This is a genomic window from Kitasatospora sp. NPDC091276, from assembly GCF_040684355.1.
In the GTDB taxonomy this organism is placed as follows: domain Bacteria; phylum Actinomycetota; class Actinomycetes; order Streptomycetales; family Streptomycetaceae; genus Kitasatospora.
Genome location: NZ_JBFBFU010000009.1, coordinates 103,562 through 160,124, shown reverse-complemented (window position 1 = coordinate 160,124; position 56,563 = coordinate 103,562). Strand labels below are relative to the sequence as shown.

47 protein-coding genes, 2 tRNA genes and 1 pseudogene are annotated in these 56,563 nt (G+C 73.3%); 24 read left to right on the top strand and 26 right to left on the bottom strand.

The features are described 5' to 3' along the window. The first annotated feature begins 454 nt into the window (after window positions 1-454). Window positions 455-970 (top strand): hypothetical protein, encoded by a 516-nt coding sequence (locus AB0O19_RS13920; protein WP_363619450.1) that lies wholly within the window; start codon window positions 455-457, stop codon window positions 968-970. 7 nt (window positions 971-977) lie between these two features. Here AB0O19_RS13920 and AB0O19_RS13915 read toward each other — a convergent pair whose 3' ends face one another. From AB0O19_RS13915 to AB0O19_RS13900, 4 genes are all read right to left on the bottom strand, one after another. Further along, window positions 978-1,964, bottom strand: coding sequence for a LuxR C-terminal-related transcriptional regulator (locus AB0O19_RS13915; RefSeq protein ID WP_363619449.1), 987 nt, complete (start codon window positions 1,962-1,964; stop codon window positions 978-980). Further along, window positions 1,957-2,889, bottom strand: a complete 933-nt coding sequence (locus tag AB0O19_RS13910) for a helix-turn-helix domain-containing protein (RefSeq protein WP_363619448.1) — start codon at window positions 2,887-2,889, stop codon at window positions 1,957-1,959. The genes AB0O19_RS13915 and AB0O19_RS13910 overlap by 8 nt, the downstream gene beginning before the upstream one ends. Continuing rightward, the gene (locus AB0O19_RS13905) at window positions 2,879-3,868 is read right to left on the bottom strand and encodes a LuxR C-terminal-related transcriptional regulator (RefSeq protein ID WP_363619447.1); all 990 of its coding nucleotides are present in this window, start codon (window positions 3,866-3,868) and stop codon (window positions 2,879-2,881) included. Before AB0O19_RS13905 ends, AB0O19_RS13910 begins: the two co-directional genes overlap by 11 nt. 689 nt (window positions 3,869-4,557) lie before the next feature. Further along, window positions 4,558-5,694 carry a TDT family transporter gene (locus AB0O19_RS13900; RefSeq protein ID WP_363619446.1) on the bottom strand — a complete coding sequence of 379 codons (1,137 nt, stop codon included), beginning with the start codon at window positions 5,692-5,694 and terminating at the stop codon, window positions 4,558-4,560. A gap of 70 nt (window positions 5,695-5,764) precedes the next feature. On the opposite strand from AB0O19_RS13900, the gene AB0O19_RS13895 reads away from it, so the two are divergent. The 4 genes from AB0O19_RS13895 to AB0O19_RS13880 all read left to right on the top strand — a co-directional run bounded on the left by AB0O19_RS13895 (window position 5,765) and on the right by AB0O19_RS13880 (window position 11,570). Further along, window positions 5,765-6,733, top strand: coding sequence for a LysR family transcriptional regulator (locus tag AB0O19_RS13895; RefSeq protein ID WP_363619445.1), 969 nt, complete (start codon window positions 5,765-5,767; stop codon window positions 6,731-6,733). A gap of 80 nt (window positions 6,734-6,813) precedes the next feature. Further along, the gene (gene clpB, locus AB0O19_RS13890; protein ID WP_363579816.1) at window positions 6,814-9,420 is read left to right on the top strand and encodes an ATP-dependent chaperone ClpB; all 2,607 of its coding nucleotides are present in this window, start codon (window positions 6,814-6,816) and stop codon (window positions 9,418-9,420) included. A gap of 312 nt (window positions 9,421-9,732) precedes the next feature. After that, on the top strand, window positions 9,733-10,290 hold the full coding sequence (locus AB0O19_RS13885) for a YbjN domain-containing protein (RefSeq protein ID WP_363579817.1): 558 nt from the start codon (window positions 9,733-9,735) through the stop codon (window positions 10,288-10,290). Between the two features lie 119 nt (window positions 10,291-10,409). Further along, the gene (locus AB0O19_RS13880) at window positions 10,410-11,570 is read left to right on the top strand and encodes a pyridoxal phosphate-dependent aminotransferase (protein WP_363579818.1); all 1,161 of its coding nucleotides are present in this window, start codon (window positions 10,410-10,412) and stop codon (window positions 11,568-11,570) included. Here the strand turns inward: AB0O19_RS13880 and AB0O19_RS13875 are convergent. Beyond that, a complete protein-coding gene (locus tag AB0O19_RS13875) occupies window positions 11,550-12,164 on the bottom strand; it encodes a TetR family transcriptional regulator C-terminal domain-containing protein (protein ID WP_363579819.1) in 615 nt (204 codons plus the stop codon). The genes AB0O19_RS13880 and AB0O19_RS13875 overlap by 21 nt on opposite strands. Window positions 12,165-12,256: 92 nt before the next feature. Here AB0O19_RS13875 and AB0O19_RS13870 point away from each other — a divergent pair, with 92 nt between their 5' ends. From AB0O19_RS13870 to pyrE, 5 genes are all read left to right on the top strand, one after another. After that, window positions 12,257-13,672, top strand: a complete 1,416-nt coding sequence (locus AB0O19_RS13870) for an amidase (RefSeq protein WP_363619444.1) — start codon at window positions 12,257-12,259, stop codon at window positions 13,670-13,672. A 490-nt stretch (window positions 13,673-14,162) separates the two neighbouring features. Beyond that, entirely contained in the window at window positions 14,163-14,693 is a 531-nt protein-coding gene (locus AB0O19_RS13865) for a DUF2617 family protein (protein ID WP_363619443.1), read from the top strand. Window positions 14,694-14,946: 253 nt separating this feature from the next. Next, window positions 14,947-16,470 (top strand): polyamine aminopropyltransferase, encoded by a 1,524-nt coding sequence (locus AB0O19_RS13860; RefSeq protein ID WP_363619523.1) that lies wholly within the window; start codon window positions 14,947-14,949, stop codon window positions 16,468-16,470. 92 nt (window positions 16,471-16,562) lie between these two features. Further along, on the top strand, window positions 16,563-17,594 hold the full coding sequence (locus AB0O19_RS13855; RefSeq protein ID WP_363619442.1) for an SRPBCC family protein: 1,032 nt from the start codon (window positions 16,563-16,565) through the stop codon (window positions 17,592-17,594). 30 nt (window positions 17,595-17,624) lie between these two features. Then, window positions 17,625-18,161, top strand: a complete 537-nt coding sequence (gene pyrE, locus AB0O19_RS13850) for an orotate phosphoribosyltransferase (RefSeq protein ID WP_280673778.1) — start codon at window positions 17,625-17,627, stop codon at window positions 18,159-18,161. Between the two features lie 100 nt (window positions 18,162-18,261). On the opposite strand, the gene AB0O19_RS13845 is transcribed toward pyrE, so the two are convergent. Further along, window positions 18,262-18,981, bottom strand: a complete 720-nt coding sequence (locus tag AB0O19_RS13845; protein ID WP_363619441.1) for a VTT domain-containing protein — start codon at window positions 18,979-18,981, stop codon at window positions 18,262-18,264. Between the two features lie 342 nt (window positions 18,982-19,323). Between AB0O19_RS13845 and fbaA the strand changes: the two genes are divergently transcribed. Then, entirely contained in the window at window positions 19,324-20,346 is a 1,023-nt protein-coding gene (gene fbaA, locus AB0O19_RS13840; protein WP_063348525.1) for a class II fructose-bisphosphate aldolase, read from the top strand. Between the two features lie 113 nt (window positions 20,347-20,459). Here fbaA and AB0O19_RS13835 read toward each other — a convergent pair whose 3' ends face one another. After that, window positions 20,460-20,879: a DUF3151 domain-containing protein gene (locus AB0O19_RS13835; RefSeq protein ID WP_350876615.1), complete on the bottom strand. Its 420-nt coding sequence runs from the start codon at window positions 20,877-20,879 to the stop codon at window positions 20,460-20,462. Between the two features lie 122 nt (window positions 20,880-21,001). Here AB0O19_RS13835 and AB0O19_RS13830 point away from each other — a divergent pair, with 122 nt between their 5' ends. Continuing rightward, window positions 21,002-21,889, top strand: coding sequence for a DUF3152 domain-containing protein (locus AB0O19_RS13830; RefSeq protein ID WP_363619440.1), 888 nt, complete (start codon window positions 21,002-21,004; stop codon window positions 21,887-21,889). A 19-nt stretch (window positions 21,890-21,908) separates the two neighbouring features. On the opposite strand, the gene AB0O19_RS13825 is transcribed toward AB0O19_RS13830, so the two are convergent. From AB0O19_RS13825 to purS, 4 genes are all read right to left on the bottom strand, one after another. Further along, entirely contained in the window at window positions 21,909-22,736 is an 828-nt protein-coding gene (locus AB0O19_RS13825) for a sterol carrier family protein (protein WP_363619439.1), read from the bottom strand. Window positions 22,737-22,827: 91 nt separating this feature from the next. Next, a complete protein-coding gene (gene purL, locus AB0O19_RS13820; RefSeq protein ID WP_363579826.1) occupies window positions 22,828-25,083 on the bottom strand; it encodes a phosphoribosylformylglycinamidine synthase subunit PurL in 2,256 nt (751 codons plus the stop codon). After that, window positions 25,083-25,784, bottom strand: a complete 702-nt coding sequence (gene purQ, locus AB0O19_RS13815) for a phosphoribosylformylglycinamidine synthase subunit PurQ (protein ID WP_363579827.1) — start codon at window positions 25,782-25,784, stop codon at window positions 25,083-25,085. The genes purL and purQ overlap by 1 nt, the downstream gene beginning before the upstream one ends. Then, window positions 25,781-26,035: a phosphoribosylformylglycinamidine synthase subunit PurS gene (gene purS / locus AB0O19_RS13810; RefSeq protein ID WP_045692676.1), complete on the bottom strand. Its 255-nt coding sequence runs from the start codon at window positions 26,033-26,035 to the stop codon at window positions 25,781-25,783. Before purS ends, purQ begins: the two co-directional genes overlap by 4 nt. Window positions 26,036-26,503: 468 nt before the next feature. Between purS and AB0O19_RS13805 the strand changes: the two genes are divergently transcribed. The 7 genes from AB0O19_RS13805 to AB0O19_RS13775 all read left to right on the top strand — a co-directional run bounded on the left by AB0O19_RS13805 (window position 26,504) and on the right by AB0O19_RS13775 (window position 31,133). Beyond that, window positions 26,504-26,821, top strand: coding sequence for an Lsr2 family protein (locus tag AB0O19_RS13805; RefSeq protein WP_063348519.1), 318 nt, complete (start codon window positions 26,504-26,506; stop codon window positions 26,819-26,821). Window positions 26,822-26,958: 137 nt separating this feature from the next. Continuing rightward, a tRNA-Gly gene (locus AB0O19_RS13800) sits at window positions 26,959-27,031 on the top strand. Between the two features lie 39 nt (window positions 27,032-27,070). Further along, window positions 27,071-27,146, top strand: a tRNA-Gly gene (locus tag AB0O19_RS13795). 157 nt (window positions 27,147-27,303) lie between these two features. Beyond that, window positions 27,304-28,317: an ABC transporter ATP-binding protein gene (locus tag AB0O19_RS13790; RefSeq protein ID WP_363619438.1), complete on the top strand. Its 1,014-nt coding sequence runs from the start codon at window positions 27,304-27,306 to the stop codon at window positions 28,315-28,317. Then, window positions 28,314-29,147 carry an ABC transporter permease gene (locus tag AB0O19_RS13785; protein WP_363619437.1) on the top strand — a complete coding sequence of 278 codons (834 nt, stop codon included), beginning with the start codon at window positions 28,314-28,316 and terminating at the stop codon, window positions 29,145-29,147. Before AB0O19_RS13790 ends, AB0O19_RS13785 begins: the two co-directional genes overlap by 4 nt. A 104-nt stretch (window positions 29,148-29,251) precedes the next feature. After that, the gene (locus tag AB0O19_RS13780; RefSeq protein ID WP_363619436.1) at window positions 29,252-30,484 is read left to right on the top strand and encodes a histidine kinase; all 1,233 of its coding nucleotides are present in this window, start codon (window positions 29,252-29,254) and stop codon (window positions 30,482-30,484) included. A gap of 28 nt (window positions 30,485-30,512) precedes the next feature. Then, a complete protein-coding gene (locus AB0O19_RS13775; RefSeq protein WP_350876631.1) occupies window positions 30,513-31,133 on the top strand; it encodes a response regulator transcription factor in 621 nt (206 codons plus the stop codon). Window positions 31,134-31,170: 37 nt separating this feature from the next. Here the strand turns inward: AB0O19_RS13775 and AB0O19_RS13770 are convergent, their stop codons facing one another. From AB0O19_RS13770 to purD, 4 genes are all read right to left on the bottom strand, one after another. Next, on the bottom strand, window positions 31,171-32,070 hold the full coding sequence (locus AB0O19_RS13770) for a phosphoribosylaminoimidazolesuccinocarboxamide synthase (RefSeq protein WP_363579831.1): 900 nt from the start codon (window positions 32,068-32,070) through the stop codon (window positions 31,171-31,173). Between the two features lie 73 nt (window positions 32,071-32,143). Continuing rightward, window positions 32,144-33,757, bottom strand: coding sequence for a N,N-dimethylformamidase beta subunit family domain-containing protein (locus AB0O19_RS13765; protein WP_363619435.1), 1,614 nt, complete (start codon window positions 33,755-33,757; stop codon window positions 32,144-32,146). A 219-nt stretch (window positions 33,758-33,976) separates the two neighbouring features. Next, complete coding sequence (locus AB0O19_RS13760; RefSeq protein ID WP_363619434.1) at window positions 33,977-35,560, bottom strand: hypothetical protein; 1,584 nt, start codon at window positions 35,558-35,560, stop codon at window positions 33,977-33,979. Between the two features lie 532 nt (window positions 35,561-36,092). Next, complete coding sequence (gene purD / locus AB0O19_RS13755; RefSeq protein ID WP_363619433.1) at window positions 36,093-37,340, bottom strand: phosphoribosylamine--glycine ligase; 1,248 nt, start codon at window positions 37,338-37,340, stop codon at window positions 36,093-36,095. 367 nt (window positions 37,341-37,707) lie between these two features. Between purD and AB0O19_RS13750 the strand changes: the two genes are divergently transcribed. Further along, window positions 37,708-38,493, top strand: a complete 786-nt coding sequence (locus AB0O19_RS13750) for an SLATT domain-containing protein (RefSeq protein ID WP_363619432.1) — start codon at window positions 37,708-37,710, stop codon at window positions 38,491-38,493. 157 nt (window positions 38,494-38,650) lie between these two features. On the opposite strand, the gene AB0O19_RS13745 is transcribed toward AB0O19_RS13750, so the two are convergent. The 3 genes from AB0O19_RS13745 to AB0O19_RS13735 form a co-directional block, all read right to left on the bottom strand. Continuing rightward, a complete protein-coding gene (locus tag AB0O19_RS13745) occupies window positions 38,651-39,298 on the bottom strand; it encodes a hypothetical protein (RefSeq protein WP_350876643.1) in 648 nt (215 codons plus the stop codon). Between the two features lie 115 nt (window positions 39,299-39,413). Further along, window positions 39,414-40,496, bottom strand: coding sequence for a GntR family transcriptional regulator (locus AB0O19_RS13740; protein ID WP_363619431.1), 1,083 nt, complete (start codon window positions 40,494-40,496; stop codon window positions 39,414-39,416). Between the two features lie 180 nt (window positions 40,497-40,676). Then, on the bottom strand, window positions 40,677-41,474 hold the full coding sequence (locus AB0O19_RS13735; protein WP_063348508.1) for a carbon-nitrogen family hydrolase: 798 nt from the start codon (window positions 41,472-41,474) through the stop codon (window positions 40,677-40,679). A 173-nt stretch (window positions 41,475-41,647) separates the two neighbouring features. Between AB0O19_RS13735 and AB0O19_RS13730 the strand changes: the two genes are divergently transcribed. Both AB0O19_RS13730 and AB0O19_RS13725 read left to right on the top strand, forming a co-directional pair. After that, a complete protein-coding gene (locus AB0O19_RS13730; RefSeq protein WP_363579837.1) occupies window positions 41,648-42,469 on the top strand; it encodes a maleylpyruvate isomerase family mycothiol-dependent enzyme in 822 nt (273 codons plus the stop codon). Window positions 42,470-42,908: 439 nt separating this feature from the next. Continuing rightward, complete coding sequence (locus AB0O19_RS13725; RefSeq protein WP_363619430.1) at window positions 42,909-43,757, top strand: Bro-N domain-containing protein; 849 nt, start codon at window positions 42,909-42,911, stop codon at window positions 43,755-43,757. A gap of 48 nt (window positions 43,758-43,805) precedes the next feature. Here the strand turns inward: AB0O19_RS13725 and AB0O19_RS13720 are convergent, their stop codons facing one another. The 6 genes from AB0O19_RS13720 to pdhA form a co-directional block, all read right to left on the bottom strand. Continuing rightward, the gene (locus AB0O19_RS13720; RefSeq protein WP_363619429.1) at window positions 43,806-45,176 is read right to left on the bottom strand and encodes an MFS transporter; all 1,371 of its coding nucleotides are present in this window, start codon (window positions 45,174-45,176) and stop codon (window positions 43,806-43,808) included. Between the two features lie 130 nt (window positions 45,177-45,306). After that, window positions 45,307-46,539 carry a M64 family metallopeptidase gene (locus tag AB0O19_RS13715; protein ID WP_363619428.1) on the bottom strand — a complete coding sequence of 411 codons (1,233 nt, stop codon included), beginning with the start codon at window positions 46,537-46,539 and terminating at the stop codon, window positions 45,307-45,309. A 176-nt stretch (window positions 46,540-46,715) separates the two neighbouring features. Then, window positions 46,716-47,939: a benzoate/H(+) symporter BenE family transporter gene (locus tag AB0O19_RS13710; RefSeq protein ID WP_363619427.1), complete on the bottom strand. Its 1,224-nt coding sequence runs from the start codon at window positions 47,937-47,939 to the stop codon at window positions 46,716-46,718. 360 nt (window positions 47,940-48,299) lie between these two features. Further along, window positions 48,300-49,739 (bottom strand): dihydrolipoamide acetyltransferase family protein, encoded by a 1,440-nt coding sequence (locus AB0O19_RS13705; protein WP_363619426.1) that lies wholly within the window; start codon window positions 49,737-49,739, stop codon window positions 48,300-48,302. 15 nt (window positions 49,740-49,754) lie between these two features. Continuing rightward, window positions 49,755-50,732 carry an alpha-ketoacid dehydrogenase subunit beta gene (locus AB0O19_RS13700; protein ID WP_363619521.1) on the bottom strand — a complete coding sequence of 326 codons (978 nt, stop codon included), beginning with the start codon at window positions 50,730-50,732 and terminating at the stop codon, window positions 49,755-49,757. Continuing rightward, the gene (gene pdhA, locus AB0O19_RS13695) at window positions 50,729-51,889 is read right to left on the bottom strand and encodes a pyruvate dehydrogenase (acetyl-transferring) E1 component subunit alpha (RefSeq protein ID WP_363619425.1); all 1,161 of its coding nucleotides are present in this window, start codon (window positions 51,887-51,889) and stop codon (window positions 50,729-50,731) included. The genes AB0O19_RS13700 and pdhA overlap by 4 nt, the downstream gene beginning before the upstream one ends. A 420-nt stretch (window positions 51,890-52,309) precedes the next feature. On the opposite strand from pdhA, the gene AB0O19_RS13690 reads away from it, so the two are divergent. Both AB0O19_RS13690 and AB0O19_RS13685 read left to right on the top strand, forming a co-directional pair. Continuing rightward, entirely contained in the window at window positions 52,310-52,969 is a 660-nt protein-coding gene (locus AB0O19_RS13690) for a response regulator transcription factor (RefSeq protein ID WP_350876661.1), read from the top strand. A 67-nt stretch (window positions 52,970-53,036) separates the two neighbouring features. After that, window positions 53,037-54,137 carry a phosphotransferase gene (locus tag AB0O19_RS13685; RefSeq protein WP_363619424.1) on the top strand — a complete coding sequence of 367 codons (1,101 nt, stop codon included), beginning with the start codon at window positions 53,037-53,039 and terminating at the stop codon, window positions 54,135-54,137. A 20-nt stretch (window positions 54,138-54,157) separates the two neighbouring features. Here AB0O19_RS13685 and AB0O19_RS13680 read toward each other — a convergent pair whose 3' ends face one another. Both AB0O19_RS13680 and AB0O19_RS13675 read right to left on the bottom strand, forming a co-directional pair. Next, complete coding sequence (locus AB0O19_RS13680) at window positions 54,158-55,885, bottom strand: protein kinase (RefSeq protein WP_363619423.1); 1,728 nt, start codon at window positions 55,883-55,885, stop codon at window positions 54,158-54,160. A gap of 183 nt (window positions 55,886-56,068) precedes the next feature. Next, window positions 56,069-56,563, bottom strand: a pseudogene (locus tag AB0O19_RS13675) (hypothetical protein); the annotation flags it as partial.

Sequence of the window (56,563 nt, the reverse complement as noted above, 5' to 3'; positions counted from 1 at the left end):
CAAAGAGTCGCAGTGTCGAAGCAAATTGAGGACGTGTCCTTCAACCGCCCACATAATGCCGCAGTATCGACGTGGATGCCACAGCCCCCCTTCGGGGGGAGTGCGTCATCTCCATGCCAGGCATGCAGATGCCACCGTGCGGGAGTGGACTCGGTCCCCGCCAACGATGGACGATCAGTTCGCTCCCGATGGTCCCGGCAAGCTCACCACACTTGCCGATGTACCTTCAATCCAGTCTTTTACCTACTCATGACGAGTGCCCGCCAAGCGGCTCTCGACATCGCCTGCCTGCTTAACCCACCGGGCCCGGTGAACCCGGTCAGCCACTCCCCCGGAGTCGACAATGAGTGAGCCCTACCTGCGAGAGCACGCTGGACAGGCCCCCGAGGGCCGGCGTGCACGTGTGTTTCTGGCCGCGCCGCTGATGCGGTTGACCGGGCCGGCGGACAGTGTGGTGACCCTCGCCAGCCGGACTCGGCTGACGACGCTTCGCACCACCCTGCTCCGTAGCGGTGCCGCCGTGTACAGCGCGCACCACAGTGATGCCTGGACCGTCGCCGGGCAGGCGCCGGAGCCCCGGGTGCCGTCCGACTTCCGGGCCCTGCAGTCCGCGGACCTCGTGTTCGCCTACGTCGGGGCGCCGCTGTCGGCCGGGGTGAGCCTGGAGCTGGGGTGGGCGTCGGCGCTGCGGAAGCCCATCGTCCTCCTCGTCGACGAGGCCATCACGCACAACCCGCTGATCGCCACCATCGAGCAGGTCGCCCCCGTCCTGCCGCTGGTCTTCGACGACACCTGGTCGCAGGAGGCCCTCAACCACACCGTGGAGACCGCGCTCGACTGGGCCGGCATGGCGCTGTCCCTGCGCGAGGGCTTCTGGACCGCCCCCGGCGAGCAGTTCAACGTCCCCCGGCAGCAGCCCCCCGTCGCCGGCCGGGCCGGCTACTGGCCGACCAGCGCCGCCACCGGCTGAGCGACGCTCACCCACCGGACTCCCCGTCCCCCGTCCGGGCTGCCCGCATCTGCCAGCCCAGTTGGAACAGCGTCTCCGCGTCGTACAGTTCACGCAGCCGGGCGATGTGACCGGCGACCGTCCGCTCGCTCAGCCCCAGACGGTTGGCGATCGCCCGCTGCGTGAGCCCCTGCGCGAGCAGGCGGCCGACCTGCTCGTGGATCACGGGCTCCGCCCCGCCGACGGCGAGCGCGGCCCAGTTCACACCCTCGGCCTGCCGCCAGTGCAGCTCGAAGTCCCGCACCAGGAAGTCGACCACGGCCGGATCCTCGACGAAGGCCGCGCTGCCGTGGTCCGAGGCGGCGGGGATCACGGCGACGGCCCGGCCGAAGATCATCAGCCGGGTGAACGAGACGGGCAGGACCCGGATCGCGGCGCCGAGCTCGGTCGACCTGGCGGCGAAGGCGACCGTCGCCGGATCGAGCCGGGCTGACACCTCGTAGATCGTCCGCAGCGTGCCGCCTCGTGCGAGGTGGCGTCGGCTCTGCTCCAGCCCGTCGTCCATGAGCACCGAAGGACGAGCACCCCCGGGCTGCATGGCGAGGGCCTCGCTCGGATGGTCGTTCTGCACCTGGGCGATCCGGTGGCGGATCTGCAGCATTCCGGCGACGTACTCCACCCCGGGCGAACGCTCGGGGTGGCAATGCGGCACCGCGTCGTAGGCCTGGGTCAGGTCGTCCAGCATCCTCGGCAGGAGTGCCGCCCGGGTGATCAGCCGGGCGCCCTCCTCGCGGAGTTCGGTACCGATCCGCTCACCGACGGCTCGCGGGTTCATCGCCGAGTAGACGCCGTCCGCGACCCGCAGGACGAGCAGGCCGAGGTCGGTGAGCTGCTTCACCACCGCCTCGTCCTCGGGACGGATCTCGCCCACCCGGATCCGGCCGCCCTCACCCAGGATCGCCCGGTAGAGGTCGCGGGCGGCGTCGTCGGGGAGGTCGAGTACGGGTTCAGGCATCGTGCTCTCCTCTCATCTGCCAGCCGAGCTGGACCAGCGTCTCGGCGTCGTACAGTTCGCGCAGCCGGGCGATGTGGCCGGCGACCGTGCGCTCGCTGAGGCCGAGGCGGGTGGCGACGGCGCGCTGGGTGAGGCCGCGGGCGAGGAGCCGGACGATCCGGGCGCCGGTGGGGTGCGGGGGGTCGAAGTGGCGGTCGGCGGGGGTGGCGCGGGCCCAGTCGCGTTCGAAGTGGGCGACCAGGAAGGCGACGGTGGTCGGGTCGGTGATGAAGGCGGCGCGGCTCCTGTCCTCGGCGGCGGGGATGACGGCCACCGTGCGGTCGAAGACCATCACCCGCTCGTACGGTTCGGCGAGGACGCGCACGTGGGCGCCGTACCTGGTCCTGAGGTCGACCTGCCGGAGCACGGTCCGGTCGGCGAGGGTGGCCGGCTGGTAGATGGTGTGCAGGGAGCAGCCGCGCTGGAGCAGGGAGAGGTCCTGGGGCAGGGCCATCTGGAGGCCCTCGATGGGGCGCGGGCCCGGTTGGGCGGCCAGGACTTCCTCCTTGCAGCCCGAGGTGAGGTCGGAGATGCGCTGGCGGATGTCGGCGTTGCCCTCGACGTGGGTGGTGTCCGTCGTGGGGGCGGTGGGGCGGCGCAGGGCGTCGTAGGCGTGGGCGAGGGGGCCGAGGGCGGTGGGGAGGCGTCCGGCCTGGAGGAGCAACCGGGTGGCGCGGGTGCGGAGTTCGGAGCCCAGGCGGTCGCCGAGGGAGCGCGGGTTGGCGACGGTGTAGCCGGCGGGGGTGGGGGTGAGGAGGCCGCGGGCGACGAGGGCGGCGAGGGCGGGCCGGTCGGCGCGGGCGAGGTCGTCGGGGTGGAGGCGGCCGCCGTTGCGGACGGCGGTCAAGTAGAGGGCGCGCTCGGCGGGGCCGGGTTCATCGGTCATCGCGGGCGCCTCTCATCAGCCAGCCGAGTTGGAAGAGGGTCTGGGCGCCGTGGCGGTCGCGCAGGCGGGAGATGTGGGCGGCGACGGTGCGTTCGCTGAGGCCGAGGCGGGTGGCGACGGCGCGCTGGGTGAGGCCGCGGGCGAGGAGCCGGCCGACCCGGTCGGGGGTGGTGCGGGTGGGGCCGAGGGCGGCGGCGGTTTCGGCGGTGTCGGCGCGGGCCCAGTCGCGTTCGAAGGCGCCGACCAGGAAGGTGATGGCGGCCGGGTCGGTGAGGAAGGCGGCGGTGCTGTTGTCGTCGTCGGCGGAGATCACGGCGACGGTGCGGTCGAAGACGAGCAGCCGTTGGAACGGTTCGTCGAGGACGCGGATGAGGGAGCCGTGCCGGGTGACCTCTTCGACGTAGGCGAGGGCGGGCGGGTCGGCGAGGGCGACGGGCTGGTAGATGGTGCGCAGGGCGCAGCCGCGCTGGAGGAGTTGGACGTCCTGGAGGAGGGCGACCTGCAGGGTGTCGGCGGGGCGGTGGCCGGGTTGGGCGGCGAGGACTTCGGAGCGGCAGTCGGAGACGAGCTGGGAGATCCGCTGGCGGATGTGGACGTGGCCCTCGACGTAGACGACACCGCCGGCCCGGCCGGAGGGCCGGGGCATCGCGTCGTAGGCGCGGGTGAGGCCGTCGAGGGCGCCGGGGAGGTTCTCCGCGCGGACCAGCAGCCTGGTCGCCTCGCTGCGGAGTTCGGCGCCCAGGCGGTCGCTGACGGAGCGTGGGCTGATGGCGGTGTAGCAGTGGTCCATCGGGTTGGCGATGAGCAGGCCGAGGTCGATGAGCTGCTGGAGCGCCGCCTGGTCGGCGTCCTGGGTGTCGGTGAACGGGATGCGGCCGCCCTGGGCGAGGATCACCAGGTACAGCTGCCGGGCGGCCTCGTCGGGCTCCTCGCCCGGGGGCTGTCCGTGCTGCGGCATGACCGCCGGTTCCGCCGTCACGTCGCACACTCCCCTGCCGGACGCTTCTCCCTCGTTGCCGCCTCCGCGCCGGCCGGCGCGGGGCTCGGCGGTCACGGTACCGGGCTGACGACGGCCTCCGGGGCCCGGGTGCCGTCGCACTCCGGGGTGCCCGGGGGCCGCCGTCGCCACGCCATGCCCAGGCGCTTCCGTCGAGGCGGAGCAGCAACGCCTCGACGGCTCCGGTTCCGGGGGCCATCACCACACATGGCGCCCCGGCCGGCGCTCTTCCCCCCCGTTTCACGCGTGCGGGACGTTGCACCCGTGGTCAGTTCCGAAGAGCAAGTCGCCACCATCGGGCTGCGGTGCCCGGACGGCCTGGCGTGACTCCACCTTCACAGCGTGACGGCCGGTGAACAAGTGTCGCCCGAGTGCAGGTTCGCGCAATTGCAGCTATCTGCACGACGGGTGCGGCGGGAGGGGTCGAGCGGCGGGCCGGGTTCCGGTAAAGGCCGAGGCCAGCGGGGTGCGCGGGTGGCGCCCGCCCGTACGATCGGTTGGCCGTGCACGGTCAGGATGCAGGTGCGGGTTCCTGCAACGGCAGCGCCCGTCCGGGCCGGCGGGCGGAGTGCCGGTGAACCCACGGGCGGTGAACCCACGGGCGGTGTGCCTGTGAGCCCGTGTGCCCGCAGGCGGTGTGCCCGTGGGCTCGTGGGCCCGTGGCGGTGTGCTCAGCGCGCCAGCAGCCGCCCCCGGGCGAGCCCGGCGGCGGTCCCGCCGGCGGCGAGCACCCAGGCGGTGGCCAGCAGCAGGTAGAGCCCGGCGGCGATCGCGGTGAAGCCGCCGAACCCGGTGTGCCGGGCGAGCGCGGAGGCGCCGGTGACGCAGGTGCCGATCGGGAAGGTGTACGCCCACCAGGTCATCGCGAACGGCATGCCGGCCCGGCGGGCGCGCAGGTTGGCGGTGAGCGCGACGGCCAGCCAGAGCATCGCGACGCCGAGCACCGCGACGCCGTACAGCTCCGCGAAGGGGAGCATGGCGGGGGCCAGCGCGGGCAGCACCGGGCGTGCGGCGTCGGCGAGTTGGTGGACGGCGGTGACGGACTGGCCGAGCGGGCCGAGCACCAGGAACAGCGAGGGGGTGAGCACCAGGGTGGGCAGCTTGCTGTGGAACAGCCCGGTGAAGACCACCGGCAGCAGCACCAGGGTGGCCAGCAGGCCGATCCCGAAGAGGGCCCAGCAGGCGTACAGCATGGCCTGCTGCGGCAGCCCGGCCGGCAGGTGCGGGACGAGGGCCGGGCCGGTGGCGGAGGCGACCAGCGGGGCGACCACCGGCAGCAGCCAGGTCGGGTTGGCTTCCAGGGCGGAGACCGGGTGCCGGGTGATCATCAGGTACGGGATGCCGCCGGCGACGGCCAGCGCGTACAGGGTGCCGACGCCCCACAGCACGGCGTCGACGGCGACCGCGGGGCCGGTGCCGATCACCCGGGAGCCGAGCAGCAGGGTGCCGAGGCCGACCGAGAGCAGGGCCATCGGCGGGCAGCCGTAGAAGACGGCGGTGGCCGGGTTGTCCAGCAGCTGGGTGCGGGCGGCCTCGCGGTGCCGGGTGAGGTGGACCAGCCGGGCCGCGCCCAGCACCAGCAGGGCCGCGAGTCCGAGCGCCCACATCACCTCGCCGAAGCCGATCAGCCCGGGCGGCCGGAGCGGCAGGACGGCCGCGCCGTTGCCCAGGATCGCGGTGCCCATGACGGCGGCGTACCAGTTGGGGCCGAGCTGGGCGAGGTCGAGGCGGGCACGCAGCGAGGAACGGGAGGGGCGGGAGGAACGGGAGGGGCGGGTGAGCGGGCGGGCATCGGCCAGGGTGGACATGGTTCCACCGTGCCGCCCCGCGCCGGGCTCCGGTAGCGCCGCGGGTTCTATGAGGACATAGCCTGGACCTATGGCCCTCTCCCCCCGCGTCCCCGAGCTCGGCGCCCTGGAACTGCTGCTCGCGGTGGCCCGGCTGGGCAGCGTCGGGCGGGCCGCGGCCGAACTGGGCGTGAGCCAGCCGACCGCCAGTGCGCGGATCAAGGGCATGGAGCGGCAGATCGGCGTCCCGCTGCTGGAGCGCTCGCCCCGGGGCAGCCGGCCGACCGAGGCGGGTCGGCTGGTGGTCGAGTGGGCCGGGCACGTGGTGGAGGCGGCGCAGGCGCTGGACGCGGGGATCGACGCGCTGCGCGAGCGGCGGGACGCCAAGCTGCGGGTGGTGGCCAGCCTGACCGTCGCCGAGTACCTGATGCCGGGCTGGCTGCTGGCCCTGGCCGAGGCCAGTCCGGGCACGGCGGTGACGCTGCGGACGGCGAACTCGGCGGAGGTCGCCGGGCACCTGCTGGCCGGGGACGCCGACCTCGGCTTCGTCGAGGGCCCGTCCACCCCGCCCGGGCTGGCCGGCGCGGTGGTGGCGGCGGACCGGCTGGTGGTCGTGGTGGCGCCCGGCCACCCGTGGGCGCGCCGCCGGGCGCCGCTGACCGGGCCGGAGCTGGCCGCCACCCCGCTGGTGCTGCGCGAGTCGGGCTCGGGCACCCGGGAGGTGCTGGAGATGGCGCTGGCGCCGTACGGGGGCGCGGTGCGGCCCCGGCTGGAGCTGGCCTCGTCCACCGCGCTGAAGGCGGCGGCGATGACCGGGGCCGGGCCGGTCTGCCTGAGCGAGCTGGCGGTGGTGGAGGAGTTGGCCGTCCGGCGGCTGGTGGCCGTGCCGCTGGCCGAGGGGCTGGACCTGCGACGGCCGCTGCGCGCGGTGTGGCCGGCCGGGCAGCGGCCGAGCGGGCCGGCCCGGGAGCTGCTGGGGCTGACCCGCCGGACGCCCCGCGCACAGCGGCCACCCCGGGTGGAACGCGCGGAACGGGTGGAACGCGCGGAACGGGCGTAAGAACTTGAGCGGAATAGACTCAACTTAGTGCATGCTGTACGTAGCAGCATTGAAGGACGACGAGGGAGGACCCCCCAGCAGTGGACGCCAGCAAGTTCACCACCAAGACGCAGGACGCCCTGTCCGCCGCGATCCGGCAGGCGGGCGCGTCCGGGAACCCGGACGTCAAGCCGGTGCACATCCTGATCGCCCTGCTGGAGCAGCCCGAGGGCATCGCCCGGCCGCTGCTGGAGGCGGTCGGGGCGGACGTCACCCGGATCGACGCCGAGGCCCGCCGCCAGCTGACCGCCCTGCCCAGCGCGATGGGCTCGACGGTCGCCGCGCCGCAGCTCTCCCGGGACACCCTCGCGGTGCTCACCGAGGCCGGCAAGCGCGCCGACGACCTGGACGACCAGTACGTCTCCACCGAGCACCTGATGGTCGGCCTGGCCGCCGAGGGCGGGCCGGTCGCCGAACTGCTGGCGCGGCAGGGCGCGACGGCGAAGGACCTGCTCGCCGCGTTCAAGGACGTGCGCGGCAGCGGCCGGGTGACCTCCCCGGATCCGGAGGGCACCTACAAGGCGCTGGAGAAGTACGGCACCGACCTGACCCAGGCCGCCCGGGACGGCAAGCTCGACCCGGTGATCGGCCGGGACCAGGAGATCCGCCGGGTCGTCCAGGTCCTCTCCCGCCGGACCAAGAACAACCCGGTGCTGATCGGCGAGCCGGGCGTCGGCAAGACCGCGGTGGTCGAGGGCCTGGCCCAGCGCATCGTCGCCGGCGACGTGCCGGAGTCGCTGCGCGGCAAGCGGCTGGTCGCGCTGGACCTCAGCGCGATGGTCGCGGGCGCCAAGTACCGCGGCGAGTTCGAGGAGCGGCTGAAGGCCGTCCTGAACGACATCAAGCAGAGCGACGGCCAGGTCGTCACCTTCATCGACGAGCTGCACACCATGGTCGGCGCGGGCGCCGGCGGCGACTCCGCGATGGACGCCGGCAACATGCTCAAGCCGATGCTGGCCCGCGGCGAGCTGCGGATGGTCGGCGCCACCACGCTGGACGAGTACCGCGAGCGGATCGAGAAGGACCCGGCCCTGGAGCGCCGCTTCCAGCAGGTGCTGGTCGGCGAGCCCAGCGTGGAGGACTCGATCGCCATCCTGCGCGGCCTCAAGGGCCGCTACGAGGCGCACCACAAGGTGCAGATCGCGGACGCCGCGCTGGTCGCCGCGGCCACCCTGTCCAACCGCTACATCACCTCCCGCTTCCTGCCCGACAAGGCGATCGACCTGGTCGACGAGGCGGCCTCCCGGCTGCGGATGGAGATCGACTCCTCCCCGGTCGAGATCGACGAACTCCAGCGCTCCGTCGACCGGTTGAGGATGGAGGAGCTGGCCCTGGAGAAGGAGTCGGACGCCGCCTCGATCGACCGGCTGGCCCGGCTGCGGCGCGATCTCGCCGACAAGAACGAGCAGTTGAGCGCCCTGACCGCGCGCTGGGAGCAGGAGAAGAAGAGCCTCAACCGGGTCGGCGAGCTCAAGGAGCGGCTGGACGACCTGCACGGCGCGCTCGAACGGGCCCAGCGTGACGGGGACTTCGAGCGGGCGTCGAAGCTGATGTACGCGGAGATCCCGGCCGCCGAGACGGAGCTCGCCGAAGCCCAGGAGCGGGCGGCCGACCAGGACGCCTCCGCCTCGATGGTGAAGGAGGAGGTCGGCCCGGACGACGTGGCCGACGTGGTCGCCTCCTGGACGGGCATCCCGGCCGGCCGCCTGCTGGAGGGCGAGAGCGCCAAACTCCTGCGCATGGAGGAGGAGTTGGGCCAGCGCCTGATCGGCCAGGCGGAGGCCGTGCGGGCGGTCTCGGACGCGGTGCGCCGCACCCGTTCCGGCATCGCCGACCCGGACCGCCCGACCGGCTCGTTCCTCTTCCTCGGCCCGACCGGCGTCGGCAAGACCGAACTCGCCAAGGCCCTGGCCGACTTCCTCTTCGACGACGAGCGGGCCATGGTCCGGATCGACATGAGCGAGTACGGCGAGAAGCACTCCGTCTCCCGCCTGGTCGGCGCCCCGCCCGGGTACATCGGCTACGAGGAGGGCGGCCAGCTCACCGAGGCGGTCCGCCGCCGCCCGTACAGCGTGGTGCTGCTGGACGAGGTGGAGAAGGCCCACCCGGAGGTCTTCGACGTCCTGCTCCAGGTGCTGGACGACGGCCGGCTCACCGACGGCCAGGGCCGCACGGTGGACTTCCGCAACGCGATCCTGATCCTCACCTCCAACCTGGGCTCCCAGTTCCTGGTCGACCCGGCCACCCCGGAGGACCGGAAGAAGGCCCTGGTGCTGGACTCCGTCCGGGCCGCGTTCAAGCCCGAGTTCCTCAACCGGCTGGACGACATCGTGGTCTTCGACCCGCTGGGCACCGCCGAGCTGAGCCGGATCGTCGACCTCCAGGTGGCCCGCCTCGGCGACCGGCTGCGGGAGCGGCGGCTCACCCTGGACGTCTCCGAGGCCGCCCGCGACTGGCTGGCCCTCACCGGCTACGACCCGGCGTACGGCGCCCGCCCGCTGCGCCGGCTGGTCCAGTCCGCGATCGGCGACCAGTTGGCCCGGGCCATCCTGTCCGGCCAGGTGCACGACGGGGACACCGTCCTGGTCGAGCGGGACGAGGAGGGCGACCGCCTCACCGTCCGCAGCCGCGGACCGCTGGAGAAGTAGCACCACCAGCCCGGGCCGCCCGCACGACAGCGCGGGCGGCCCGGGCAAAACCCTTGCCGCACAGCACAGTTGACGGCCCACTCGGCTACGGCCGCACCCCGCCGCACCCCGCCGGAGCCCCGGCAGCGACGGCCCTCCAACCGGACACGCTCCGTCACCATCACCGCTCGCGGCGGGCGTCGGAGCGCCCCGGACGAAGATCGACGCGTGGCCGGGTGCCCCTGTGAGGCAGGCCCCGGATGAGGCAGGATGGGAAGTGGAAAGGGCGGCCTCTCATTGCCGGCCACCACGTGCACTGAGGAAGAGGACCCCATGAGCATCGACCCGTCGTCCATCCCGTCGTTCGGCGCACCCCAGGGTGGCGGCCAGCCCGGCGACCAGGGGCGGCCGGCCGGCCCGCCGCCGATCATCGTCCCGGACCAGGGCCTGGTGGCCCAGCTGCTGGACCAGATGCAGCTCAAGCACGTCGTGGACGAGGAGGGCGACCTCACCGCTCCCTGGGAGGGCTTCCGCGTCTACTACATGTTCCGCGGCGAGCAGAAGGAGCTCTTCGCGGTGCGCGCCTTCTACGACCGCGCGTACCCGCTGGAGAAGAAGGGCGAGATCCTCGACCTCATCGACGAGTGGAACCGCGAGACCCTCTGGCCCAAGGTCTACACCCACACCCACGAGGACGGCGTGGTCCGCCTGATCGGCGAGGCCCAGATGATCGTCGGCACCGGCGTCAACCTGGACTACTTCGTCACCACCACCGCCAACTGGACCCAGGCCGCCGTCGGCTTCGAGCAGTGGATCGTCGAGCGCCTCGGCCTGCAGAACGAGATCGAGGGCGAGGACGGCGAGACCCCCGAGGACACCAACGAGGCGTGACCCTGCCCGCCCCGCGAGCGCACGGCCCGACCACTTGGCCCCAGGTGGTCGGGCCGTGCTTGTCCCCGGCCCCCGGCTGACCCAGGATGGGGCCGACGACGACGCGTGAGGAGCCACCGATGGGCAACAGGCCGCTGCTGAACCGCCGACTGGCCGGCATGGGGACGACCGTCTTCGCCGAGATGTCCGCCCTGGCCACGGCCACCGGCTCGATCAACCTCGGCCAGGGCTTCCCCGACACCGACGGCCCGGCCTCGGTGGCCCGGGCCGCTGCCGACGCCGTGCTGAACGGGCGCGGCAACCAGTACCCGCCCGGCCCCGGCATCCCCGAGCTGCGGCAGGCCATCGCCGAGCACCAGCAGCGCTTCCACGGCCTCGGCTACGACCCGGACACCGAGGTGCTGGTCACCGCCGGCGCCACCGAGGCCATCGCCGCCACCCTGCTCGCCCTGCTGGAGCCGGGTGACGAGGTGATCGCCCTCGAACCCTTCTACGACTCCTACGCCGCCTGCATCGCGATGGCCGGCGCCACCCGCCGCCCGCTCACCCTGCGCGCCCCGGACTTCCGCCCCGACCTGGACGAACTGCGCACCCTGATCACCCCGCGCACCCGTCTGCTGCTGATCAACACCCCGCACAACCCGACCGGCACCGTGCTCACCGCCGACGAGCTGGCCGCCATCGCCGCCCTCGCCGTCGAGCACGACCTGCTGGTCGTCACCGACGAGGTCTACGAGCACCTCGTCTTCGGCGCCACCCACCACCCGATCGCCGCCCTGCCCGGCATGCGCGAGCGCACCGTCTCCATCTCCTCCGCCGGCAAGACCTTCTCCTTCACCGGCTGGAAGGTCGGCTGGGTCACCGCGAACCCGGCCCTGGTCACGGCCGTCCGCACGGCCAAGCAGTACCTCACCTACGTCAGCGCCGGCCCCTTCCAGTACGCCGTCGCCGAGGCGCTGCGGCTGCCCGACAGCTACTTCGACGGCTTCCGCGCCGACCTGCTCCGCAAGCGCGACCTGCTGGTCGACGGGCTCACCGCGGCCGGCTTCCGGGTGTTCACCCCCGAGGGCACGTACTTCATCACCACCGACATCACCCCGCTCGGCGAGAAGGACGGCATCGAGTTCTGCCGCGCCCTGCCGGAGCGCTGCGGCGTCGTCGCCATCCCGAACGCCGTCTTCTACGACAACACCGAGGCCGGCCGCAGCCTGGTCCGCTTCACCTTCTGCAAGCAGGACTCCGTGCTGGAGGAAGCGGTGTCACGGCTCCAGCGCCTCTGAGCCGTCGCCTGGCCGCCGCCCGAGGCCGGACAGGTGGGCGTTCAGGATCGCCCGGGCCTCGGGTGCGGTGAGGCGGCCGACGAGGACGTGCGTGGTGAGCCCGTCGGCAAGGGCCAGCAGCGTCTTCGCCTCCCGGGCGGCGTCCGGCCCGGCCGCCGGCGACGCCTCGGCGATCAGCCGGGCGAACAGGCCCTCCAGGGCCGCGTAGTCGGCGTTCAGCGGGCCCGCCAGCCGCTCGTCGACGGCGGCCTGCGCGACGAAGGCCAGCCAGACCCGCGCCTGGGAGCGCTGTCCGTCGCCGAGCAGCGCCGCCTCGGCGGCCGCGTGTGCCAGGAGGGCGGCGGGCGAGGGCGCCGGGTCGTCGGCGGGGTACGCCCGGACCCGGGCGGTGATCCGCTCACCGACGTAGCCGAGGGCGAAGCGGAGCATCTCGTCCTTGGTGCGGAAGCAGCGCTGGACGGCGCCGGTCGACACCTGCGCGCGGTCGGCCACGTCGCGCAGGGTCACCCCTTCCAGGCCTCGTTCGTCGGCGAGCCGGCAGACGGCCTCGGCGATCCGTCGGCGCCGTCCGTCGTGGTCCACCTGTCTGGGCACGGGCTCCCCCTCCGGTTTATTCGATGCACTCGTATCGGTTCCCAGGCTACGGTACCGATACGAGCGCATCGGAACGAGGAGGGGAGTACGTCATGCAGGACGCCCTGTGGCGACTGACGGCCACCGCGCAGGCGGCGGCGGTACGCGGCAAGGAGGTCTCGGCCGTCGAACTGCTCGACAGCCACCTGGAGCGGATCAGCGCGGTGAACCCGCAGGTGAACGCCGTCACCCAGGTCCTGGCGGAGCGCGCCCGGGTGCAGGCCCGGGAACTCGACCGGCGCCTGGCCGCGGGCGAGGACCCCGGCCCGCTGGCGGGCGTGCCGTTCACCGTGAAGGAGACCACCGCCATCGAGGGCGTGGCCACCACCTTCGGGGTGCCGCGCTTCCGCGACCTGGTGGCGCGGGCCGACGCTCCCCCGGTCGCCCGGCTGCGCGCGGCCGGGGCCGTACCGATCGGGCACAGCAACATGCCCACCATGATCCTGGCCGGGATGCACACCCGCAGCGAGCTCTACGGCGACACCGCCAACCCGTGGGACCGCAGCCGCACCCCGGGCGGGAGCAGCGGCGGCGACGGCGCGGCCGTCGCGACCGGCCTGGCCGCGCTCGGGCTAGGCAACGACTCCGGCGCGTCCATCCGCGTCCCGGCCGCGTTCTGCGGGGTCGCCGGGCTGAACCCGTCCAACGGCCGGTTCCCCGCCGACCACCGCGCGTTCGGGCCGCAGGACCCGGGGCCGGCCTCCCAGTGGCTGGTCGCCGACGGCCCGCTCGCCCGGAGCGTCGCCGACCTCCGGCTGGCCTACGAGGTGCTGGCCGGCCCCGATCCGCGCGACCCGCGCGCCCTGCCCGTGCCGCGCTACGGCGAGCCGCTGCCCGGGCCGGTGAAGGTCGCGGTGGTGGCCGATCCGGGCGGCCACGGCGTCCACCCGACGGTCCGGGCCGCGGTCGAACGCGCGGCGGCGGCGCTGCGGGACGCCGGGTACGACGTGCGCGAGGTGGCGGACGTCCCGCGGCTCGACGAGGCCCTGGAGGTGTGCGACCGGATCACCATGACCGAGTTCGCACCCAAGTGGCCCGCCGTACGCCCCCTGCTCGGCCCGGGCGGCGACCGCTACATCGAGCTGACGATGGCCCGGACCCCGCCCGCGACCGCCGCCGAGCTCATGGAGCTGATGGGGAGCTGGCTGGGCATCCGCCGCTCCTGGGCCGAATTCCTGGACGAGTACCCGCTGCTGCTCGGACCGGTGTTCACCGAACCGCCGGTCGAACCGGGCATCGAGTCCCGGGACGCGGCCGGGTGGGAGCTGGTCCGCACGGCGATGCGGCTGTGCAAGGTGACCAGCTTCGCGGGGCTGCCCGCGGTGGCGGTGCCCACCGGCCTGGCCGACGGACTGCCGACCGGGGTGCAGCTCGTCGGGCGGGCGTTCCGGGAGGACCTCTGCCTGGAGGCGGCCCAGGCGGTCGAGGACCGGCTCGGGGTGCTCGCGCCGATCGACCCCCGGCCGTGAGGGGAGCAATGATGGCCCGGCGAGTGGGCCCAGTTCTTCTCAACTCGCCTGACAGTCATGGTTGGTTGACGTCTGGTTGACGATTGAATGATGTCTGTGAGGCAATTCCATCGGCCTCGACGGAACGCTCCGACCGCCCTGCCGCCCGGTGCGTGCAGGGCGGCGGCGCACGAGGCGTGCACCCGGCGCACTACCAGCGTGCACGGCGCACGACCCGGCCATAGGGGCGCGCGCTGTGCAGAGTCGCACACCGGGTCGATCAGAGCCGGGAAGCAGGTGTGCTCGAAACGGTGAATGCTTGACAAAGTTGGGTAAATCACCGGCGGACCCGGCGTATTCATGCTTCTCTGCTGCTGAATCTCCAGCCGGAATCCCTCCTTCCACGGTCGGCCGCGCCCAGGGCCGCACAGCCACGAACAGCCTCGCCATCGCCTAGGCCTACTCGGTGCTGCTCGGCGGGCGCGCACGGAGCTGAAACGCGGAGCCGAGCATGCTCACCACACTGCAGACCTCCTACACGGACACCCGCGCCGGTGACCTGGCCTGGTGCCTGGGCGGCGACCCGCTGCCCGCTCTCGCGGTCCGCGACCTGAGACTCGACGGAGGCGGCCACCCCGCCGCGTCCGGCGCCCTCCAGCTGCGGCTGCTCGGCGCTTCGCACCAGGTGGTGATCGCCGCCGGCCCCGGCGAGTGCCTGGAGACCGTCGCCTGCCTGCCCGGGCGCCGCACCCCGCTGCCGGCCCGGGTGGCCAAGCAGGTCGGCGGCTGGGAGTACGAGTTCGCGGCCCGGATCGAGGCGCTGCCCCCGCACGACTTCGCGGCCCGCGCGCAGGAACTGCTGGCCCTGGTCGAGGGCCACCCGCGCGGCCTGGCCGGGGTGTTCCCGGGCGACCCGAGCGCCTTCACCGCGCTGGTCACCCAGGGCGGCGCCGACCGGCTGCTCTGGCGGACCTGGCACGCCTACCCGCAGGAGGGCCGGCTGGTCTGCACCCGCTCCTCGCTGGTGGTGTCCGGGGCATGACCGCCAGCCGTCCGAGTAGGGTCGCCGATCCCGCCATGGCCTATGAATCGTACGCAGGAACGATTCGTCAATCCGGCGTCCCACACTGTCCGTCGAATGGGCGCAGCTATCCGTCCCGAACGTCCCCTAGCGTTTGTTCGTGATCAACCATCCGGCCGGTCCACCCGCCCGCTCGCGAGTGGACCTCGACGACGGCGCCCCACCTCGGCCCGGGCGGAGCCTCGCCCCCCTGCCCGCCCGCCGTCGGTCCCGGCTGCGCTCCCACCCCCGGCTGGCCCGCCTCACCGTCCTGCTGGCCGCGTTCGTCTGCGCGGCCTGCGGACTCGTCTACGAACTCGAACTCGTGGCGCTCGGCGACTACCTGCTCGGGGACTCGGTCACCCAAACCTCCGTCGTGCTCTCCGTCATGGTGTTCGCGATGGGCCTCGGCTCGCTCCTCGCCAAACGCCTCACCCGGCAGCCCGCCACCGCCTTCGCCCTGGTCGAATGCGCCCTCGCGCTCACCGGCGGCCTCTCCGTCCTCGCGCTCTACTCCTGCTGGGCCTGGATCGGCCGCTACCAGGCCGCCATGGTCGGCCTCACCTGCCTCATCGGCATCCTCATCGGCGCCGAGATCCCGCTCCTGATGACCCTCATCCAGCGGATCCGGCGCGAGGACGCCGGCCGCGCCGCCGCCGACCTCTTCGCCGCCGACTACGTGGGCGCGCTGATCGGCGGCCTCGCCTTCCCCTTCCTCATCCTCCCCGGCCTCGGGCCCGGCGACGGCGCCCTCGTCACCGGCGCCGTCAACGCCGTCGCCGGAGCCGCCGTCGTGCTCTGGCTCTTCCGCGAGGAACCCGCCCCCCGGATACGGCTCCTGCTCTGGGGCGGCTGCGCGCTCGTCCTCGCCCTGCTCGCCGCGGCCGCCGCCGGCTCCGGTGCCATCGAACGCGCCGCCCGGCACGCCCTCTACGGTGCGCAGGTCCGCTTCGCCGCCCGCAGCCGCTCCCAGGAGATCGTGCTCACCGGCCCCACCGAAGGCCCGCTCCGGCTCTACCTGAACGGCCGCCTCACCGTCTGCGGACCGGACGAGTACCGCGGCAACGAGGCCCTGGTCCACCCGGCGATGGCCGCCGGCCCGGACGCCCGCGTCCTGCTCCTCGGCGGCGGCGACGGCCTCGCCCTGCGCGAGGTGCTCCGGCACCGCGGCGTCCGCTCCGTCCGGCTCGTCGACGCCGACCCCGCGCTCCCCCGGCTCGCCCGCACCGACCCCGGGCTCGCCGCCCTCACCGACCACTCCCTCGACGACCCCCGCGTCCACACTACCGCCGCCGACCCGATGGCCTGGCTGCGCGGCGCCGCCACGGCCGGCGGACCGTACGACGTGGTGCTCGCCGACCTGCCCGCGCCCGCCGACGGCGGACCGGTCACCTTCCACTCCCAGGAGTTCTACGGCCTCGCCACCCGGCTGCTCTCCCCCGGCGGCCGGGTCGCCGTCCGGGCCGGCGGCGACCCGGACGGCCTCTGGCCGATCGAGTCCGGCCTGCGGACGGCGGGACTGCAGACCGTCCCGTACTCCGTCCAGGGCAGCGCCACCGCGAGCTGCCGCCCCGACCCGCCGGGCGCCGCCCAGACCTTCCTCCTCGCGGCCGCCGCCCGGCCCCCGCTCACCCTCGCCCCCGACGCCCCACCGCCCCGTGCCCTCACCCCCGACGGCCTCCGCGGCTCCGCCACCCGCCTCGCCGCCCTCCGCCCCGCCCACCCCCCGGCCGCCCTCACCCTGCTCGGCCCCCGCTGAGCCGGGGGCGCGGGGCTGGACACCGGTGGTCCGGGGAAGTCGGGTGGCGGTGGGTGGGGACCGGGCGGGGTTGGGTCGGTAGGCTCCCTGACATGGAGCATGAGGTTGTCGTCCCGATGCCCGCCGAGTTGGTGCGGCAGGCCTTGCAGGATCCGGCTCTGCTGGCCCGTAGCGTGCCGGGGCTGAGCACCGAGCCGGCCGCGGTCGGCGGTGGGCCGGCGGAGGAGATCGGCGGCCGGCTGAAGCTGCGGATCGGCGGCTCCACCATCACGTACAGGGGCGTGCTGTCCCTGATCGAGGGGCGCGAGGGCGTGCTGACCGTGTTCGCCGAGGGCCAGGAGGCCCGTGGCAGCGGCGAGGCGACCGCCACCGTCCGGGTCAGCGTCGCGGACGGCACCGAGGACGGTACCGCGGTGGTCCGCTTCACCGGCGACCTGAGCGCCACCGGCCGGCTCACCGAGTTCGACGAGGAGACCCTCGACGCCGCCGGCCGCCGGCTGCTGGACCGGTTCGCCACCGCGCTCGCCTCCCCGGACGCCGAGCCCGAGCCGGAGAGCGAGAGCGACGGCGACGGCGACGGCGACGGCGACGGCGAGAGCGACACGGAGACCGGTGGCGAGGCCGGGGCCGAGGGCGGGACCGAGGGCGGGACCGGGGCCGACGCCGGCGTGGTGTTCATCGAGGAGCACCAGGACCAGCCCGGCGACGACCTCGACGACGACCTGTCCGACCTGATCGCCTTCTCCGACGCCGACGCCGAGCGCTTCGGCCTGCCCACCGGCGGCGGCGACGGGGACGGGCCCGAGGAGGGCGTCGCCGAGGAGCTCCCCGCCGAGCCGCTCTTCGAGTACGAGGAGGAGCCGGCGGGCGGCGGCCCGGTGCGCCGCAGCATCGTCGGCCGGTCGGCCGAGGAGGTGGACCACGCGCCGCCGCGCGGGCGGTACGCCCCGGCGCTGCCGGCCCGTAGTGCCCGGGCCCGGGCGGCGTCCCGCTGGGGCGGCGAGGCCGGCGGGATCGTGGTGCCGGGTTCGGGCGGCCGCAGCGCGGTGCCGTGGGTGATCGGCGGCGGGGTCGCGCTGCTGGGTGGCGCCGTGGTGCTGGTCAGGGCCTTGCGCCGGCGCTGACCGGCGGGAGAGGGCCTAGACTGGACGCTCATGAGCAACGACCGCGACGCCCTGCTGGCACAGATCAAGGACAAGGCCGTCGTACACGGCAAGGTCACCCTTTCCTCCGGCAAGGAGGCCGACTACTACGTCGACCTGCGCCGGATCACGCTGGACGGCCAGGCCGCCCCGCTGGTCGGCCGGGTGATGCTGGACGCGACCTCGCACCTGGAGTACGACGCCGTCGGCGGTCTGACCCTGGGCGCCGACCCGGTGGCCGCCGCGATGCTGCACGCCGCCGCCGCGCGCGGGCGTGAGCTGGACGCCTTCGTGGTCCGCAAGGCGGGCAAGGCGCACGGCCTCCAGCGCCGGATCGAGGGCCCCGAGGTCAAGGGCCGCCGGGTGCTGGCGGTCGAGGACACCTCCACCACCGGTGGCTCGGTGCTGACCGCCGTCGAGGCGCTGCGCGAGGCGGGCGCCGAGGTGGTCGGCGTCGCGGTGATCGTGGAGCGCGGCGGCGCGGCCGCGGTCGAGGCGCAGGGCCTGCCGTACGTGACCGCCTACACCCTGGACGACCTGGGCCTCTGAGCCCGGCCGGACCTGACAGCACGAGGGGCCGGGTCCTGTTTCACGTGAAACGTGAGACGGGACCCGGCCCCTTCGCGTGTCGTGCGCGAAGCCCCGGTGCTCAGCCGCGCCGGTGGCGGCCGCCGCTCTGCACGGCGTCGGCCTCGGCGCTCTCCACGGCGCCGCCGGCCTTCCGCTTCTTGCGCTCGCGCAGGACCTCGATCAGGATCGGCGAGATCGAGAGCAGGACGATCAGCAGCACCGCCGGGATCAGGTACTTGTCGATCACCGGGGCGAGCGCGTCGCCGAAGAAGTAGCCGATCAGCAGCATGGACTCGGTCCAGAGCACGCCGCCGATGACGTTCCACAGGAAGAACGTCCGGGCGGGCATCTCCAGGGTGCCCGCGACCGGGTTGAGGAAGGTCCGGACGATCGGCATGAAGCGGGCCAGCACCACGGCCTTGCCGGGCCCGAACTTGTTGAAGTACTCCTCCGCCTTCATCACGTACTCGCGGCGGAAGATCTTCGACTCGGGCTTGTCGAACATCTTCGGCCCGACCTTGACCCCGATCAGGTGCCCGAGCTGGGCCCCCGCGACCGCGGCCACCGGGGCGCCGACGAGCAGGACGGCGATCGGCAGCTTGGCGCCGTCGCCGAGCACCGACGAGGCGGCGTTCGACGCCGCGACGCCGGCGATGATCAGCAGTGAGTCACCCGGGAAGAAGAAGCCGACCAGCAGGCCGGTCTCCGCGAAGATGATCGCGATCAGCCCGATGGCGCCGAGGGACGAGATCAGTGATTTGGCGTCGAGCAGGTTGACGGCCAGCTGGTTGTAGTCCACGGCCGCAGGATAGCGGGCCGTCCTGTACGGAGGCTTCGCCCGGCAGGTGTATCCGGTGTCCGCCGAACGTCGCAGGAGCGGGCCGTCCGCGTCGGCGGCGACGACGGTCCGACTGGCGGGCTCCTGCTGACCTGCGGGCACGAGTCTGGGAGGATGGCACGGGCGTCCGGTCCGCAGCGGCACACCACCCTCATTGCCGTACCGCGGAGGTCGCTCGAACCTTGGTGCCGGAGAGCCACACCGCAGCGCCGCGCGTCGGCGGCCGGCACGGAGTCGTACCGAAGGCGTACACAGCGTCGGACAGCACCGTCCGTACGCCGCAACCCGACAGGAGCGGATCGCATGCCCATCGCAACTCCCGAGGTCTACAACGAGATGCTGGACCGGGCCAAGGCGGGCAAGTTCGCCTACCCGGCCATCAACGTCACCTCGTCGCAGACCCTGCACGCCGCACTGCGTGGTTTCGCCGAGGCCGAGAGCGACGGCATCATCCAGATCTCGACCGGTGGCGCGGAGTTCCTGGGCGGCCAGCACAACAAGGACATGGTGACCGGCGCCGTGGCGCTGGCCGAGTTCGCGCACATCGTCGCCGCCAAGTACGACATCACCGTCGCGCTGCACACCGACCACTGCCCGAAGGACAAGCTGGACGGCTACGTCCGCCCGCTGCTGGCGGTCTCCGCCGAGCGCGTGGCCAAGGGCCAGAACCCGCTGTTCCAGTCGCACATGTGGGACGGCTCGGCCGAGACCCTCGCCGACAACCTGGCGATCGCCCAGGAGCTGCTGGCCCAGGCCGCCGCCGCCAAGATCATCCTTGAGGTCGAGATCACCCCGACCGGCGGCGAGGAGGACGGCGTCACCCACGAGATCAACGACGAGCTGTACACCACCGTCAACGACGCCGTGCGCACCGCCGAGGCGCTGGGCCTGGGCGAGAAGGGCCGCTACCTGCTGGCCGCCTCGTTCGGCAACGTGCACGGCGTCTACAAGCCGGGCAACGTCGTGCTGAAGCCGGAGCTGCTGCGCGAGCTGCAGGACGCGATCGGCAAGCAGTACGGCAAGACCGACCCGTTCGACTTCGTCTTCCACGGCGGTTCCGGCTCGACCGCGGCGGAGATCGCCACCGCGCTGGAGAACGGCGTCGTGAAGATGAACCTGGACACCGACACCCAGTACGCCTTCACCCGCCCGGTCGTGGACCACATGTTCCGCAACTACGACGGTGTGCTGAAGGTCGACGGCGAGGTCGGCAAGAAGAACACCTACGACCCGCGCACCTGGGGCAAGCTCGCCGAGGCGGGCATGGCCGCCCGTGTGCTGGAGGCCGCGCAGCAGCTGCGCTCGGCCGGCAACCGCCTGAAGTGAGCCCGGCGGCCGGGCTGAGCCCGGCCACGGCGTGAACGCGGGTGCGCCCCCCGGTGGACTTCACCGGGGGGCGCACCCGTGTGTGGGTCTGCTGCCTCAGCAGCCGTGCGGGTCTACTGCTTCAGCTCCGCGTACGCCTCCGCGCTGCTGTCCTTCAGGAACTGCCAGCAGCGGGCCTCCTCCTCGGTCTCCTTGATCGCGCCGGCCGCCCGTGCGAGCCCGGCCAGGCAGCGCAGGAAGCCGCGGTTGCCGCGGTGCTCCCACGGCACGGGGCCGTGGCCCTTCCAGCCGTTGCGGCGCAGCGCGTCCAGGCCGCGGTGGTAGCCGGTGCGGGCGTAGGCGTAGGACTCGACGTAGCGGCCGGCCGCGTAGGCGTCGTCGGCGAGCATCGCCCAGGCGAGGCAGAAGGTCGGGAAGTCGGCGGCCACCTGGGTGGGTGAGGCCGATTCCTCCGCCAGCATGCGGTAGGGCTGCTCGTCCTCCGGGAGAAGGGTCGGATCGGGGCCGTCGAGAAGATTCCGGTGAATCGCCATGCAGGCAGTCTGCCATCCGGGACGCCAGGGTCAACCGCCGTCCCGGGATCGGCGGCGGCCGCCGGGCGCCTGCATACCCGGTATGTGGACATTCACCCGTTCGCCGTGCCAGGGTGTCGATCATGCCCGCAGCCAGATCCGCCGCCAGGAGCGGCAGTGCCCGCGGCCGACGACGCCGACGGCCGCCGCGCCGGCTCGGGCCCGGCATGCTCGCGGCGCTGGTCACGGCGGTGGCGGTGCTGGGCGGTACGGCGGTCGTGCTGACCCGCTCCTCCGACGCGCCCGACGGCGGGCCGACCGCCCAGGCACGGATCGCCCCGCCGACCGATCAGGCTCCCTCCCCCGCCGGCCCGACGCCGACCCCGACGCCGACCGACACCCCGAGCGAGCCCCCCGTCCCGTCCTCGACACCCACCCCCGCCACGCCCACCACGCCCGACCCCGGCCCGGCCAAGGGCGCTGGCACCTTCAGCATCGCCGCCGCCACCGCCCAGCCGGTCGGACGCGGCACCGTGCGCCGCTACCGGGTGGAGGTCGAGGACGGCATAGGCATCGACGCCGGCGCCGCCGCCGCCCAGATCCACGGCTTCCTCGGCGACAGGCGCGGTTGGACCAACGACCGCAGGAACGGCTTCCAGCTGGTCGCCGGCGGCGGGTACGACTTCACCGTGAAGATCGCCTCGCCGGCCACCGTGGACCGGATCTGCGGCGCCTCCGGCCTGGACACCCACGGCGAGGTGAACTGCAACGTCGGCAACCAGGTGCTCGTCAACTCCAAGCGCTGGAACACCGGTTCACCGCAGTTCAGCGGCCCGCTCGACGAGTACCGGGCGTTGATCATCAACCACGAGGTCGGCCACCGGATAGGCCACGGGCACGAGACCTGCCCCGGCCCGGGCAAGCCGGCGCCCGCGATGATGCAGCAGATCTACGGGCTCAAGGGCTGCGAGCCCAACGCCTGGCCGTACTCGGAGAACGGCACCTACCTCAGCGGGCCGTCGGTGCCGTAGGACGCCCCCCGAAGCGCGGCTACCCGAGCACCGGCAGGTACTCCCGCAGGTCGCTGCGCTCGCCGGAGGCGGAGACCACCGCCGCGTCCACCGCGGCGGCCCAGTCGGCCCGGCCGGTGGCCAGCCGGATCCAGGTCAGCGGGTCGGTCTCGACCACGTTCGGCGGGGTGCCCCGGGTGTGCCGGGGGCCCTCGACGGCCTGCACGACGGCGTACGGCGGGATCCGCAGCTCGACCGCGCCGCCCGGCGCGCGGTCGGCGAAGGCGTCGGCCAGCAGCCGGGTGACGGCGGCGACGGCCTGGCGGTCGTGCGGGAAGCCGTCGAGCCCGAGCGCGGCGGCCAGGTCGTCGGCGTGCACGACGGTCTCCACCAGCCTGGTCACCAGCATGTCGGCGAGTGTCATCGAGCCCAGCCGGATCTCGAACCGCCGTACCAGGTCGGCGGCTTCGGGCCGGTCCAGCAGACCGGTCAGCGCGTCCGCCGCCCGGCTGAAGGCCTGCGCCACCGAGGCCGCGTCCCCGCCGAAGTCGCCCGCGGCCCTCGCCCGGGCCTGCTCGTCGAGCAGCGGCGCGACCGTGCCGACCGCGGCCACCCACCCCGGCAGGTCCAACGGCGCCCGCCCCTCCAGCGGATCGTCGAGGTGCTCGGGGACGAAGTCGAGCTGGACGGCGAGGTGCGCGATCAGCTCGCGGACGGTCCACTCCCCCAGCCTGGTCGGCCGGGCCAACCACTGCTCGGCGTCCGGGCGTTCACACAGCTGCCGGACGGCGTCGCGCAGCGCGCCGGTCTGCGCCGCGAGCGCGGTGCGCACCTTCTGCGGCTGGTAGGTACGGGGCTTGGGGGGCATGGCCCCCAACATACGCCGAGGGGCGGACGGCCCCGCACACGCCGAGGGGCGGACGGCCCCGTCGGACCGTCCGCCCCTCGAACCGCGCGGGTCAGGCGAGCAGAGCCTCGATGACGCCGGTGTGGGCGTCCTTCAGCTCGGCCAGCGAGACGGTGAACTGGCCCTGGACGTCCAGGGATTCGCCGTCCACGACACCGATGCGGGTGGCCGGCAGGCCGCGCGCGGTGCACATGTCGTTGAACCGGAGCTCCTCGCTGCGCGGCACCGCCACGACGGCGCGGCCGGCCGACTCGGAGAACAGGAACACGAACGGGTCCGCGCCCTCGGGCACGATGATCCGCGCGCCGTGGCCGCCCTTGAGGCAGCTCTCCACGAGCGCCTGGCCGAGGCCGCCGTCGGAGAGGTCGTGCGCGGCGTCGATCATGCCGTCGCGCGAGGCGGCGATCAGGATGTCGCCGAGCAGCCGCTCGCGCTCCAGGTCGACCTTGGGCGGCAGACCGCCGAGGTGGTCGTGGACCACCTGCGACCAGGCCGAGCCGCCGAGCTCGTCCGCGGTGTCGCCGAGCAGGTAGAGCAGCTGCCCCTCCTCGGCGAAGGCGACCGGGGTGCGCCGGGTGACGTCGTCGATGACGCCGAGCACCGCGACCACCGGGGTCGGGTGGATGGCGACCTCGCCGGTCTGGTTGTACAGCGAGACGTTGCCGCCGGTGACCGGGGTGCCGAGCACCAGGCAGGCGTCCGCCAGGCCGCGGGTGGCCTCGGCGAACTGCCACATCACGTCCGGGTCCTCGGGGGAGCCGAAGTTGAGGCAGTCGGAGATCGCGAGCGGCTTGGCGCCGCCGGCCGCGACGTTGCGGTAGGCCTCGGCGAGGGCCAGCTGGGCGCCGGTGTACGGGTCCAGCTTGGTGTAGCGGCCGTTGCCGTCGGTGGCGACCGAGACGCCGAGGTTGGTCTCCTCGTCGATCCGGATCATGCCCGAGTCCTCGCCGACCGAGAGCACGGTGTTGCCGAGCACGTAGCGGTCGTACTGGTCGGTGATCCAGGACTTGGAGGCCTGGTTCGGGGAGCCGGCGACCTTCAGCAGGTCGGCCTTGAGGCCCTCGCCGGTGGTCGGGCGGGCCAGCCGCTCGCCGGTGGGGGCGTCGGCCTGCAGCGCGTCCTGCCAGCTCGGGCGGGCGTACGGGCGCTGGTAGGTCGGGCCCTCGTGGGCGACGGTGCGCGGCGGCACGTCGACGACGAGTTCGCCGTGCCAGAAGATCTCCAGGCGCTCGCCGTCGGTCACCTCACCGATGACGGTGGCGATGACGTCCCACTTCTCGCAGATCTCCAGGAAGCGGTCGACCTTGCCGGGCTCGACGATGGCGCACATGCGCTCCTGCGACTCGCTCATGAGGATCTCCTCGGGCGAGAGCGTGTTGTCGCGCAGCGGCACGGTGTCCAGCTCGACCCGCATGCCGCCGGAGCCGGCGCTCGCCAGCTCCGAGGTCGCGCAGGACAGGCCCGCGCCGCCCAGGTCCTGGATGCCCTTGACGAGCTTCTCCCGGAAGATCTCCAGGGTGCACTCGATCAGGAGCTTCTCCTGGAACGGGTCGCCGACCTGGACGGCCGGACGCTTGGTCGGCTTGGTGTCGTCGAAGGTCTCGGAGGCGAGCACGGAGACGCCGCCGATGCCGTCGCCGCCGGTGCGGGCTCCGTACAGGATGACCTTGTTGCCGGCGCCGGAGGCCTGCGCGAGGTGGATGTCCTCGTGCTTCATGACGCCCACGCACAGCGCGTTGACCAGCGGGTTGCCCTGGTAGCAGGAGTCGAAGACGACCTCGCCGCCGATGTTCGGCAGGCCCAGGCAGTTGCCGTAGCCGCCGATGCCCGCGACGATCCCGGGCAGCACGCGCCGGGTGTCCGGGTGGTCGGCCGCGCCGAACCGCAGCGGGTCCATCACGGCGACCGGGCGGGCGCCCATCGCCAGGATGTCGCGCACGATGCCGCCGATGCCGGTGGCCGCGCCCTGGTAGGGCTCGATGTACGACGGGTGGTTGTGCGACTCGACCTTGAAGGTCACGGCGTAGCCCTGGCCGACGTCGACCACACCGGCGTTCTCGCCGATGCCGACGAGCATCGCGTCCGAGTCGGGCTTCTTGTCGCCGAACTGCTTCAGGTGGACCTTGCTGCTCTTGTACGAACAGTGCTCCGACCACATGACCGAGTACATCGCGAGTTCGGCGCCGGTCGGGCGGCGGCCGAGAATCTCGCGGATGCGCGCGTACTCGTCCTCCTTGAGCCCGAGTTCGGCCCAGGGCTGGGCGACGTCCGGGGTCTGCTCGGCGTTCTTGACGGTGTCGAGGCTCATCAGGCGTTCACCAGCTGCTTCAGGACGGAAGTGAAGAAGCCCAGGCCCTCGACGGTCGGACCGGTGAGCGGCTCCACGGCGTGCTCCGGGTGCGGCATCAGGCCGACGACATTGCCGGCGGCGTTGGTGATGCCGGCGATGTCGCGGTACGAACCGTTCGGGTTACCGCATCCGTCAGCGGCATCGCCGCGGGCCACGTAACGGGCCACCACCCGGCCCTCCGCCTCCAGTTGGTCCAGGACGCGCTCCTCGGCGACGAACCGGCCCTCGCCGTTCTTCAGCGGAACGACGATTTCCTGGCCCGCCGAGTAATCCCGGGTCCAGGCGGTACCGGTGTTCTCGATGCGCAGCTTCTGGTCGCGGCAGACGAAGTGCAGCGAGTCGTTGCGGGTGAGCGCGCCGGGCAGCAGGTGCGATTCGCAGAGCACCTGGAAGCCGTTGCAGATACCGAGGACCGGCATTCCCAGCTTCGCCTGCTCGATGACGGTGTCCATCACGGGCGAGAAGCGGGAGATCGCGCCGCAGCGCAGATAGTCGCCGTAACTGAATCCGCCCGGCAGGACGACGGCGTCGACCTGGTGGAGATCCTTGTCACGGTGCCAGAGCGCGACCGGCTCGGCGCCGGCCAGGCGGACCGCGCGCTGGGCGTCACGGTCGTCGAGGGAGCCGGGGAAAGTGACGACGCCGACGCGGGTGGTCACTTCGCCGCCTCCTCGACGCGGACGGTGAAGTCCTCGATCACGGTGTTGGCGAGAAAGGTCTCGGCGGCTTCGCGGATACGGGCGAGCGCGGCGTCGTCGACCGGGCCCTCCACTTCCAGCTCGAAACGCTTGCCCTGGCGGACGTCGGCGATCCCGGTGAATCCGAGACGGGGCAGTGCACGCTGCACCGCCTGGCCCTGGGGGTCGAGGATCTCCGGCTTGAGCATGACGTCGACTACGACGCGTGCCACTGGCACTCCCGGTGGTGTCTTCGGTGAGGCGGGGGAACTCCAGACTACCGGGGGTTTCGGGCGGGATTGCTGGCCGGGGCAGGCGACGCGCGTAGACCCGAGACCCTTACGCGGCAAGGGATCCAAGCCCGTGAACCCCCGGCGGGGCCGCGCGGTTTCCACGGATTCGACCCCCGGAACGAGAACACCCGAAGAACACCCGAATACGGCACTCCGGGACAGATCGACCCGTCCCGCACTCCGGTATCCGGCACTCCGGCGAAGACACGTGAATATCCGGAAAAGAATGCCGGACTCTTCGATTTCGACCCCCTTCGGGTGCAGAATAGGGCCACCTGTCGCGGCAAGTGCTGCGTATCCGGCGGGCCACCAGGCCTGCCCGTATGCGCTTGCGCGAGTGGGTGCACATCAGGCCCCCGGACGCACCCCGCGGACCGGCGGCCGAATTGCCCGAGAGGATTGACACCCATGGCTCAGCGTGTAGTTGTCACGCTCTCCGACGACCTGGACGGCGGCGCCGCGGCGGAAACCGTCCACTTCGGCGTCGACGGGAAGTCGTACGAGATCGACCTGTCCGTGGACAACGCGGAAAAGCTGCGGGAGGCCCTCGCTCCGTTCGTCGCGGCCGGCCGCCGCCAGAGCCGCACCGGAAAGTCCTTCCGCCGCACCGCGCTCACCCCGGACCCGGCCGCGGTGCGCGCCTGGGCCCTGTCGCGCGGCATGGAGCTGCCGGCCCGCGGACGCATCCCCAAGCACGTGTACGAGCAGTTCGCCGAGGCGAACTGACCGCCCCGGGCACTCCGGTCGCCCCGCCCGCCTGGACCGAAAGGGTGGGGCGACCACCCCGAACGATGCTGTAGAGTAATCCTCGTCGCCGCAACGGAGAGATCCGGAGAGGCGGCCGGTGCCCCACCAGGCACCGTGCGGACGTGGCTCAGTTGGTAGAGCATCACCTTGCCAAGGTGAGGGTCGCGAGTTCGAATCTCGTCGTCCGCTCGCAGTGCGCGAGCACAGCACAACTCCATAGCTAGACCTGCGGACGTGGCTCAGTTGGTAGAGCATCACCTTGCCAAGGTGAGGGTCGCGAGTTCGAATCTCGTCGTCCGCTCCAGAACGAAAGGCCCCCTCGATCGAGGGGGCCTTTCGGCATTCCCGCTCCACGCCGATCCCGGCCCATGACATTTGTCATCGCCGACCCGTGGATCTCCACCGCCGGCTCATGACGGCGCGCACTGCCCGCCCGGCCGGGGAGGCGGAAGGCTTGAGCCATGGAAACGAGCCAGCCCCTCCGCCCCGGCGACAGCGTGATCGAGGTCACCGACCTGCACCGCCACTACGGCACCGGCACCACCGGCTACCACGCCGTCCGCGGCGTCGACCTGACCGTCGGCCGCGGTGAGCTGTTCGCCCTGCTCGGCACCAACGGGGCGGGCAAGACCTCCGCCATGGAGCTCATCGAGGGCCTGGCCGCCCCCACCGGCGGCACCGTCCGGGTGCTCGGCCACGACCCCCACCGGGAGCGCGCCGCCGTCCGCCCGCGGATCGGCATCATGCTCCAGGAGGGCGGCTTCCCCGGCGACCTCACCATCGCCGAGACCGGCCGCAGCTGGGCCGGCATGACCAGCGGCGCCCGCCCGGTCGACGAGGCCCTGGAGCTGGTCGGCCTCGGCCACCGCCGCGACGTCCGGGTCAAGCAGCTGTCCGGCGGCGAGCGGCGCCGGCTCGACCTCGCGATGGCCCTGCTCGGCCGCCCCGAGGTGCTCTTCCTGGACGAGCCCAGCACCGGCCTCGACCCCGAGGCGCGCGCCGCCGTCTGGCGGCTGGTCCGCGAGCTTCGCGCCCAGGGCACCACCGTGCTGCTCACCACGCACTACCTGGAGGAGGCCGAGGAGCTCGCCGACCGGCTGGCCATCATGCACGGCGGCCGGGTCGTCACCACCGGAACCGTCGCCGAGGTGATCGCCGGCCGGCCCTCCCGGATCAGCTTCGAACTCCCAGAGTTCACCGGGACGGCGCTGCCGGTCCTCGCCGGGGCCGAGATCACCGTCGACGGCCGAAAGGTCACCGTGCAGACCGGCGGCCTCCAGCGCACCCTCTTCGAACTGCTCGGCTGGGCCCAGCAGCACGGGATCGCGCTCGGCTCCCTGGACGCCCGCAGCGCCTCGCTGGAGGAGGCCTTCCTCGCCATCGCCTCCGAGGCCGCCCACCAGGCCCCGCCCCGGTCGCCCGCCGCCCCCACCGCCCGCACCGCCCGCCGCCGCCTGATCGGATCCGCCCGATGACCACCGCCACCGCCGCCAAGACCGCCGCCGGCCCGCAGAGCACCACCGCCCGCCGGCTGCTCTCCCTCGGCCGTGCCGAGGCCACCCTGCTGCTGCGCAACCGGGCCGCCCTGTTCACCGCGCTGCTGCTGCCGCTGCTGCTGATCGCCGGCCGGCGCAACATGCTCAAGCAGCAGGCCGAGTCCCACCCCGGACTGGACGTCGACACGCTGCTGATCACCGGCACCATCGGCGGCGTCCTCGCCTTCGTCGTCTACTACAACCTGACCGCCGCGTACGTCGCCCGCCGCAACGAGCTGGTGCTCAAGCGGCTGCGCACCGGCGAGGCCCGGGACATCGAGATCCTGGCCGGCACGGCGGTGCCCTCGGTGAGCCTCGCCCTGATGATGTGCGCCGTGGTCGGCGTCGGCGCCGCCGCCCTCCTCAAGCTCAGCACGCCGGTGAACCCGCTGCTGCTGGCCGTCGGGCTGGTCCTGAGCATCGCCGTCTTCATCGCACTGGCCGCCGTCTCCAGCGCCTTCACCAAGACCGTCGAGACCGCCGGCATCACCACCCTCCCGGTGCTGCTGGTCTCCCAGTTCGGCTCCGGCCTGCTCATCCCGCTGGAGATCATGCCCCCCGGGCTGGCCGACTTCTGCCGCCTGCTGCCCACCACCCCGGCCTTCCAGCTGATCCGGATCGGCTGGACCGGCAGCGACGGCTCGGCCGCCGCCACCGGCTTCGCCGGCACCTGGTCCACCGCCGCCCCGCACCTGGTGACCGGCGCCGTCTGGCTCGGCCTGGCGGTCTGGGGCGCGGTGCGCTACTTCCGCTGGGAGTCGCGCCGCTGACGCCCCCGGCGGGCACCCTCTCCGGAAGTGCGAAGGTCAGACCCCCGTTCCGCCTCTGATATGAAGGTAGCGACACGATCTTGATCGAAACGGGGAGCGATTCGATGGCCGTCCAGGGGCCGGTCCGCAGATGGAAGGGCTTCGGCAAGCCCCAACGCGCCGAGCTGTACTTCCGCTGGTCGCTCTACATGGTGGCCTGGTGCATCGTTCCGGTGAACCTGGTGCTCAGCGCCGCCTCCGTCACGAACATCGACCGGTCGGTCGACGCCGTCCGGGTCACCGTGGTCGTCTCGCTCGCCTCCACCCTGCTCTGCCTCCGGGCGTTCCGCACCTCGCTCGACCACTACCTGCACCGCCCCACCGAGCACCTGCGCTGGCTGATCGTCAACAGCGCACTCTCGGTGGCCGGTTCCTGGGCCGTCCTGCTGCTGGGCCCGTCCTCCGCCGAACCCGGGCAGCCCGGAGGGACGCCGTTCACCGCGGCGATCGCCATCGCCATGCTGTGCGCCGCCATCGGCCCGATCAGCGTGGGCCTGCCCCTGCGCCAGGTCTTCGCCGCCGGACTCGGCCTGATCCTGCTGATCGCCCCGGCGATGCTGCTGGCCGGGATGAGCCCCGCCACCACGGCCGGACTGGCGGTCGGGGCGGCGATCAGCCTGACCTTCCTCGTCGGCACCTGCCGCAGCTTCGCCTGGGTGACCGCGATCATCTGGGAACTGGAGACCGCCCGCGAGGCCCAGTCCCGGCTGGCCGTCGCCGAGGAGCGGCTGCGGTTCTCCCGCGACCTGCACGACGTGATGGGCCGCAACCTCACCACCATCGCGCTCAAGAGCGAACTCGCCGTCCAGTTCGCCCGCCGCGGGCGCCCGGAGGCCGCCGACCAGATGGCCGAGGTGCAGCGGATCGCCCAGGAGTCGCAACGCGAGGTCCGGGACGTCATCCGCGGCTACCGCACCGCCGACCTGCACGCCGAGGCGATCGGCGCCCGCGCGGTGCTGCGCAGCGCCGACGTCGCCTGCGAGATCGACCTCGGCGAGAACGCCGACCAACTGCCGCCGCCGATCCAGTCGGTGCTCGGCTGGGTGATCCGCGAGGCCACCACCAACGTGCTGCGGCACAGCGAGGCCGCCCACTGCCTGATCCGGCTGAACCTCCAGGACGGCCGCGCCGTCCTGGAGCTGGAGAATGACGGGGTGCCCGCCGTCCCGCTCCCCTCGCTGGGCGGCGGCACCGGACTGCGCGGCCTGCGCGAACGGCTGGCCGCCCACGACGGCGAGCTGACCATCCCCGAGGCCGCCCAGGGCACCTTCCGGATGCTCGCCGCCGTCCCGCTCTGACCCGCACCCACCGACGGAGGACCGCCCGATGACCGACCCCGCACCCGTGCGCGTCCTGCTCGCCGACGACGAGCACCTGATCCGGGGCGCGCTGGCCGCGCTGCTCTCCCTGGAGGAGGACATCACCGTGGTCGCCGAGGCCGGCTCCGGCCCGGAGGCGCTGGCGATGGCGCAGGCCCACCGCCCGGACGTCGCGGTGCTGGACCTCCAGATGCCCGGCAAGGACGGCATCGAGGTGGCCACCGAACTGCGCCGGCTGCTGCCGGACTGCCGCTGCATGATCGTCACCGGCCACGGCCGCCCCGGCTACCTCAAGCGGGCGCTGGAGGTCGGGGTGCGCGGCTTCCTGCCGAAGACCGTCTCGGCGGCCGACCTGGCCGGCATCATCCGGACCGTCCGGGCCGGCGGCCGGTACGTGGACCCGGAGCTGGCCGCGGACGCGATCAGCGCGGGCGAGACCCCGCTCACCCCGCGCGAGACGGACGTCCTGGAGCTGGCCGCCGACGGCACCTCGATCACCGAGATCGCCGAACGGGCGGCGCTGTCCCCCGGCACCGTCCGCAACTACCTGTCCTCGGCGGCCGGGAAGCTGGGCGCCGAGAACCGGCACGCGGCGGTGCGGATCGCCCGCGAGCACGGCTGGATCTAGGTCCCGAACACGGGCACGGCTCGCGGGCGGCCGGGCGTCAGGCCCAGGCGGTGCCGGTCAGCCGCTCGTACACCTCGATGTACTTGGCGCGGGTCTGCTCGACCAGCTCGGCCGGCAGCTCCGGCGGCGGCTGCTCGCTGTAGCGGTCCCAGCCGGAGGCCGGGGAGACCAGCCAGTCGCGGATCAGCTGCTTGTCGAAGGACGGCTGCGAGCGGCCGGGCCGCCACTCGTCGGCCGGCCAGTACCGGGAGGAGTCCGGGGTGAGCACCTCGTCGCCGATCAGCAGCTCGCCGTCCAGCAGGCCGAACTCGAACTTGGTGTCGGCCAGGATGATGCCGCGGTCGCGGGCGATGTCCCGGGCCCGGCCGTAGACGTCCAGGGTGGTGCGGCGCAGCTGGGCGGCCAGGTCGGCGCCGATCCGGCGGGCGGTCTCCTCGTAGGAGACGTTCTCGTCGTGCTCGCCGACCTCGGCCTTGAGCGCCGGGGTGTAGATCGGGGCGGGCAGCTCGGAGCTGTTCTCCAGGCCCTCCGGCAGGGCGATCCCGCAGACCGTGCGGTTCTCCTGGTACTCGGCCAGGCCGGAGCCGGCCAGGTAGCCGCGGGCGACCGCCTCGACCGGGACCATGTCCAGGCTGCGGCAGATCAGCGTGCGGCCCTTCCAGTCGGCGGGGGCGCCGGATGGGACCTCGGTGGAGATCACGTGGTTGGGGACGATGTCGGCGATCCGCTCGAACCACCACAGGGACAGCTGGGTGAGGACGCGCCCCTTGTCGGGGATCTCGTTCGGCAGCACCCAGTCGTGGGCGGACATCCGGTCGCTGGCGACCATGACCAGCTCGCCCGACTCGGTCCGGTAGAGGTCGCGCACCTTGCCGGTGTGCAGGTGGACCAGGCCGGGCACCTGGACCGGCTCGGGCTTGGTGACAAATCCGCTCAAGGTGTCTCAGTCCTCAGGGGTCGTTCGCGGGCGTGGGGCGCGCGAAAGGGGAGGTCACTGCCCCCGCAGTCTTTCACGAACCCCCGAGGCCCCGTTTCTGGCCGAGGGCGGCCCCGTTCCGGGTGAGGGAGGCCCGGCCGAAGGAGGCCTCGTTCTTGCCGAGGCGGTCGAGCAGGTTGGCGGTGGCCCGCTGGATCCGCTCGTCGGTGAGGCCGGGGCGGCCCAGTGCGGGCGACCAGGCGAAGGTGCCGGCCGCGAACACGTACGCGCCGCTGGGCGCCCGGTACAGCGAGGTCTCCTGGTAGCGGGTGCGGCCGGCGAGGTCCTGGTACGGCGAGTGTGCGAGCAGCACCCGCTCGGTGTGCTCGGGCAGCGCCACCTTGGGGTAGTAGCGGTCGGCTTCGCCGGCGACCAGGCCGGGCAGTTCGTCGCCCTCCTGCAGGCCGGTGCCGTCCCAGAGCCAGTGCGCGGTGTGCCGGGCGATCAGCGGGACGGGCGCGGCGACCCGGCCCGAGTACTGCAGGCCGAGCACCTGCTGCTCGGGCTCGCCGGCGTCCCGCCACAGCGCGCTGGCCGAACCGGGCGCCCCGGCGGCCGGGCTGCCCGGCTGGACCTTCTGCCGCTTGCGGCAGTTGAGCAGCCGGTTGGGTTCGCCGGAGGCGGCGGCGGTCAGCTCGACCCGCCAGTACATGGTGTTGGCGGACAGGAACACCAGCGAGGTGCCGTCGTCCCTGGCCTGCTCGACGGCCCGGCGCATCGGCTCGGACCAGTACTCGTCGTGGCCCGGGAAGATCAGCGCCCGGTGCCGCCCCGGGTCGACCAGGCCCGCGTGCAGGTCGGTGGCGGTGGCGTAGGAGAGGTCGTAGCCGTAGCGCTCGGCCCAGCGGATGAAGTCGTACGCGTGGCCGACGTGCAGCGGCAGCCCGGCGGTGGCGTGCGGGCGGTCGAAGGAGACCGTGACGGCCGCCTCCGGCTCGCCGACCAGGCCGCCCCGGCCGTCCCAGGCGTGGTAGAGGCTGGCGCCGCTGCGGCCGTCCTCGGGGAACAGGTTGTAGGCCTGCCAGGTCACGTCCGGGACCACCAGGAGCAGTTCGGCGGCGTGCTCCCGGTCCTCGAAGTCCCGGACGGTGAACGGGATGTGGCTGCGGTGCAGCATGTCCGCGGTGGTCAGCACGGCGACGTACGCGCCGGGCTTCCAGTGCACCGGGATCTGCAACCGCCAGGAGTGCCACCAGTGGTGGCAGGAGACCGTCCGCTCGACCACCAGCGGGGCGGGCTGGGCCAGCCCGGCGATCAGCGGGCTGGACGTCATGTGGCGGGCGCCGTCGCCGCCGTAGTGGCCGATCCGCCAGACGTCCACGGTGAACTCGCGGGGCGGGTTGACGGTGACCCGGAAGTCCACCGAACCGCCGGGGCGGATCACCCCGGCCGAGGCGAAGCCCTTGATCTGCTGGTCCACGTCGTTGGCGCTCTGCGGGGTGCCGACCGGCGGCTTGGGCCGGGCGCCGGCCGCCAGCGGCCGCTGGCCGGGCGCGTCCACCGAGACGTACCAGGGGACGGCGCCCTCGGCGTCGGCCAGGTACTGGTCCGGGCTGCGCAGCCAGGGCAGCGGGCCCTGGCCGAAGGGGTCGGAGACGCTGTAAGCGTGCGTTCCGGACTCCCAGCGGCGGTTGAGTTCCGTGCCCACGCGCCCCTCCCAGGTGCACTTCCGCCCGGTTGGCACGTGCCCCCCGGATGTGCGTGCGGTCTAATACACCACAGAGTGCTGGCGCTCCGTCACCCTGCGGTCGCAATTGGTGCCGGGAATCTCACGCCCTCCCCCGGCCGGGCCTCCGGCCTGCGGAGACGACCGCCCGCCGGTCGGTTTGGGGGCGCGCGCCGGAGCACCGAGCGCCGCCTGTCCGGCTCACAACCGGACGGGTTTCTCCAGACGCACGTCGGCGGCGTCCAGCCAGGACCGCAGCGGGCCGTCCTGGCCCTGTTCGACGGCCTGGGCGACCGGCCCGGCCAGGTCGGTGCGGCGGATCCCGCCCAGCAGCAGCACCGGACCGTCCAGCCAGTCCAGGCCGGGCGCGCCGCCCGCGGTGTCGACGGCGGCGCAGCAGACCATCGCGGTGACGTGGTCGACCAGCAGGTCACGGCCGCTGCGGGCGGTTTCGAGCAGCGGGGCCGGGGCGGTGGTGCGGGCCAGCTGGGCGGCCAGCGCGGCGGCCAACTGCTCCCCCTCGCCCTCGGCGAGCCGGACCAGCAGCCGGGTGAGCGTCGGGGAGCCGGGACGGGCCTGGGGGGCGAGCCGGTCCAGGGCGGTCTGGAGGGCGGCGGCGCGGGCCCGCCAGCCGGCGTCCACCACGTCGGCCGGGTAGTCGGTCCACTCCAGCTCGTGCCAGCCTCCGGCGGCCGGGCTGCCGAAGAACAGCTCGGCGGCGAGCCGGGAGACCGCCCGGTCGACGGTGCCGGGCTCCTCCAGCAGGTCGCAGGCGGGGCGGTCGCCGAGCCGGGTGCCGTAGCCGTCGGCCAGGCGGTCGCGCCGGGACAGCTCGGTGAGGGCGGAGACGACGCCGGCGTTGAGGTGGGCGGGGTGGCGGCCGAGCCGCCAGGCGGGCAGCGCGACCCGGGTGAGCAGCCGGTCCCAGCCCGCGTAGGCCAGGCCGACCTGCTCCTGGGCGGCGATCCGCAGGCCGTAGTCGACCGTCCTGGCCTGCTCGGAGGCCCAGCTCGCCACGGAGCGCTCCAACTCGGCGGCGTGGCCTCGGCAGGCGCCGAGCAGCCGGCGGGTGATCCCGCGGGTGATCCGCTCGGCGAGCGCGGCCGGACCGCGGCCGGGCGGCCGGGGCGGGCCCGCCAGGGTGCCGCCGCCGAGGCCGGGGGCGGCACCCTCGCCGGAGTCCAGGCTGGCGTCCAGGCTGCGCAGGAAGCGGCGGGCGGCGGCGATCTCCGGGTCGGCGGAGGCGGCGGTGCCGGCCACCACGGGGGCGAGCAGGGCGCGCAGTTCGCCGGCCCGCATCCACCACAGGAACGGCGAGCCGATCACCAGGACCGGGCCCGGCGGCTCGGGGTGCGCCCGGAACGGGCGGGCCCGCCGCACCGGGGGCACGTCCTCCAGCCAGCTGTCGCAGTCCGGGGTGAGGGCCACGGTGGAGGGCGCGGGCACGTCCAGCCGGTCGGCGAGTTCGTCGATCAGCCGGTACAGCTCGGGTGCCTCGGCGCGTTCCAGCGGAACGGCCGGGGTCCGGGGCGGGACGGCCCGGTGGTAGGCGCGGGCGGTCAGCCCGGCCACCAGGAGCGTCAGCGCGGCCACCGCGCAGACCGCCCAGCGGGCGGCGTCCCACCCGGCGGCGTCGGAGGAGCCGGGTGCGCCGATCCGCCCGGTGAACCGGCCCGCGAGCAGGACCACCGCGACGGCGGCGGGCATGGCGGCGGCGGCCAGGGCGAGACCACGGACCCGCAGGACCGCCTGGGCGTGAGCGCGCGCGGTGTCGACTGCGGCCATACGGTGCGGCACCCCCTTCGGAGCCCTCGGGCGCCCGGCGACGGGCCCTGAGCCGACTCGAAACGATCAGTTCCGACCGGGAAGCGGAGGCGTCCGATCCCCGGTAGTGCATGCTGTGTGGCGCTTCTGCCATGTTCGACGCACCGGCCCGAGTGGGTGTTCCGGATCGCCCCGGTTTCCACTCGTCCCGGTGACACCGCCCGGATTCCGGACGGTCACGACCGGTCCGGTGCGAAGCACCCGGGCACCCGCCCGGCCGGACGCCGTCCAGCATCCCCCCGTGGGAACACCGCTACCCGGCGGCGACCCCGGCGCACGGCCACGTCGCACTGCGATCCAGCGCACCATAAGGCCGGGCGCCCGGCTACGTCAGCCGGATGCGGGTGCTGTCACCCGATGGGCTGGAATCCGGCCGCCGAACGGTGCGCCGGCCCCCGGAGTCACTCCCGCCCCGGAAACGCCGCAGGGCGCTGCGTCCATGGGGGGAAATCCCACGGTGCGCGGCGCCCTGCGGGCGGAGGCGGGGCAGGCCCTACTCGGTGGCTGCCTTCAGGGCGATGTCGGTGCGGTGCTGGCCGCCCTTGAGGGCGATCCGGTCCACGGCGGCGTACGCGCGGTCGCGCGCCTCCACCAGGTCGGCGCCGGTCGCGGTGACCGACAGGACGCGGCCGCCGGCGCTCAGCACCCGGCCGTCCTCGTCGGCCCTGGTACCGGCGTGCAGGACGAACGCGGTGCCGTCGGCCTCGGCCTCGGCCAGGCCCTCGATCGGGTCACCGGTGCGCGGCGCGGCCGGGTAGCCCTCGGAGGCGACGACCACGGTGACGGCCGCGCCCTCGTCCCAGCGCAGCGGCTCCAGCTGGTCCAGGGTGCCGGTGGCGGCGGCCAGCAGGACGGCGGCCAGCGGGGTGCGCAGCCGGGCCAGCACGACCTGGGTCTCCGGGTCGCCGAAGCGGGCGTTGAACTCGATCACCCGGGTACCGCGCGAGGTGAGCGCGAGGCCCGCGTACAGCAGGCCGGAGAACTCGGTGCCCCGGCGGCGCAGCTCGTCGACGGTCGGCTGCAGGACGCTCCGCTGGACCTCCTCGACCAGCCCGGCGGGCGCCCACGGCAGCGGCGAGTAGGCACCCATGCCACCGGTGTTGGGGCCCTCGTCGCCGTCCAGCGCGCGCTTGAAGTCCTGCGCGGGCTGGAGCGGGACGACGGTGGTGCCGTCGGTGATCGCGAACAGCGACACCTCGGGGCCGTCCAGGTACTCCTCGATGACCACGCGCTCGCAGGAGGCGGCGTGCGTCAGCGCGGCCGCGCGGTCGGAGGTGACCACCACGCCCTTGCCGGCGGCCAGGCCGTCGTCCTTGACCACGTACGGCGCGCCGAAGGCGTCCAGCGCCTCGGCGGCCTCGGCCGGGGTGGTGCAGACGTAGGAGCGGGCGGTGGGCACGCCGGCCCCGGCCATCACGTCCTTGGCGAAGGCCTTGGAGCCTTCCAGTCGGGCGGCTTCGGCGGACGGGCCGAACACCGGGATGCCGGCCGCGCGCACGGCGTCGGAGACGCCCGCGACCAGCGGGGCCTCCGGGCCGACGACGACCAGGGCGGCGCCGAGCCGCACGGCCAGGTCGGCGACCTGCGCGCCGTTCAGCTGGTCGACCGGGTGGACCGTCGCCACCTGTGCGATCCCGGCGTTGCCCGGGGCACAGTGCAGCTCGGAGACGGCGGGATCTTGGGACAGAGAGCGGCACAGGGCGTGTTCGCGGGCGCCGCCGCCGATGACGAGGACCTTCACGCTTGGCAAGGGTAGTCGGTGGCCAGTTCCGGCCGCTCTCCGGTCCCGTCCGATCCTCCAGTCGGGGCGGTCCGTACGCCGAGGATGTCGGAGAAACCTCCAACTCGGACCGGCTCGGTGCGCACCGGGTGCCCGAGTCAGGACGGCGGGTCACCGGACCCTCCCTCGGACGGGTGAAATCTCGCCGACCCCCGCATCCCTTCCACCCCGGGTTCCGGTGGCCGAATCCGGTAACGATCACCGGGGAAGCGACCCCATGGTCAGCCATTTGGCGGTAAGAAGTGCTGTTGGACAACCAACGGCAGACGTCGCGTCAGCCGATGGACCGCCAGACCCAGCAGTCCGCCCGCCACAGGGAGCCCCACAGGTGAGCCAGCCGGAAATGCAGCCCGAGGAGAGTGCCTGGGGCAAGGAGATCGGCGAGGAGGACCCGCCCGCCGCGACCATCGCCCGCCAGGCGTCCACCCGCCGACGGACCGATCTGAGCACTCGACAGTTCCCGCTCGGGGACTGGGGCGAGCCGGCCGAGCGCCTGGAGGAGCTGTACCGCTGGTCCGAGGAGCGGGCGGTCGAGGCGATCGAGTGGTACCGCAAGGACCGGATCTGGAAGCGCCGCTGGGCGCGCCTGCTGCGGTTCGGCACGGCCGGCTTCGCGGTGGGCGGGGTGACCGCGCCGCTGGTCGACCTGACCGGCGCGGTCTCGCACGGCACCAGCTGGGGCTACGTCGGCCTGGCGCTCGCCGCCGCCTGCTACGGCACCGACCGGGTGTTCGGCCTCACCTCCGGCTGGATGCGCGACGTCAGCACCGCGCAGGCGCTGCAACGCCGGCTGGAGGCCTTCCAGTTCGACTGGGCGTCGGAGTGCGTGCGCGAGGTGCTCGGCCCGACCGAGGGCACCGCGGGCGAAGCCGCCGAGCGCTGCCTCGGCGTGCTGCGCCGGTTCTGCGAGGACGTCTCGGACATGGTCCGCACCGAGACCTCGGAGTGGATGCTGGAGTTCCGCGCGTCCATGACCCAGCTGCCCACCCAGGCCCCGGGCACCTGGGGCGGGCGCAGCGAGAGCGGGGTGGGCGCCCAGGTGCGGGTGCTGCCGCCGCCGGGCACCCGGCCCACCATGCCGCGCCAGCGGCCGCCGGAGGGGCCGCTGCGGTAGCGGGCGGGAAGGCGGGCCGCCTGCCGTGGCGGGCGGGCCGGTGCGGCGGGAGGGTGCGGCGGCCGGGCAGACGCGGCGGGAGGGTACGGCAGCCGGGCAGACGCGGCGCGCGGGCGGATGCGGCGGGCAACGCCTCGGGCAAAAGGCTGCCGGGGCCTCAGGCGAAGACCACCATCGAGCCCTGGGCGAGGCTGCGGGTCGCCGCCGCGTACAGGCCCGCCCAGGCGTGCCGCTCGCGGGCGAAGGGGTGCAGGTCGTCCAGCGGCGGCCCGAACGGCTGCTCCAGGCCGGTCGGGCCGAGCGGCCGGGTCGGGTCCGGCGGGTTGAGCGGGTCGAGGCCCAGCGCCGGGGCGACGGCCTGCAGTTCGCGCAGCAGCCCGTGGCTGGAACCGAGCGGACCGCCGGAGGCGAGCAGCGCGTCGTCCACCAGCGGCGCCGGGAACTCTATCGGCACGTAGGCGCCCGCGTGGTCGAAGTGCCAGACCAGGTGCGACTGTTCGGCACTGCTCTCGAACATCTCCAGCAGCTGCTCGTAGTCGCCGCCGAGCGAGTCCACCGGCGTGATGTCCAGCCCGGTGAGGCCCAGCAGGTAGGCACGGCGCAGGAAGTGCAGCGAGTCGTAGTCGAAGGCGGCTATCGGCTCGACCGCCCCGCTCAGCCCCGGGACGTACTGGTAGACCGGCACCTCTGGCAGCCCGCGGGAGGCCAACACCGCGTTGTAGAGGGCGAGATCGTCCCTGAAGGGATTGTCGGGGCTGTGGCTCAGCACGTCCACGAGCGGGACGAGCCAGAGGTCGCAGGCCATGGCCGGCAGTTCCTCTCCGGGCGGCGGGGTCGCCCGCAGGGCGGGACGACGACGGGGGCGGGGTCGGCACCCGGACGGCCGTTGTGCGGGACGCCCGGTTCGACGACCGCCCACCCTACCGGCCCGGGGCCGGGCGCGGGTCGGGCCGTCCCTGCGGTGCGTCCGGGGGCGGTTCGGGCAGCCGCCGGCCGAACCGGCCGTACGGCACCGAGCGCGGCTGCGGCACCAGGCCGAGGCCCAGCCCGAGTTCGCGGCCGAGCTCCTCGCCCGGCCGGCGCCGGCCCCTCCCGACCTGGTCGAACGCCTGGCCGGGGGCCGGTTCGGCCGCCACCGGCGGGGCTTCGGCGGACGGGGCCGGCGGCACGAGCCCGCCGTCCAGGAGCCCGCCGCCACCGGGTCCGCCGCCACCGGGCTCGCCGTCCAGGGGTTCGCTATTCAGGGCATCGCTATTCAGAGGATCGCCGTCCAGGGGTTCGGTGAGCAGCCCCAGCACCGTCACCGACTCCAGCGGCCGCCCGGCCAGCCCGGCCAGCAGCCGGGCGGTGTACAGGTTGTACTCGCAGATGATCCGGTGCGCGCCGACCAGGTCCCGCGCGCCGATGGCGTCGACCAGGTCGAGGTGGCGGTCCCAGCAGACCTCGGCCAGAACGGGCAGCTCCCGCAGGTAGGGCGCGGCGAACATCCACGACTGCACCCGCAGCCAGTCCAGGTAGTCGCCGATCCGGCGGTTGCCGATCAGCGCGGCGACCTCCTGCCAGAACCGGCGGTCGCAGCCCACCATCACGTCCAGGTTCCCGGCCCGGGCGGCCCGGACCGCCGCGTCGGCCCGGCGGCGCAGCGAGGGCAGTCTGGCGAGGTCCGGCAGCGCCCTGCGTGCGGAGAACTGGCGGTAGTAGCTGTCGGTGACCAGCACCCGGGACTCGAAGATCTCCAGGAAGTCGTCCCAGCCCAGCTCGGGCACGGTGAACCCGCGGTGGTGCTCGGCCCGCAGCAGCCCCTGCGCACCGAGGTCGACCAGCGCCTCGCGGGCCGGGGTCGCCGAGACGCCGTACAGCTCGGCGATCTCCTTGACGGTGAAGTTGCGGCCGGCCGCCAACCGGCCGGCCATCATCTCCTCGCGCAGCGCACCGGCGATCTGCTCGCGCAGGCTGTTGCGCTGGATGACGGGACGGGTGTCGCCTGCGCCGTTGCCGGGCATGCGCGCAACCTCCTGGGGCGGGCCGATCAGGCCGCCCCTCGGCGGACCGGCCAACGAGCGGCGGGGAACACGACGAGTGCTCATCTTCTCAAACCCGCCCCGAGAAGGTACAAACCAACCCCCCGGAGGCCCCGGCGCCCCCGGACGCCCCCGCCCGGACCGGGCCGGGGCGGGCCAGGATCAGCGCTGGACCGGCGCGGGGATCCCCAGCAGGCGGTCCCGCAGCACCGGGAACTCCTCGCGGGCCTTGCCCACCTCGGCCGGATCGAACTCGACGGTCAGCACCTGCTCCTCCGTGCCGGCCTCGGCCAGCACCCGGCCCCACGGGTCCACCACGATGCTGTGCCCGGCCTGCTCGACCCCGGCGTGCGTCCCGGCCGTGTTGCAGGCCAGCACGAACGCCTGCTCCTCCACCGCGCGCGCCCGTGCCAGCAGCGTCCAGTGCTCGCGCCGCCGGGCCGGCCAGGCCGCCGGAACCACCAGCAGCTGCGCGCCGGCGTCCAGCAGCGCCCGGAACAGCTCCGGGAAGCGCAGGTCGTAGCAGGTGGCCAGGCCCAGGGTGGCGAAGTCGGTGGCCGCGGTGACGATCTCCTGCCCCGCGCCCATCACCACCGCCTCGCCGCTGTCGAAACCGAAGCGGTGGATCTTGCGGTAGGTGTGCACCAGCTCGCCGTCCGGGGCGAACAGCAGCGAGGTGTTGTAGATCGGCCCGTCCGGGTCGCGCTCGACGATCGAACCGGCGTGCAGCCAGACCCCGGCCGCCCGCGCGGCCGCCGCCATCGCGTCCGAAGTGGGACCGTCCAGCGTCTCGGCGCCGTCCGACCACAGGTCGTAGGCGAAGCCGCCGAGCGGCCACAGCTCCGGCAGGACCACCAGGTCCGCGCCCTGCTGCGCCCGGACCAGCGCGGCGGCCCGGGCCCGCCGTTCGGCGGGCGGCTCGGCGTCGGAGACCCCGAGTTGGATCAATGAAGCGCGCACAGTACCACCGTCCACGGCAAGAGACCTACGATCGTCACCCGAAAGCGCTGCCCAGCTGTCTCCCGGCAGCGTAACGTGCGGTTAGCGTGTGCGCCTGGAAGCCGGACCATCCCGGCCGACCGGGGAGGCCGGGCGCAGAGGGCAAGGAAGCTGACGGAGGGCCGGAGATTCCCGTGACGGACAACCAGACCGTGCAGGCTTACACGGAGGCGTGGGCCCAGAGCATCGAGTCCATATCGGAGCTGGTCGCCCCCCTCCCCGAGGGCTCCTGGAACCGGGCCACCGAATGCCCCGGCTGGTCGGTCCGGGACGTCGTCTCGCACATCATCGCGGTCGAGTCCGAACTCCTCGGCGACCCCCGCCCGATCCACTCCCTGCCGCGTGACCTTCGCCACGTCACCACCGACTTCGCCCGCTACATCGAACTGCCGGTCGACAAGCGCCGCTGCCACACCGCTCTGGAGATGACCAGCGAGCTGGAGTACACGATCATCCGCCGCTCCCGGGCACTGCGGAACGCCAAGCAGACACCCCTGGAGCCGGTGCGCTGGCCGGCCGGCCCGAACAGCCGCGACGTGCCGTACCACGAGCTGCTGCGCCTGCGGGCCTTCGACGTCTGGGTGCACGAGCAGGACCTGCGCCGGGCCCTGGACACCCCCGGCAACCTCGACTCCCCGGCCGCCCTGATCGCCCGGGACGTCCTGCTGGGGCTGCTGCCCAAGGCCGTCGCCCACCGGGCCGGCGCCCCGGCCGGAACGGCCATGGTCCTGGACGTCACCGGCCGCGTGGAGTTCCTGCGCACCGTCCGGGTCGACTCGACCGGCCGCGGCACCGTCGACGAGTCGATCAGCCTGGCCCCCGACGTCCAGCTCACCATGGACTGGGAGACCTACCTCCGGCTCGCCTGCGGCCGCGGCCGCCCCGGCCCGGTCACCATCGACGGCGACAAGGAACTCGCCGACCGCGTCCTGTCCGCCTTCGCGGTCACCATCTGACCCCAGCCACCCCGCAGCGCACGCCACCCGGCGTACACGCACGAGTGCGCGCCGGGTGCCGAGTCATGGGCCGACGTAATCCGCCCGACGCCGTCAAGAGGTTGGAGACCCACCAGCACCGCACCGTCGACCTGTGGTCGGTAACCATCGCCAAAAGCGATGGCTACGACGTTTCCGCAGGTCAGAAACCCTACGCCCCCGCCGCCTCAACCTTTCGGCACAGGTCCAGGAACTCGCCGACCGCGTCCTGTCCGCCTTCGCGGTCACCATCTGACCCCGGCCACCCCGCAGCGCACGCCACCCGGCGTACACGCACGAGTGCGCGCCGGGTCGGCACCACTCGTGCATCCATCCGTCAATCCAACACCAGAACCTCACCCGTTCGACCTCGTTGTTCCGGGCACTCCCGCCACCACCCGGAAGAAGGAGGGGCGTCCCCATGGACGACGAACAGCAGCAGATGACTCTGGTCCGGTCGAGCTTCCCGGTCACGGGGCAACCGATCAGAGTCGTGATGATCGACGGACAACCGTGGTTCGTCACGGCGGACGTGTGCCGAGTCCTGGGCCGAGGAAACCCGACAGATACCGTCAAGGTGCTGGAACACCATCAGCACCGTGTCGTCGACCTACGGTCGGTAACCCTTGTTCGGAACAAGGGTTACCGGATTCCTACAGGTCAGAAAGCCTATCGTCGAGGGAATCCACTACTCGGCGTGGTGAGCGAGGCAGGTCTATACGGCCTCCTCATGCGGTCGGACAAAGGCACGGCCCGACCGTTCCGAGAATGGGTTACCGACGAGCTGATCCCCTCCGTCCGCCGCGGGGACGCCGATATCCCCACCCAACAGCGGCGGATGGCGGAGACCCTGGCCGAGGCGATCGGACAACAGGTACGGATCGTCGCCGAGATCGACCACGAGGACTGGCCCGGCCTGACCGTCCACTCGGACGGAACGGTCCACTGCCAGCACGGCGAGATGGTCCTTCACCTACCAACCCGGGAGGAGGACAGCGGACCACCGTTCGGCGCCTACTTCGCCTGCCCGGGCGAAGAACGGGTCGGAATCCGGGCCAGCCGAATCGTCCTCGGCTGCCCCAAACTGAAGCTCGTGGACCTGATCCGCATGCGGCGCGAAGCCGCCGAGCAGCCGACCCGGCCGGGGGCGCATCCGGCTCGCACACCGATGATGCCGCCGGAGGGCACGGTGCTCTGTGTGATCGACCGGGTCCAGCTCTACGGACGGCCGCCAGAGATCACCGAGGTGCTCCGGGGCATCGGGCTGTAGCGGCGGGAAACCATCACCCAAAGCAATAGTTTCGACGCCCTTCGCAGGTCAGAGCCCCTTCTCCTCCGCCGCAACCTTGCGACGCAGGCGCAGGATCATCACGGTGCCGACCGCCAGCGGGACGTACTGCCAGCAGAACGCCCAGCGGAAGGCGTCGGCCGAGTAGGAGTCGGTGCCGGCCGGGGAGAGGCCGTCCAGGAGGACGCCGATGCCGAAGAGGGTGATCATCGTGCCGATGAAGCCGCCCATGTTGACGATCCCGGAGGCGGTGCCGAGGCGCTCCACCGGGTTGCGGGCGCGGGCGTAGTCGAGGCCGACCAGTGAGGCCGGGCCGTTGCTGCCCATCACCACGATGATGGCGGACAGCAGCCAGATCGGCGGGTGTCCGCCGGGCCAGGCCAGGACCAGCGCCCAGCCGAGGGCGGTGGCCGTGATGACGGTGAGGACGATCGGCATCCGGGCCCGCGCCGAGACGGAGAGCACCCGGCCGAACAGGAAGCCGAAAGCCATGTTGCTGAGCACCAGCAGGGTCAGCAGTCCGCCGGCCGCGGCCCGGGAGAGGCCCTGCGCCTCCACCAGGTAGGGCAGGCCCCAGAGCAGGCCGAAGGCGTTGCCGGGGAACTGGGTGGTGAAGTGCACCCAGAGCCCGAGCCGGGTGCCCGGTTCGCGCCAGCACGCGCGGACCTGCCGGCCGACGTTCGGCCGCGGCGCGGGCGGGTGTTCGACCGGCCGTACGGCCGCCGCCGGCGCTTCCTTGAGGAAGAGCGCGACCAGCGCGAAGACCGCGACGCCGAGCAGGGCGATCGCGGTGAAGGTGGGCGTCCAGCCCTCGCGGTGCAGGGCCTGTGCGAGCACCACGGTGGTGATCAGGTTGCCGCCCATTCCGGCGAGGCCGGTCAGCTGGGCCACGAACGGGTTCCGGGCGGCGGGGAACCACCGGGCGGCGAGCCGCAGCACGCTGATGAAGGTCATCGCGTCGCCGCAGCCGAGCACCGCCCGGGAGGCCAGTGCCGGGGCGAAGGAGGAGCTGAACGCGAAGGCCAGTTGGCCGAAGCTCAGCAGGACGACGCCGAGCAGCAGCACCCGGCGCGGCCCGATCCGGTCGACGAGCAGGCCGACCGGTATCTGCATGGCCGCGTAGACCAGCACCTGGAGGATCGAGAAGGTGGAGAGCGCGGAGGCGCCGATGCCGAAGCGGTCGGCGGCGTCCAGTCCGGCCACGCCGAGGCTGGTGCGGTGGATCACCGCGAGGATGTAGACGCTGACGCCGATGGACCAGGCCAGCCAGGCCGCGCGCCCGCCGGGCGGGGACGGTGCGGGGGCGGCGGACGGCGTCGGGGCGACCGGCGGCGTCGGGTCGGCGGTTCGGGGAGCGGGGACGGACAGGGGTGCGGCTGAGCGGGCGGGCTCCACGGTCATAGTGCGACCAGACTAGTCATCCCATGATGGGACGCCCAGTGCGGGGTGCGGTCGATCGTCCACGGACCACGGACTCCGCGGACCACGGATTCCACGGGGCACGGATTCCACGGATTCCGCGGACCGGGCGTCAGCCGGTCAGCGTCCAGGACACCGACCGGGTCATGTAGCGGTCCCGGAAGGCCTCGTCCCGCACCCAGTCGGTGGTGTCCCGGACGGTCGCCGTGACGGTGGCCGTCCGGCCCGGGGCCAGGTTCAGCTGGTCGGTGTCCAGCCAGGAGCCGTCGGCGGCCTGCGGCGTCACCGCGACGCCGTCCACCTTCCACTCGACCTTCAGCTGTCGCGGGCCGGTCAGCGGCACCGGCCGGACGTTAAGCCGGGGCCGCCCGCTCACCTCGCCGGGCGGCGGCGACGGGGTGTCGGTGGGCCGGATCCTGCGGTACAGCTCCTCCATGATCGCCTCGCGCGACGGCAGGTTGTAGGCGCTGCCCAGGGTGCGCATCACCGAGTCGGGGGTGGGCCGGTAGAGGCCGTTGGCGCTGCGGTAGGCGCCGACCGTCCCGGCGCCGTCCGGGGACTCCGCGCCCAGCCAGCGCCACCACTTGGTCTGCTTCTTGCGCATGTCGTCGGCGTCGAGGGTGGCGAGGTTCGGGTACTCGGCGTCGTCCGGGGCGCTGTCGTACTCGTCGCCGAGGTCCCCCACGGTGTGGCCGATCTCGTGCTGGATGATCCGCCCGGCGTCCGGGCTGCCGCCGGCCAGGGTGGTCACCCCGGTGCCGCCGGCGCCGCCGTACTCGGTGGAGTTGGCCAGGGCTATCAGGTACTGCGGCCCGGAGCTGTCGCCCGCGTACCGGGCGGTGGCGGCCTCGTCGGCGCAGAGCAGCCGGGCGGTGCCCTCGCACCAGAAGTGCATGCCGAGCGGGGTGGCGGGGTTGCGGCCGCGGCTCTCGGTCTCGGCTATCCCGGAGACCGGGGAGACCACTTCGACCCGCCGTATGTTGAAGAACCCCTGGTAGGTGCGGAACGGCTCGATGGCCATCAGCGCGTGCCAGGCCCGGTCGACCTGCTGTCGGAACAGGTCCTGTTCGGCGGCCGTGTAGCCGTCGCCGAGCAGGACCAGGGTGATCCGGTTGGCCGGGTCCCCGGTGCGGCGTATGTCGACGGTGGGGGCGGCCGTGACGGGCCGGCGGTCGGCGCGCTGTGCGCTGTGCGGCGGGACCGCCCGGTCGGCGGGGGCCCCCGGTCCGATCACGCCGAACGGCGAGGGGCCGACCAGCTCCAGGGCGGCGGGGAGTACGGCGGTGGACACCAGCACGAGCGCGGCCAGACTCCGAACGAGACGGCCAGGGTTGCCAGGTGGCATGCGGGTGCGTCCTCGGGGTTCCGGTCACCCGGCGTAGCCCGGGTGGTGGAGCGAAGACGTACCCGGACGGGTGTGTCACCCCTACCGCGCGCCGAAAAAGTCACCGACCTGGCCGAATGACCCTCACCACACCAGTCATCCCAATGACTGGAATCTGACCGATGACAGGCCCTTCGTCAGCGCCTGCGGAGGTTCAGCACCAGGTGGGTGCCGAGGCCGAACAGCAGGCCCCAGAAGGCCGAGCCGATCCCGAACAGGCTCATCCCCGAGGCGCTGGCCAGGAAGGTCACCACCGCCGCGTCCCGCCCCCGCTCGTCCGCCACCGCCGCCGCCAGGCTGCCCTGCAGCGAGGCCAGCAGCGCGACCCCGGCGATCACCGCGATCAGCTCCTTCGGCAGGCCGGTGAACAGGCTCACCAGCACCCCGCCGAAGCTGCCCACCAGCACGTACAGCACGCCCGAGGACATCCCCGCGACGTAGCGGCGGCGCGGGTCGGGGTGGCTCTCCGGGCCGGAGCAGATCGCCGCCGTGATCGCCGCCAGGTTCACCCCCGGCGAGCCGAACGGCGCCAGCAGCAGCGACACCACACCGGTCGACCCGATCAGCAGCCGGTCGTCCGCCCGGTAGCCGAAGGCTCGCATCACCCCGAGGCCCGGTGCGTTCTGCGAGGCCAGCACCACGATCGTGAGCGGCAGCGCCAGCCCCACCGTGGCCGCCCAGGAGAACGCCGGCGCGGTGAACACCGGCCGGGTCGGCCCGCCCGAGCCCAGGTGCAGCGGGAGTCCGACGGTCAACGCCGCCAGCACCCCGCCCACCAGCAGCGCCACCGGGACGGCGTACCGCGGGGCCAGCCGCTTGGCCAGCAGGAAGGCCGCGAGGCTGCCCACCACCAGCACCGGCGCGCCGTGCACGGCGCCGAAGATCCCGGCGCCGAAGGAGAACAGGATGCCCGCCAGCATCGCGTTGACGATCCCGGTCGGCACCGCCGCGATCAGCCGGCCGAACCAGCCGGTGACCCCGAAGAGCGTCACCACCGCCGCGCTCACCAGGAACGCCCCCACCGCCTCCCGGTACGGGTACGCGCCCAGGCTGGTCACCAGCAGCGCGGCGCCCGGGGTGGACCAGGCGGTGATCACCGGGGTCCTGGTCCACCAGCTCAGCGCGAAGCCGCTCAGCCCGCTGCCGATGGCCACCGCCCAGATCCAGGACGCCGTGTGCGCCGCGTCCAGCCGCCCGGCGGCCGCCGCCGCGAGCACCACCACCAGCGGACCCGAGAACGACACCGCGATGCAGACCAACCCCGCCAGCAGGGCCGGCCCCGACACGTCCCGCCGCAGCGACCGGCGCTCCCCGCCCCCGCCCGGCACCGTCTCCGGTCGGACCGTCAGCTCTTCAGTCATTCCGGAAGTATCCCGAACGCCGCGCCGGGGGCTCACGGAAAAGTCTTTGAAACCACCTGCAACCCCCGGAGAGGATGCACGTCTGTACGGATGAAGGCACGGAGAGCGCGACCGGCGGGGCCGGGACGCTTCCGCCCCGCCCGGAGCGGGCCCGTCGCCCTCGCCCAGCCACGCCGTCAGACCCGTGACCCCGGGGAGTCACGTCATGCGCGCGTCCGTCATCGGCTGGTCCTGATCGCCGCCCGCCGGCCTCGCCCCCAGCGACGGCCGACGGGCGGGCAGAAGCGGAGGGGCCTTCCCCCACACGGCGGTGTGGGGGAAGGCCCCTCCGTGGCTTCCCGTTCGTGACGTCCCGGGCCGTCAGCCCCAGGTGATCAGGCGCTTCGGGCGCTCCAGCAGCGCGGCCACGTCGGCCAGCACCTTGGAGCCCAACTCCCCGTCCACCAGGCGGTGGTCGAAGGAGAGCGCCAGCGTGGTCACCTGACGCGGGACGACCTTGCCCTTGTGCACCCACGGCATGTCCCGGATCGCGCCGACGGCGAGGATCGCGGCCTCGCCGGGGTTGAGGATCGGGGTGCCGGTGTCGACGCCGAAGACGCCGACGTTGGTGATGGTGATGGTCCCGCCCTGCATGTCGCCCGGCGAGGTCTTGCCCTGGCGGGCGGTGTCGATCAGCTCGCCCAGCGAGACGGCGAGGCCCGTGAGGGTCTTGCCGCCGGCGTCCTTGATGTTGGGGACGATCAGGCCGCGCGGGGTGGCCGCGGCGATGCCGAGGTTCACCTGGCCCTTGATGACGATCTCCTGGGCCGCCTCGTCCCACTGCGCGTTGATCTCGGGGTGCCGCTTGACCGCGGTGAGCAGCGCCTTGGCGACCAGCAGCAGCGGGCTGATCCGGACGTCCCGGCCCAACTCGCCGCTCTCCTTGAGCCGGCGGACGAACTTCATCGTGCGGGTCACGTCGACCTGGACGAACTCGGTGACGTGCGGGGCGGTGAAGGCCGAGGCCACCATCGCCTGCGCGGTCGCCTTGCGGACGCCCTTGATCGGCACCCGGACGTCGCCCGCCACGGTGACCGGCGCCGGCACCGCCGCCGCGACCGGCCCGGCCTCGACCGGCGCCGCCGGGGAGGCCTGCGCGGTGGCCAGGGCGGACGCGTGGGCGTGCACGTCCTCGCGGGTGATCACGCCGTCCCGGCCGGTCGGGACGACCGCGCGCAGGTCGATGCCGAGGTCCTTGGCCAGTTTGCGCACCGGCGGCTTGGCCAACGGCCGCTCCCCGGCGGGCTGTTCGGCCAGGACGGACGAGGCGGGCGCGACCGGCGCGACCGGCGCCGGAGCAGCCGACACGACCGGCGCGGCCGGAGCCGGCGTCGCGGTGACGGTCGTCGTGGTCGTGCGCCGGGCCCGGCGCTGCGCGGTGCCGGTGCGCGGGCCGTAGCCGACCAGCACCTCGCGCCGCTCGGGCTCGGCCGGTTCGGCCGGCGCGGCGGCGGCGACGGGCGCAACAGCAGCGGCGGCGGCGGGAGCCGCGGCCCCGGCCTCCCCGGCGACCGCGACCGAGATGATCACGGTGCCGACGTCGACCGTCGCGCCCGCGGGGAAGAAGAGCTGATCGACGACCCCGTTGAACGGGATCGGCAGCTCCACCGCCGCCTTGGCGGTCTCCACCTCGCACACGACCTGCCCGTCGGTGACGGTGTCACCCGGCTTGACGTACCAGCTGAGGATTTCGGCCTCGGTCAGGCCCTCGCCCACATCGGGCATCTTGAACTCGCGGAGCGAGCGAACTTCGGTGGTCATCTTCGCTCCCCCGGATCAGTACGCGAGTGCGCGGTCGACGGCGTCGAGCACGCGGTCCAGGTCGGGGAGGAAGGCCTCCTCGACGCGGGACGGCGGATACGGCGCGTGGTAGCCGCCGACCCGCAGGACGGGCGCCTCCAGGTGGTAGAAGCACCGTTCGGTGAGCCGGGCGGCCAGTTCGGCACCCATGCCCAGGAAGACCGGCGCCTCGTGCACCACGACGGCCCGCCCGGTGCGCTTGACCGACTCCTCCAGGGTGGTGAAGTCCACCGGGGAGAGCGAGCGCAGGTCGACGACCTCCAGTCGGCGGCCGTCCTCCTCGGCGGCCGCGGCGGCCTCCAGGCAGACCTTGACCATCGGGCCGTAGGCGAGCAGCGTGGCATCGGTGCCGGAGCGCACGATCCGGGCGTCGTGCAGTCCGAGGTCGGCGGCGTCGCCGACCTCGCCCTTGTCCCAGTACCGGCGCTTGGGCTCCAGGAAGACCACCGGGTCGTCCGAGGCGATGGCCTGCCGCAGCATCCAGTGCGCGTCGTGCGCGTTGGACGGGCTGACCACGCGCAGGCCCGCGGTGTGCGCGAAGTACGCCTCGTGCGACTCGCTGTGGTGCTCGACCGCGCCGATGCCGCCCGCGAAGGGGATGCGGATGGTGACCGGGAGCTTGACGTTCCCGAGCGCGCGGGCGTGCATCTTGGCCAGCTGGGAGACGATCTGGTCGAAGGCCGGGTAGACGAAGCCGTCGAACTGGATCTCCACCACCGGGCGGTAGCCGCGCAGCGCCAGGCCGATCGCGGTGCCGACGATGCCGGACTCGGCGAGCGGGGTGTCGATCACCCGTCCCTCGCCGAAGTCCTTCTGCAGGCCGTCGGTGATCCGGAAGACGCCGCCGAGCTTGCCGATGTCCTCGCCCATCAGGACGGTCTTCGGGTCGCTCTCCAGCGACTTGCGCAGCGCGCCGTTGAGCGCCTTGGCAATGCTGAGCTGACCGGCCATCAGAGGTTCTCCCCCGCCTCGAAGGAGGCCGCGTACTGGACGTACTCGGCCCGTTCCTCATCGACCAGCGCGTGCGGCTCGCTGTACACGTGGTCGAAGATCAGGGTCGGGTCCGGGTCGGGCATGCCGCGCACGCCCTCGCGCACCCGCAGCCCCAGCCGCTCGCTCTCGGCCTCGATAGCGGTGAAGAACTCCTCGTCGGCCAGGCCCTCCTTCTCCAGGAGGGCGCGGAGCCGGGCGATCGGGTCCTTGGCCTTCCAGGCCTCGGTCTCCTCGGTGGGCCGGTAGCGGGTGGGGTCGTCGGAGGTGGTGTGCGCGCCCATCCGGTAGGTGAACGCCTCGATCAGCACCGGGCCGTTGCCGCTGCGGGCGTGGTCGAGCGCCCAGCGGGTGACGGCCAGGCAGGCCAGCACGTCGTTGCCGTCGACCCGGACGCCGGGGAAGCCGAAGCCGGAGGCGCGGCGGTACAGCGGGATCTTGGTCTGGGTGGTGGTGGGCTCAGAGATCGCCCACTGGTTGTTCTGGCAGAAGAACACCACGGGCGCGTTGTAGACCGAGGCGAAGGTGAAGGCCTCGTTGACGTCGCCCTGGCTGGAGGCGCCGTCGCCGAAGTAGGCGATGACCGCGTCGTCGGCGCCGTCCTTGCTGATGCCCATCGCGTAGCCGGTGGCGTGCAGGGCCTGCGCGCCGATCACGATGGTGTACAGGTGGAAGTTCTTCTCGTTCGGGTCCCAGCCGCCGTGGTTCACGCCCCGGAACATGCCGAGCAGGTTGAGCGGGTCGACGTCGCGGCACCAGGCGACACCGTGCTCGCGGTAGGTGGGGAAGGCGTAGTCGCCGGTGCGCATGGCACGGCCGGAGCCGACCTGGGCGGCCTCCTGGCCGAGCAGCGAGGCCCACAGGCCCAGCTCGCCCTGGCGCTGGAGTGCGGTGGCCTCGCCGTCGAACCGGCGGACCAGCACCAGGTCGCGGTAGAGGGCGCGCAGCTCCTCCGGGGTGGTGGTGAGCGGGTAGTCCGGGTGCTCGACCCGTTCGCCTTCCGGGGTGAGCAGCTGTACGAGCTCCGGCTGGGTGTCCTTCCCCGTGGCGCGGAGGGTGTCAGGGACGCCGGGGGCCGCCTTCTTGCGGGCCCTCGCCGTGCTTTTGACGGTCACGTTCACTCCTCGGTCTGTCCGGCCGCCCGGGGTCGCCGGTGACCGGTCCGGTCACCGCCTCGCGGGGCGCGCGTGGGTGTGCGCTCCTACTGCGGGGCAGGTGGTGATCCTGTTCCGACGGCGTCCCTCACGAGAACGTTACCCAGCGTCCGCCCTTGGCGCGCTTGCGCTAGGACGTCCTACTTGTTCAGGGCTTACAACCCCGAGGGTGCCGCGGGCAGCGCGCCGTCGGAAGGGTGGGGGTGACGGACCGCGTGACGCAGCTCTCAATTCGGGCGCCTTCAGGACACCAGCGCACGTTATCCGGGCGCGAGCCCGTACGTAAGGGGGTTCTCGGTATCGGTTTCGGACCGCCCCGGCCGGACCGCCTGACTGCGGCACCAGGGACGATAGGTCTTCCGTACGGTGATATGGGAGGCTTTGGACGTGACTGATAACGGACAAATCAGGGTTTTCCTGCTCGACGATCACGAGGTTGTCCGGCGGGGCGTGCACGACCTGCTCTCGGTCGAGGACGACATCGAGGTGGTCGGCGAGGCCGGCACCGCCGCCGAGGCGCTCACCCGGATCCCGGCGGTCCACCCCGACGTCGCGGTGCTCGACGTCCGGCTGCCGGACGGCAACGGGGTCGAGGTCTGCCGGGAGATCCGGTCCCGGCTGCCGGAGATCAAGTGCCTGATGCTGACCTCGTTCTCGGACGACGAGGCGCTGTTCGACTCGATCATGGCGGGCGCGTCCGGCTACGTCCTGAAGGCGATCCGCGGCACCGACCTGATCACCGCCGTCCGGGACGTCGCGGCCGGCAAGTCGCTGCTCGACCAGGTCGCCACCAGCCGGGTGCTGGCCCGGCTGCGCGACGGCGGCGAGAAGGAGGACGAGCGGCTGGCGCAACTCACCAAGCAGGAGCGCCGGATCCTCGATCTGATCGGCGAGGGGATGACCAACCGTCAGATCGGCAACGAGTTGCACCTGGCCGAGAAGACGGTGAAGAACTACGTCTCCAGTCTGCTCGCCAAGATGGGAATGGAGCGACGCACCCAGGCGGCGGCCTTCGTGGCACGGCACCAGGCGGACCAGCAGCACTGACCAGAACGGCGATCACAGAACTGACGACTTGTCAAGGGCCCCCGCACGGGGGCCCTAACCTCTGGCTGTGACTTTCAGCCAGACCCTCTCCTGCTCCCCGGCCCGCCCCGACCTCTCCGCGCCGCCGATAGGGACCCTCAGTCCGCCCGTCCCGCGCGCCGCACTCGCCGAGGTCCTGGGCCGCTACCGGGTGGGGGGACTGCTGACCGCCGAACCGGTCGCCGAAGGCCTGCTGAACCGCGGGTACCGGGTCACCACCGAGACCGGCGCGTACTTCCTGAAGTGCTACGTCGACGCCGCCACCGCCAGCCGCCCGAAGATCGTCGCCCACCACCGGGCGATGGCCGGGCTCCAGGCCCTCGGGCTGCCCGTCGCACCCCCGCTGACCTGCGCCGAACGAGCCGGCACGGTGGCCGGCTACGGCGGCCGGCTGTTCGCGCTGTTCCCCTGGGTGGATGGCCGACACCGGCACGGTACCGACCTCTCCCCGCCGCAGTGCGACGCGCTCGGCGCGCTGCTCGGCCGACTGCACGGCGCGCTCGACGACGTGTGCGCCCCCTTCGAACAACCCCCGGGCTACCGCACCGCCGACCCCCTCGACAGCGCCGACCTCGCCCGCGACCTGCGGCGCCATGCCCGCGCCCACCGCCCGTACGGCGACCTGGACGCGCTGGTCGAACGGAGGCTCACCGAAAGGCTGGAACTGCTCGCCGAACACGCCCACCGCCGCCCCGCCCCGCAGACCGCCCCGCCCACCGGCTGGACCCACGGCGACTTCCACGGACTCAACCTGCTGTACGGCGACGGCCCCGACGGCGGCCCGGTCGCGGCCGTCCTGGACTGGGACAAGCTCGGCCCGCAGCCGCGCGCCGAGGAGGCCGTCCGCGCCGCCACGCTGCTCTTCAACGACCGGACGTCCGGCACCCTCGACCTGGTGCGGGTCCGCCACTACTCGCAGTCCTACCGGGCCACCGGAGCCGCCACCGCCGAGCACCTGGCCGCCGCCGTCCACCGGGTCTGGTGGGAGCGGCTGAACGACTTCTGGATGCTCCAGTGGCGCTACCAGCGGGCCGACCACCGGGCCGACCCGCTCTACCCCGCCTCGGCCGGCCAGTTGACGTGGTGGTGCCAGGAGTACGAACAGGTCCTGGACGCCTTCGCCAACTGACCGGTGTCAGCCCGGCCCGATCAGGGCGTCGCCGGCGGCTGGGTCGCCGGCGGCTGGGTGGCCGGCGGGTTCGACTTGGTCGCCGGCGGCGGCGTGGCCGCCCCCGTGCTGCCGCCGCTTCCCGTGCTCGGGGTGGTCGGCGCCGTGCTGGGCGTACCGGGCGCCGTGGTGGGCGGCTGCGTGTGGCTGGGGGTCTGGCTGGGCGACGCGGGCGTCGAGTGCTTGCCCGAACCCGGGGACGGCGACATGTTGTTGTTGCCGTTGTTGTTGCCGTTGTTGTTGCCGCCGCTGCCGCCGTTGTTGTAGCTGCCGCCGTTGCCGCCGTTCTCGGTCGGCTGCGTCGGGCGCCGGCTGCCGGTGTTGGATGCGGGCGGGCTCTGCGAGCCGCTCTGGGGCGGCGTGCTGGGCTCGGTCGTGCTGACCGCCGGGAGCGGTGTCGGCGGCACGGTGTGCGAGTTCGTGGGTTCGTTGCCGCTGAACGCGAACGCCATGCCGACCCCGGCCGCGAGCAGCACGGCCGCGGCGCCGGCCACCCAGGCCCACGGCCCGCGCCGGCGGCCGGAGCCGCCGTCGTCGTCGCCACCACCGCCGTAGGGGCCGCCGGCCCCCGGGTAGGGCGTCGACGGGGTGTGCGGGCCGCCCGGGCCCCCCATCCCCTGGTAGGGCAGCACCGAGGTCTGGTCGCCGGGGCCGATCGCGCCGAAGGCCGCGGTGGCCGCGGTCTGGTCGGGCCGGATCACCTGGGTGGCGTCGGTGTTCCCCTGCCCCGCGGCGGCCAGCCCGGCCGTGGTGCCGGCCCAGCCCGCGCCGCCCGCGCCGTGCATCTCGCGCAGCGCGTGCTGGACGTGCGCGCGGAACTCGTCGGCGTCCTGGAAGCGGTCGTCCGGGTTCTTGGCCAGCGAGCGCAGCACCAGCTGGTCCAGCCCGACCGGCACCCGGCCGTTGGCCTGCGAGGGCGGCACCGGCATGTCCTGGACGTGCTGGTAGACCACCGAGAGCGGGGTGTCGCCGGTGAACGGCGGGCGCAGCGCCAGCAGTTCGTACAGCATGCAGCCGGCCGCGTACAGGTCGGAGCGGTGGTCGACGGGCTTGCCGAGGGCCTGCTCGGGCGAGAGGTACTGCGGGGTGCCCATGACCATGCCGGTCTGGGTCATGGTGCTGGCCGTGCCGGTCAGCGCCCGGGCGATACCGAAGTCCATCACCTTGACGGCGCCCGCGGTCGTGATGATCACGTTGGCGGGCTTGATGTCCCGGTGGACGATGCCGTTGCGGTGGCTGTACGCCAGCGCCTCCAGCACCCCGGCGATGATGATCAGTGCCTGGTCGACCGGCGGCGCGTCCTCGTCCACCAGCAGCTCGCGGACGGTCCGGCCCTCGACCAGCTCCATCACGATGTACGGCGTGGACTCGTCCCCGGCGTACTCCTCGCCGGTGTCGTAGACCGCGACGATCGAGTGGTGGTTGAGCCCCGCGACGGCGTGTGCCTCGCGGGTGAACCGCAGCCGGGCGATGTCGTCCTGGGCCAGCTCGCCGCGGAGCAGCTTGACCGCGACCGTCCGTCCCAGCCGTACGTCCTCGGCCGCGAACACCTCGGCCATGCCGCCGCGGCCGAGCCGGTAGGTCAGCCGGTAGCGGCCGTCGCCGACCGTGCCCAGCGGCGCGGCCGTACCGCGGCCGGGGGTCTGCGGGCCGCCGGGTCCGACCGGGGGAAACGCGCTGGTCGCGGCGTCGCTGCCGGGTCCGGGCATCCTCGGCGTCCCGCCGGTCCGGCCGTCAGCTCCGGCACCCGTTCCGTCATCCGGCTGCTGCGTCTGTGCCATCGCTCCTCGCCCCGGGCGTTCGCTCGGATCGCGGTGCCCTGTCGCTTCGTATCCCCGAACGCTACCGCCTCCGGCGCGGGCCCGTGGCACGCCCGAACCGGCCGGAAAGCGTCAGAGCAGGCCATTCCGGTCGACCGGAAGGTCAACCACCAGCACCACTGCGGGCCGCTCACCGGTGGTGTGCCCGGTCTTGGTCTTCGACTTGTTGTCCTGCGCCTTGTTGACCACGATCGCGATGATGATGCCGGCCAGCACGAGCACGCCGACGATGATCACGATGACGACCGCGGCCGTCGAGCAGCCGCCGCCGCTGGGCGCCTTCGGCTGCTGGTACGGCGGCATCGGCTGCGGCGGCGGGGTGTGCGCCCGCTGCGGCGGGGCCTGCTGGAGGTACTGGGGGTGCGGCGTGTGCGGCCCCTGCGGACGCGGCGGCTGGAAGGCCGGCGGCGGGGTCCGGTACTGCGGCTGCTGCGGCGGCGGAGGCTGCTGGAGGTACTGGGGGTGCGGGGTCTGCGGCCCCTGCGGACGCGGCGGCTGGAAGGCCGGCGGCGGGGTCCGGTACTGCGGCTGCTGCGGCGGCGGAGGCTGCTGGAGGTACTGGGGGTG

What these genes read in the sequence shown, in the direction of transcription:
- AB0O19_RS13745 (WP_350876643.1), bottom strand. Translation starts at nt 39,298, where the DNA reads ATGGCCTGCGACCTCTGGCTCGTCCCGCTCGTGGACGTGCTGAGCCAC.
- AB0O19_RS13855 (WP_363619442.1), top strand. Translation starts at nt 16,563, where the DNA reads ATGGAGCATGAGGTTGTCGTCCCGATGCCCGCCGAGTTGGTGCGGCAG.
- fbaA (WP_063348525.1), top strand. Translation starts at nt 19,324, where the DNA reads ATGCCCATCGCAACTCCCGAGGTCTACAACGAGATGCTGGACCGGGCC.
- AB0O19_RS13880 (WP_363579818.1), top strand. Translation starts at nt 10,410, where the DNA reads ATGGGCAACAGGCCGCTGCTGAACCGCCGACTGGCCGGCATGGGGACG.
- AB0O19_RS13805 (WP_063348519.1), top strand. Translation starts at nt 26,504, where the DNA reads ATGGCTCAGCGTGTAGTTGTCACGCTCTCCGACGACCTGGACGGCGGC.
- AB0O19_RS13780 (WP_363619436.1), top strand. Translation starts at nt 29,252, where the DNA reads ATGGCCGTCCAGGGGCCGGTCCGCAGATGGAAGGGCTTCGGCAAGCCC.
- AB0O19_RS13680 (WP_363619423.1), bottom strand. Translation starts at nt 55,885, where the DNA reads ATGCCCGGACCCGGCAGCGACGCCGCGACCAGCGCGTTTCCCCCGGTC.
- pyrE (WP_280673778.1), top strand. Translation starts at nt 17,625, where the DNA reads ATGAGCAACGACCGCGACGCCCTGCTGGCACAGATCAAGGACAAGGCC.
- AB0O19_RS13740 (WP_363619431.1), bottom strand. Translation starts at nt 40,496, where the DNA reads ATGCCCGGCAACGGCGCAGGCGACACCCGTCCCGTCATCCAGCGCAAC.
- AB0O19_RS13885 (WP_363579817.1), top strand. Translation starts at nt 9,733, where the DNA reads ATGAGCATCGACCCGTCGTCCATCCCGTCGTTCGGCGCACCCCAGGGT.
- AB0O19_RS13725 (WP_363619430.1), top strand. Translation starts at nt 42,909, where the DNA reads ATGGACGACGAACAGCAGCAGATGACTCTGGTCCGGTCGAGCTTCCCG.
- AB0O19_RS13830 (WP_363619440.1), top strand. Translation starts at nt 21,002, where the DNA reads ATGCCCGCAGCCAGATCCGCCGCCAGGAGCGGCAGTGCCCGCGGCCGA.
- AB0O19_RS13720 (WP_363619429.1), bottom strand. Translation starts at nt 45,176, where the DNA reads ATGACCGTGGAGCCCGCCCGCTCAGCCGCACCCCTGTCCGTCCCCGCT.
- AB0O19_RS13865 (WP_363619443.1), top strand. Translation starts at nt 14,163, where the DNA reads ATGCTCACCACACTGCAGACCTCCTACACGGACACCCGCGCCGGTGAC.
- AB0O19_RS13775 (WP_350876631.1), top strand. Translation starts at nt 30,513, where the DNA reads ATGACCGACCCCGCACCCGTGCGCGTCCTGCTCGCCGACGACGAGCAC.
- AB0O19_RS13785 (WP_363619437.1), top strand. Translation starts at nt 28,314, where the DNA reads ATGACCACCGCCACCGCCGCCAAGACCGCCGCCGGCCCGCAGAGCACC.
- AB0O19_RS13870 (WP_363619444.1), top strand. Translation starts at nt 12,257, where the DNA reads ATGCAGGACGCCCTGTGGCGACTGACGGCCACCGCGCAGGCGGCGGCG.
- AB0O19_RS13705 (WP_363619426.1), bottom strand. Translation starts at nt 49,739, where the DNA reads ATGACCACCGAAGTTCGCTCGCTCCGCGAGTTCAAGATGCCCGATGTG.
- AB0O19_RS13895 (WP_363619445.1), top strand. Translation starts at nt 5,765, where the DNA reads ATGGCCCTCTCCCCCCGCGTCCCCGAGCTCGGCGCCCTGGAACTGCTG.
- AB0O19_RS13715 (WP_363619428.1), bottom strand. Translation starts at nt 46,539, where the DNA reads ATGCCACCTGGCAACCCTGGCCGTCTCGTTCGGAGTCTGGCCGCGCTC.
- purL (WP_363579826.1), bottom strand. Translation starts at nt 25,083, where the DNA reads ATGAGCCTCGACACCGTCAAGAACGCCGAGCAGACCCCGGACGTCGCC.
- AB0O19_RS13710 (WP_363619427.1), bottom strand. Translation starts at nt 47,939, where the DNA reads ATGACTGAAGAGCTGACGGTCCGACCGGAGACGGTGCCGGGCGGGGGC.
- AB0O19_RS13835 (WP_350876615.1), bottom strand. Translation starts at nt 20,879, where the DNA reads ATGGCGATTCACCGGAATCTTCTCGACGGCCCCGATCCGACCCTTCTC.
- AB0O19_RS13915 (WP_363619449.1), bottom strand. Translation starts at nt 1,964, where the DNA reads ATGCCTGAACCCGTACTCGACCTCCCCGACGACGCCGCCCGCGACCTC.
- AB0O19_RS13790 (WP_363619438.1), top strand. Translation starts at nt 27,304, where the DNA reads ATGGAAACGAGCCAGCCCCTCCGCCCCGGCGACAGCGTGATCGAGGTC.
- AB0O19_RS13910 (WP_363619448.1), bottom strand. Translation starts at nt 2,889, where the DNA reads ATGACCGATGAACCCGGCCCCGCCGAGCGCGCCCTCTACTTGACCGCC.
- AB0O19_RS13825 (WP_363619439.1), bottom strand. Translation starts at nt 22,736, where the DNA reads ATGCCCCCCAAGCCCCGTACCTACCAGCCGCAGAAGGTGCGCACCGCG.
- AB0O19_RS13760 (WP_363619434.1), bottom strand. Translation starts at nt 35,560, where the DNA reads ATGGCCGCAGTCGACACCGCGCGCGCTCACGCCCAGGCGGTCCTGCGG.
- AB0O19_RS13900 (WP_363619446.1), bottom strand. Translation starts at nt 5,694, where the DNA reads ATGTCCACCCTGGCCGATGCCCGCCCGCTCACCCGCCCCTCCCGTTCC.